48 protein-coding genes, 1 tRNA gene and 6 pseudogenes (2 of these 55 only partly in view) are annotated in these 57,671 nt (G+C 58.4%); 34 read left to right on the top strand and 21 right to left on the bottom strand.

Annotated elements, in window-relative coordinates; genetic code table 11:
• The 3 genes from ABX75_RS20580 to ABX75_RS20570 all read right to left on the bottom strand — a co-directional run.
• On the bottom strand, positions 1-745 hold the 5' portion of the coding sequence (locus ABX75_RS20580; RefSeq protein ID WP_047882560.1) for a DNA topoisomerase III. It extends 1,205 nt beyond the left edge of the window; 745 of the gene's 1,950 nt are visible here — the first part of the coding sequence; the start codon lies at positions 743-745; its stop codon lies off the left edge, out of view.
• Positions 746-913: 168 nt separating this feature from the next.
• Positions 914-2,536 (bottom strand): MFS transporter, encoded by a 1,623-nt coding sequence (locus tag ABX75_RS20575; RefSeq protein ID WP_034097217.1) that lies wholly within the window; start codon positions 2,534-2,536, stop codon positions 914-916.
• Positions 2,537-2,601: 65 nt separating this feature from the next.
• Positions 2,602-4,248 carry a GMC family oxidoreductase gene (locus ABX75_RS20570; protein ID WP_034097218.1) on the bottom strand — a complete coding sequence of 549 codons (1,647 nt, stop codon included), beginning with the start codon at positions 4,246-4,248 and terminating at the stop codon, positions 2,602-2,604.
• A gap of 129 nt (positions 4,249-4,377) precedes the next feature.
• On the opposite strand from ABX75_RS20570, the gene ABX75_RS20565 reads away from it, so the two are divergent.
• The gene (locus tag ABX75_RS20565) at positions 4,378-5,271 is read left to right on the top strand and encodes a LysR family transcriptional regulator (protein WP_034112917.1); all 894 of its coding nucleotides are present in this window, start codon (positions 4,378-4,380) and stop codon (positions 5,269-5,271) included.
• Positions 5,272-5,554: 283 nt separating this feature from the next.
• Here the strand turns inward: ABX75_RS20565 and ABX75_RS20560 are convergent, their stop codons facing one another.
• Positions 5,555-6,901, bottom strand: coding sequence for a glutamine synthetase family protein (locus tag ABX75_RS20560; RefSeq protein ID WP_047882559.1), 1,347 nt, complete (start codon positions 6,899-6,901; stop codon positions 5,555-5,557).
• An 11-nt stretch (positions 6,902-6,912) separates the two neighbouring features.
• Positions 6,913-7,470: a helix-turn-helix domain-containing protein gene (locus tag ABX75_RS20555; RefSeq protein ID WP_034097224.1), complete on the bottom strand. Its 558-nt coding sequence runs from the start codon at positions 7,468-7,470 to the stop codon at positions 6,913-6,915.
• Positions 7,471-7,631: 161 nt separating this feature from the next.
• Here ABX75_RS20555 and ABX75_RS20550 point away from each other — a divergent pair, with 161 nt between their 5' ends.
• Complete coding sequence (locus ABX75_RS20550) at positions 7,632-7,940, top strand: RcnB family protein (RefSeq protein ID WP_034097230.1); 309 nt, start codon at positions 7,632-7,634, stop codon at positions 7,938-7,940.
• Positions 7,941-8,028: 88 nt separating this feature from the next.
• Positions 8,029-9,222, top strand: coding sequence for an MFS transporter (locus tag ABX75_RS20545; RefSeq protein ID WP_047882558.1), 1,194 nt, complete (start codon positions 8,029-8,031; stop codon positions 9,220-9,222).
• On the opposite strand, the gene ABX75_RS20540 is transcribed toward ABX75_RS20545, so the two are convergent.
• The 5 genes and pseudogenes from ABX75_RS20540 to ABX75_RS20520 form a co-directional block, all read right to left on the bottom strand.
• On the bottom strand, positions 9,185-9,457 hold the full coding sequence (locus ABX75_RS20540) for a DUF1652 domain-containing protein (protein ID WP_034097233.1): 273 nt from the start codon (positions 9,455-9,457) through the stop codon (positions 9,185-9,187). The two genes, ABX75_RS20545 and ABX75_RS20540, sit on opposite strands and share 38 nt — an antisense overlap.
• Before the next feature lie 133 nt (positions 9,458-9,590).
• Positions 9,591-11,087 carry a helix-turn-helix transcriptional regulator gene (locus ABX75_RS20535; RefSeq protein ID WP_047882557.1) on the bottom strand — a complete coding sequence of 499 codons (1,497 nt, stop codon included), beginning with the start codon at positions 11,085-11,087 and terminating at the stop codon, positions 9,591-9,593.
• Positions 11,088-11,248: 161 nt separating this feature from the next.
• Positions 11,249-12,418, bottom strand: a complete 1,170-nt coding sequence (locus tag ABX75_RS20530) for a hypothetical protein (RefSeq protein ID WP_177329702.1) — start codon at positions 12,416-12,418, stop codon at positions 11,249-11,251.
• 14 nt (positions 12,419-12,432) lie between these two features.
• Complete coding sequence (locus tag ABX75_RS20525; protein WP_034097236.1) at positions 12,433-13,320, bottom strand: nitrilase family protein; 888 nt, start codon at positions 13,318-13,320, stop codon at positions 12,433-12,435.
• Positions 13,321-13,431: 111 nt separating this feature from the next.
• Positions 13,432-15,376: pseudogene (locus tag ABX75_RS20520) on the bottom strand (flavin monoamine oxidase family protein).
• Positions 15,377-15,577: 201 nt separating this feature from the next.
• On the opposite strand from ABX75_RS20520, the gene ABX75_RS20515 reads away from it, so the two are divergent.
• From ABX75_RS20515 to ABX75_RS20485, 7 genes and pseudogenes are all read left to right on the top strand, one after another.
• Positions 15,578-15,922 (top strand): FKBP-type peptidyl-prolyl cis-trans isomerase, encoded by a 345-nt coding sequence (locus tag ABX75_RS20515; protein WP_034097238.1) that lies wholly within the window; start codon positions 15,578-15,580, stop codon positions 15,920-15,922.
• 5 nt (positions 15,923-15,927) lie between these two features.
• A pseudogene (locus ABX75_RS20510) lies at positions 15,928-16,290 on the top strand (GNAT family N-acetyltransferase); the annotation flags it as partial.
• Positions 16,291-16,746: 456 nt separating this feature from the next.
• Positions 16,747-19,452, top strand: coding sequence for a magnesium-translocating P-type ATPase (gene mgtA / locus ABX75_RS20505; protein ID WP_047882556.1), 2,706 nt, complete (start codon positions 16,747-16,749; stop codon positions 19,450-19,452).
• A gap of 16 nt (positions 19,453-19,468) precedes the next feature.
• On the top strand, positions 19,469-20,185 hold the full coding sequence (locus ABX75_RS20500) for an MgtC/SapB family protein (protein ID WP_034097241.1): 717 nt from the start codon (positions 19,469-19,471) through the stop codon (positions 20,183-20,185).
• A 303-nt stretch (positions 20,186-20,488) separates the two neighbouring features.
• Complete coding sequence (locus tag ABX75_RS20495; protein WP_034097243.1) at positions 20,489-21,118, top strand: response regulator transcription factor; 630 nt, start codon at positions 20,489-20,491, stop codon at positions 21,116-21,118.
• Between the two features lies 1 nt (position 21,119).
• Positions 21,120-24,734, top strand: coding sequence for a transporter substrate-binding domain-containing protein (locus tag ABX75_RS20490; RefSeq protein ID WP_034115555.1), 3,615 nt, complete (start codon positions 21,120-21,122; stop codon positions 24,732-24,734).
• A gap of 135 nt (positions 24,735-24,869) precedes the next feature.
• On the top strand, positions 24,870-25,292 hold the full coding sequence (locus tag ABX75_RS20485; protein ID WP_034097247.1) for a hypothetical protein: 423 nt from the start codon (positions 24,870-24,872) through the stop codon (positions 25,290-25,292).
• A gap of 75 nt (positions 25,293-25,367) precedes the next feature.
• Here ABX75_RS20485 and ABX75_RS20480 read toward each other — a convergent pair whose 3' ends face one another.
• The gene (locus ABX75_RS20480; protein ID WP_047882555.1) at positions 25,368-26,438 is read right to left on the bottom strand and encodes a 3-deoxy-7-phosphoheptulonate synthase; all 1,071 of its coding nucleotides are present in this window, start codon (positions 26,436-26,438) and stop codon (positions 25,368-25,370) included.
• 618 nt (positions 26,439-27,056) lie between these two features.
• Here ABX75_RS20480 and ABX75_RS20475 point away from each other — a divergent pair.
• Positions 27,057-27,806, top strand: coding sequence for a carbon-nitrogen hydrolase family protein (locus tag ABX75_RS20475; RefSeq protein WP_034115553.1), 750 nt, complete (start codon positions 27,057-27,059; stop codon positions 27,804-27,806).
• On the top strand, positions 27,807-28,238 hold the full coding sequence (locus tag ABX75_RS20470; protein ID WP_034115552.1) for a GNAT family N-acetyltransferase: 432 nt from the start codon (positions 27,807-27,809) through the stop codon (positions 28,236-28,238).
• A 35-nt stretch (positions 28,239-28,273) separates the two neighbouring features.
• Here the strand turns inward: ABX75_RS20470 and ABX75_RS20465 are convergent, their stop codons facing one another.
• Complete coding sequence (locus ABX75_RS20465; protein WP_047882554.1) at positions 28,274-28,513, bottom strand: DNA-binding protein; 240 nt, start codon at positions 28,511-28,513, stop codon at positions 28,274-28,276.
• 82 nt (positions 28,514-28,595) lie between these two features.
• Between ABX75_RS20465 and ABX75_RS20460 the strand changes: the two genes are divergently transcribed.
• The 6 genes and pseudogenes from ABX75_RS20460 to ABX75_RS20435 form a co-directional block, all read left to right on the top strand.
• A complete protein-coding gene (locus ABX75_RS20460; RefSeq protein WP_034097256.1) occupies positions 28,596-28,961 on the top strand; it encodes a helix-turn-helix domain-containing protein in 366 nt (121 codons plus the stop codon).
• Positions 28,962-29,112: 151 nt separating this feature from the next.
• The gene (gene uvrY / locus ABX75_RS20455; protein WP_010566015.1) at positions 29,113-29,754 is read left to right on the top strand and encodes a UvrY/SirA/GacA family response regulator transcription factor; all 642 of its coding nucleotides are present in this window, start codon (positions 29,113-29,115) and stop codon (positions 29,752-29,754) included.
• A 1-nt stretch (position 29,755) separates the two neighbouring features.
• On the top strand, positions 29,756-31,579 hold the full coding sequence (gene uvrC, locus ABX75_RS20450; protein WP_034097259.1) for an excinuclease ABC subunit UvrC: 1,824 nt from the start codon (positions 29,756-29,758) through the stop codon (positions 31,577-31,579).
• 32 nt (positions 31,580-31,611) lie between these two features.
• Positions 31,612-32,172 (top strand): CDP-diacylglycerol--glycerol-3-phosphate 3-phosphatidyltransferase, encoded by a 561-nt coding sequence (pgsA, locus tag ABX75_RS20445; protein ID WP_034097260.1) that lies wholly within the window; start codon positions 31,612-31,614, stop codon positions 32,170-32,172.
• 63 nt (positions 32,173-32,235) lie between these two features.
• A tRNA-Gly gene (locus ABX75_RS20440) sits at positions 32,236-32,311 on the top strand.
• A 230-nt stretch (positions 32,312-32,541) separates the two neighbouring features.
• A pseudogene (locus ABX75_RS20435) lies at positions 32,542-33,828 on the top strand (tyrosine-type recombinase/integrase); the annotation flags it as partial.
• Positions 33,829-34,446: 618 nt separating this feature from the next.
• Here ABX75_RS20435 and ABX75_RS20430 read toward each other — a convergent pair.
• Both ABX75_RS20430 and ABX75_RS20425 read right to left on the bottom strand, forming a co-directional pair.
• A complete protein-coding gene (locus ABX75_RS20430; protein WP_047882552.1) occupies positions 34,447-34,803 on the bottom strand; it encodes a type II toxin-antitoxin system RelE/ParE family toxin in 357 nt (118 codons plus the stop codon).
• A gap of 2 nt (positions 34,804-34,805) precedes the next feature.
• Positions 34,806-35,096 carry a type II toxin-antitoxin system ParD family antitoxin gene (locus ABX75_RS20425; protein ID WP_034097264.1) on the bottom strand — a complete coding sequence of 97 codons (291 nt, stop codon included), beginning with the start codon at positions 35,094-35,096 and terminating at the stop codon, positions 34,806-34,808.
• Positions 35,097-35,664: 568 nt separating this feature from the next.
• On the opposite strand from ABX75_RS20425, the gene tnpB reads away from it, so the two are divergent.
• Positions 35,665-35,886 carry an IS66 family insertion sequence element accessory protein TnpB gene (tnpB, locus tag ABX75_RS20420; RefSeq protein ID WP_103387545.1) on the top strand — a complete coding sequence of 74 codons (222 nt, stop codon included), beginning with the start codon at positions 35,665-35,667 and terminating at the stop codon, positions 35,884-35,886.
• Here the strand turns inward: tnpB and ABX75_RS28655 are convergent.
• Positions 35,852-35,994 (bottom strand): annotated as a pseudogene (locus ABX75_RS28655) (integrase); the annotation flags it as partial. The gene tnpB and the pseudogene ABX75_RS28655 overlap by 35 nt on opposite strands.
• A gap of 212 nt (positions 35,995-36,206) precedes the next feature.
• Between ABX75_RS28655 and ABX75_RS20415 the strand changes: the two are divergent.
• From ABX75_RS20415 to ABX75_RS20390, 5 genes are all read left to right on the top strand, one after another.
• Positions 36,207-36,620 (top strand): hypothetical protein, encoded by a 414-nt coding sequence (locus tag ABX75_RS20415; RefSeq protein WP_144419310.1) that lies wholly within the window; start codon positions 36,207-36,209, stop codon positions 36,618-36,620.
• Positions 36,621-36,631: 11 nt separating this feature from the next.
• Positions 36,632-36,946 (top strand): hypothetical protein, encoded by a 315-nt coding sequence (locus ABX75_RS20410; protein WP_053060099.1) that lies wholly within the window; start codon positions 36,632-36,634, stop codon positions 36,944-36,946.
• Positions 36,947-37,008: 62 nt separating this feature from the next.
• Positions 37,009-37,263 (top strand): hypothetical protein, encoded by a 255-nt coding sequence (locus ABX75_RS20405; RefSeq protein WP_034097267.1) that lies wholly within the window; start codon positions 37,009-37,011, stop codon positions 37,261-37,263.
• 20 nt (positions 37,264-37,283) lie between these two features.
• Positions 37,284-37,832 (top strand): hypothetical protein, encoded by a 549-nt coding sequence (locus ABX75_RS20400; RefSeq protein ID WP_034097269.1) that lies wholly within the window; start codon positions 37,284-37,286, stop codon positions 37,830-37,832.
• Between the two features lie 1,374 nt (positions 37,833-39,206).
• On the top strand, positions 39,207-40,124 hold the full coding sequence (locus ABX75_RS20390; RefSeq protein WP_034097271.1) for a LysR family transcriptional regulator: 918 nt from the start codon (positions 39,207-39,209) through the stop codon (positions 40,122-40,124).
• Positions 40,125-40,154: 30 nt separating this feature from the next.
• Here ABX75_RS20390 and ABX75_RS20385 read toward each other — a convergent pair whose 3' ends face one another.
• The 3 genes from ABX75_RS20385 to ABX75_RS20375 are packed head-to-tail and all read right to left on the bottom strand — an operon-like array spanning position 40,155 to position 42,644.
• Positions 40,155-41,354, bottom strand: coding sequence for an NAD(P)-dependent alcohol dehydrogenase (locus ABX75_RS20385; protein WP_034114467.1), 1,200 nt, complete (start codon positions 41,352-41,354; stop codon positions 40,155-40,157).
• 13 nt (positions 41,355-41,367) lie between these two features.
• A complete protein-coding gene (locus tag ABX75_RS20380; protein ID WP_034097275.1) occupies positions 41,368-42,156 on the bottom strand; it encodes a carboxymuconolactone decarboxylase family protein in 789 nt (262 codons plus the stop codon).
• Positions 42,153-42,644 carry a cupin domain-containing protein gene (locus tag ABX75_RS20375; protein ID WP_169869060.1) on the bottom strand — a complete coding sequence of 164 codons (492 nt, stop codon included), beginning with the start codon at positions 42,642-42,644 and terminating at the stop codon, positions 42,153-42,155. The genes ABX75_RS20380 and ABX75_RS20375 overlap by 4 nt, the downstream gene beginning before the upstream one ends.
• Before the next feature lie 321 nt (positions 42,645-42,965).
• Here ABX75_RS20375 and ABX75_RS20370 point away from each other — a divergent pair, with 321 nt between their 5' ends.
• From ABX75_RS20370 to ABX75_RS20350, 5 genes and pseudogenes are all read left to right on the top strand, one after another.
• Entirely contained in the window at positions 42,966-44,213 is a 1,248-nt protein-coding gene (locus ABX75_RS20370; protein WP_082136180.1) for a multidrug effflux MFS transporter, read from the top strand.
• A 42-nt stretch (positions 44,214-44,255) separates the two neighbouring features.
• Positions 44,256-45,020, top strand: a complete 765-nt coding sequence (locus tag ABX75_RS20365) for an SDR family NAD(P)-dependent oxidoreductase (protein WP_034097277.1) — start codon at positions 44,256-44,258, stop codon at positions 45,018-45,020.
• Between the two features lie 117 nt (positions 45,021-45,137).
• Positions 45,138-47,522, top strand: a complete 2,385-nt coding sequence (locus tag ABX75_RS20360) for a membrane-bound PQQ-dependent dehydrogenase, glucose/quinate/shikimate family (RefSeq protein WP_047882550.1) — start codon at positions 45,138-45,140, stop codon at positions 47,520-47,522.
• A gap of 99 nt (positions 47,523-47,621) precedes the next feature.
• Positions 47,622-48,050, top strand: a complete 429-nt coding sequence (locus ABX75_RS20355; RefSeq protein ID WP_034114465.1) for a cupin domain-containing protein — start codon at positions 47,622-47,624, stop codon at positions 48,048-48,050.
• Between the two features lie 245 nt (positions 48,051-48,295).
• Positions 48,296-49,726: pseudogene (locus ABX75_RS20350) on the top strand (IS1182 family transposase).
• A gap of 213 nt (positions 49,727-49,939) precedes the next feature.
• On the opposite strand, the gene ABX75_RS28650 reads toward ABX75_RS20350, so the two are convergent.
• The gene (locus ABX75_RS28650) at positions 49,940-50,479 is read right to left on the bottom strand and encodes an AAA family ATPase (protein ID WP_082136179.1); all 540 of its coding nucleotides are present in this window, start codon (positions 50,477-50,479) and stop codon (positions 49,940-49,942) included.
• Between the two features lie 490 nt (positions 50,480-50,969).
• Between ABX75_RS28650 and ABX75_RS29765 the strand changes: the two genes are divergently transcribed.
• A complete protein-coding gene (locus tag ABX75_RS29765; RefSeq protein ID WP_047882549.1) occupies positions 50,970-51,395 on the top strand; it encodes a hypothetical protein in 426 nt (141 codons plus the stop codon).
• 48 nt (positions 51,396-51,443) lie between these two features.
• Here the strand turns inward: ABX75_RS29765 and ABX75_RS20340 are convergent.
• Positions 51,444-52,383, bottom strand: a pseudogene (locus tag ABX75_RS20340) (LysR family transcriptional regulator).
• A gap of 295 nt (positions 52,384-52,678) precedes the next feature.
• On the opposite strand from ABX75_RS20340, the gene ABX75_RS20335 reads away from it, so the two are divergent.
• From ABX75_RS20335 to ABX75_RS20325, 3 genes are all read left to right on the top strand, one after another.
• Entirely contained in the window at positions 52,679-53,524 is an 846-nt protein-coding gene (locus ABX75_RS20335; RefSeq protein WP_034097287.1) for an SDR family NAD(P)-dependent oxidoreductase, read from the top strand.
• Positions 53,525-53,526: 2 nt separating this feature from the next.
• Entirely contained in the window at positions 53,527-54,411 is an 885-nt protein-coding gene (locus tag ABX75_RS20330; RefSeq protein WP_034097288.1) for an SMP-30/gluconolactonase/LRE family protein, read from the top strand.
• 332 nt (positions 54,412-54,743) lie between these two features.
• On the top strand, positions 54,744-55,364 hold the full coding sequence (locus ABX75_RS20325; RefSeq protein WP_034097289.1) for a TetR/AcrR family transcriptional regulator: 621 nt from the start codon (positions 54,744-54,746) through the stop codon (positions 55,362-55,364).
• Positions 55,365-55,576: 212 nt separating this feature from the next.
• Here the strand turns inward: ABX75_RS20325 and ABX75_RS20320 are convergent, their stop codons facing one another.
• Positions 55,577-57,046 carry an efflux transporter outer membrane subunit gene (locus ABX75_RS20320; RefSeq protein WP_047882548.1) on the bottom strand — a complete coding sequence of 490 codons (1,470 nt, stop codon included), beginning with the start codon at positions 57,044-57,046 and terminating at the stop codon, positions 55,577-55,579.
• Positions 57,047-57,347: 301 nt separating this feature from the next.
• Here ABX75_RS20320 and ABX75_RS20315 point away from each other — a divergent pair, with 301 nt between their 5' ends.
• Positions 57,348-57,671 carry the 5' portion of an efflux RND transporter periplasmic adaptor subunit gene (locus ABX75_RS20315; RefSeq protein ID WP_047882547.1) on the top strand. Its footprint extends 786 nt past the window's final position, so the window shows 324 of its 1,110 coding nt (coding positions 1-324); its start codon is at positions 57,348-57,350; the stop codon falls past the right edge of the window.

Raw genomic sequence — 57,671 nt, 5'->3', positions numbered from 1 at the left:
GGTTGAGGCAGCGACCCTGGTCATCACAGGCGTCCTCCGTGGCGCGCCATTGAGCGGTGAAGGTCATGTGCGCGTGGCGCAGGTCGACATCGATGGCCCAGTACGCCACCGGTACGAAATCGGCGATGCTGCGGTCGCGGTCCACCACCAGGCGCAAAGTGGGTGTTTGCACCCGGCCCACCGGTAATACACCCTGATAACCGGATTGACGCCCCAGCAAGGTAAACAGGCGACTCATGTTCATGCCGATCAGCCAGTCGGCGCGGGAGCGGCCCAGGGCCGAGTGGTACAGGCTGAAGGTGTCGGCGCCGGGCTTGAGCGCGGCCAGGGCCTTGCGAATCGAAGCGTCATCCAGCGCCGACAACCACAATCGCTGGATCGGCCCCCGGTAGCGGCAATGTTCCACCAACTCGCGGGCGATCATCTCACCCTCGCGGTCGGCGTCGGTGGCGATCACCAGTTCCTGGGCTTCCCCCAGCAGGCGCTTGACCGCTTTGAACTGGCTGGCGGTCTTGGGTTTGACCAGCATCTTCCATTTGTCCGGCACGATCGGCAGATCGGCCAGCACCCAGCGTTTGTACTTGGCGTCGTAGGCATCGGGCGGTGCGGTTTCCAGCAGGTGGCCGATGCACCAGGTGACGGTGACCCCATTGCCCAACCAACAGCCGTCGCCACGACGACTGGCGCCGAGCACCGCCGCAATGTCCTTGGCCTGGGAGGGTTTTTCGCAGAGGTACAGCCGCATGGTCAGCCCATTCGTTAAGCAATTGAATGGGGAGCAGGATGGGCAAAAGATGAGAATTGAGCAACTATTATCTGTATGGATATACAGCAAATTGTGTGAGCACTGGGAACAAATGTGGCAGGGGCAAGCTCCCTGCCACAGGAGATCTTCTGTGTTCAGACGATCGGGTCAGTTGTTATCGATATCCACATGCCGCGTTTCCTTGAGGCAAAACAACCCGACAATCAGGCTCACCCCTGTCACCATCACCGGGTACCACAGGCCGTAGAAGATATCGCCGGTGTACACCACCAGCGCAAACGATACGGTCGGCAGGAACCCGCCGAACCAGCCGTTACCGATGTGGTAGGGCAGGGACATCGAGGTATAGCGGATACGCGTCGGGAACAGTTCCACCATCAGCGCCGCCAGCGGGCCGTAGCACATGGCGGCGATCAGGATCAGCACCACGATCAACACCACCACCATGACCTTGTTGACCTGCGCCACATCCGCCGAAGACGGGTAACCGGCCAGGGTCACGGCACCGCGCAACGCCGCTTCGTCAAAACCGTCGATCTTGACTTCGCCGACGCTCACCTGAACGGGGCTGCCGGCCGGCGCAGCAGCGCTGGTGTAGGGCAGGCCTTGTTTGACCAAGAAGGTTTTGACCTTGTCGCATGGGCTGTCAAACCGTGCCTTGCCCACCGGGTCGAATTGGAAGGTGCAGGTGGCCGGGTCGGCCAGCACGGTGATCGGTGCCTGGTGGCTGGCCTGATCCATCGCCGGGTTGGTGTAGTGCGCCAGGCCCTTGAAGATCGGGAAGTACAGGGCGGTGGCCAGCAGCAGGCCGAGCATCAGCACCGGTTTGCGTCCGATCTTGTCCGACAGCCAGCCGAACAGGATAAAGAACGGCGCGCCAATCACCACGCTGATAATCAGCAGCATATTGGCCAGGGCCGGGTCCATCCGCAGGAATTGGGTGAGGAAGAACAGCACGTAGAATTGCGCCGCGTAGAAGGTCACCGCTTGCCCGCCGTTGATGCTGAACAGCGCGATCAGCACCACCTTGAGGTTTTCCCACTTACCGAACGACTCACGGATCGGCGCCTTGCTGGCCTTGCCTTCTTCTTTCATTTTCAAGAAGGCCGGCGACTCGTGCAGGCTCATGCGGATCCAGGTGGAAATGCCCAGCAGCACGATGGAAAACAGGAACGGGATGCGCCAGCCCCACACTTCGAACTGGTCGCCGGTGAAGTAGCGGCACGCCAGCACCACCAACAGCGAGAGCAGCAGGCCGATGGTGGCGGTGGACTGGATCCAGCTGGTGTGGAACCCGCGTTTGCCGACTGGCGCATGCTCGGCGACGTAAGTGGCGGCGCCGCCGTATTCACCGCCCAGGGCCAGGCCCTGCAACATGCGCAGCACGATCAGGATGATCGGCGCGGCGATGCCGATGCTGGCGTAGGTCGGCAACAGACCGACGCAGAAGGTCGCTACGCCCATCAGGATGATGGTCACCAGGAAGGTGTACTTGCGCCCGATCATGTCGCCCAGACGGCCGAACACCAGCGCGCCGAACGGCCGCACCACAAAGCCGGCCGCGAAGGCCATCAAGGCAAAGATAAAGGCCGTGGTGTCGTTGACCCCGGCAAAGAACTGCTTGCTGATCACCGCCGCGAGGGCGCCGTAGAGGAAGAAGTCATACCACTCGAACACCGTCCCCAAGGACGAAGCGAAGATGACTTTCTTGGAATCGTTGCTGGTGCTCGTGTCTATCGCCGAGCCCAGGGTTTGAGCATGTTCTGACATCGGGTAACCCTCACAGTGATTATTTATTGTTGTTCCACTGTCGGCGCCGGGTGCGGCGCCGCTATTCAGATTGCGTGAACCAGTTCTTTCTCCGGTGCGAGGCTCCTTGTGTGCGGCGAAAGGATCAGCTGCGCGGCTTTTTCCGCGATCATCAGCGTGGGTGAACAGGTATTGCCGGACGTAATGCGCGGCATGATCGAGGCGTCGGCGATGCGCAGGCCGGGCACGCCGTGCACGCGTAGCTGGGCGTCGACCACTGCGTCCTTGTCGTGACCCATGCGGCAGGTGCCCACCGGATGGAAGATCGTCGTGCCGATGCGTGCGGCGGCTTCGTGCAGTTGTGCTTCGGTTTGCAGCGAATCGCCCGGCAAATATTCCACCGGCTTGAACTGGCTCAAGGCCGGCGCCGCGACGATGCGCCGGGTCAGGCGGATGGCATCGGCGGCTACGCGCAGGTCTTCGGGGTGGCTGAGGTAGTTGGGCTGGATCAGCGGCGCATCCGCCGGGTTGGCTGAGCGGATATCGACGCGGCCACGGCTCTGCGGGCGCAGATCGCAGACCGAGGCGGTGAACGCCGGGAAGCCATGCAACGGCTCGCCGAAACGCTCCAGGGACAGCGGCTGCACATGGTATTCGAGGTTGGCCGAGGCCTGCTCCGGCCCCGAGCGGGCAAATGCGCCGAGCTGGCTGGGTGCCATCGACAATGGGCCGCTGCGGTCGTACAGGTAGCGCAGGCCCATGCCCATCTTGCCCCACAGGGTGCCGGCGATCTGGTTGAGGGTGCGTGCGTTTTCCAGCTTGTAGATCAGACGTAGTTGCAGGTGATCCTGCAGGTTGCCGCCCACGCCGGGCAGTTCGTGCAGCACGTTGATACCGAGGGGTTTGAGCACGTTGGACGGGCCGATCCCCGAGCGTTGCAGGATGCCTGGCGAACCCACGGAACCGGCGCACAGGATGATTTCCTTGCGCGCTTTCCAACTCAGGGACTGACCGAGCCTGCGCCCGACCACTTCGCACGCGCGCCCGTTTTCCAGCAACACACGGTCGACTTCCACTTCGGTGAGCACGGTGAGGTTGGTGCGCTGACGGACCGGTTTGAGAAACGCCTTGGCCGCGTTCCAGCGCACGCCGGCCTTCTGATTGACCTGAAAGTAGCCGCAGCCTTCGTTATCGCCCTGATTGAAATCGCTGACCTTGGCGATGCCGCTTTGCGCCGCCGCTTCGCGGAAGGCATCCAGGATCGGCCACGACAGCCGTTGCTGCTCGACGCGCCACTCGCCGCTGTCATTGTGGAATTCCGAGCCGCCGGCAAAGTGGTTCTCGCTGTGCTTGAACAGCGGCAACACGTCGTTCCACGCCCAGCCGGCGTTGCCTTCGGCGGCCCAGCCATCGTAGTCACGGGCCTGGCCGCGCATGTAGATCATGCCGTTGATGGAGGAGCAACCGCCCAGCACTTTACCCCGTGGGTAACTCAACGCGCGGCCTTGCAGGCCAGGCTGGGCTTCGGTTTTGAAGCACCAGTCGGTGCGCGGGTTGCCGATGCAGAACAGGTAGCCGACGGGGATGTGGATCCAGGGGTAGTTGTCGCGGCCGCCGGCTTCTAGCAGCAGCACGCGGTGGGCGGGGTTGGCGGACAGTCGATTGGCCAGCAGGCAACCTGCGGGGCCGGCGCCTACTACTACGTAATCGTATTCAGCAGCTGCATTGGGCATCTGAGGTCTCGCTTGTTTTTCTTATTGGCCCCATCCTAGTTGTTAGTTTTCGTCTTAAAAATGTTAGTTTTTACCCAGCTGCTGTGCGTTTTTGAACAGTGCTGTAGCGGCCCACGCATTGGAGGCGACATGTTCGATTGGAATGACTTGCGGTTTTTTCTTGAGTTGCAACGCAGCGGTCGTTTGCTCACCGCCGCGCAGCGCCTGAAAACCACCCACGCTACGGTGGCGCGGCATATCGAGGCCATCGAAAAGAGCCTGGGCACCGCGCTATTCGTGCAGCATGCCCACGGTTACGAGCTGACCCCCTCTGGCGAGGCCCTGCTCAAACATGCCGAAGCCATGGAAAACGTGGCGCTGCTGGCCGAAGACGAACTCACCCACACCGCCGCGCCGCTGGGCAAGATCCGCCTCGGTGTGGCCGAAGGTCTGGGGGTGATGTTTCTGGCCGGACGCATGGGCGGCCTGTTCGAACGTTATCCGGGGCTGGAAGTGGAACTGGTGGCCGTGCCGCGCTTCGTCAGCATCCTTAACCGCGAAGCGGAAATCAGCATCCACCTCGAACGCCCCAGCGTCGACCAACTCGTCACCCGCAAACTCACGGATTACCGCCTCTCCCTTTACGCCAGCCGCGCCTATCTGGATCGCAACCCGCCGATTGAAAAACGCGAAGATCTCGCGGCCCATGCCTGGATTGATTATGTTGACGACCTGCTGTTCAGCCAGGAGCTGAAATTCCTCAGCAGTTTCTGTCGCAACCCTAAAGTGGTGTTCCACAGCACCAGCGTCATTGCTCAACACCAGGCGGCGCGCTCGGGGTTAGGGATTGCGGTATTGCCCTGCTTCATGGCCGCCAGCGACCCGGACCTGGTGGCGTTGCTGCCGGGGGAGGGCATCCAGCGCAGCTACTGGATCAGCTCGCGTCGGGAGTTGCACAAGTCCGTGCGGCTGCGAGTGTTGTGGGATTACGTGGTGGAGTTGTGCGCGCGGGAGCAGCCGCTGTTGCTTGGCGAGTCCGGCTGATGCCTCCACCCAGCAGTGTCTAGAGAGAGGGCCGCTCCGCGCCCCAGCGTGGGCGGTGCGACGATTCGACAAGCCCGCTCACACACAATAAGAATGTGTGCCGCAGCCCTGTAGTGAGCAGGCTTGCCCTGCGCCGGGCTGCGGAGCAGCCCCGAAAACTGGCCAACCGTTTTTGCCTGACACACCGCGGTGTCGGGAGAGAGGGCCGCTTCGCGCCCCAGCGTGGGCGGTGCGAAGATTCGACAAGCCCGCTCACCAAAAAAGCTCACTGACCACAGCAGGGTTAAAGAAACCAGCGGTACTCACGCACACTTATCTCTTGTTGAAAGGCCAGATGATCCTGGCGTTTGTTTTCGCAATACACATCGACAAATTCCGCACCCAGCTTCTCGCGCACGCTGGGGTGCTGCTGCATGGTGCGTACGGCGTCGAGCATGTCCAGGGGGAAGTCGGTGCCGCTGGTGCGGTCCTCGTTCAAGGGCGCGATGGGCTCGCGCTGGGTGTCGAGGCCATGTTCCAGGCCGGCGAGGATCGCCGCGAGCACCAGGTACGGGTTGGCATCGGCGCTGGCCAGGCGGTGTTCGATGCGCAAGTTGCGCGGGTCGGAGTCGGGGATGCGCACGCACGCATCGCGGTCTTCGAAGCCCCAGCAGGCGCGGGTGGCGGCGTTTACAGTGCCGCCCAGGCGGCGGAAGGCATTGTGGTTGGGCGAGAAGATCGGCATGCAGTGAGGCAGCAACTCCAGGCACCCAGCCACGGCATGGCGTAGCGGTTGCTGCTGATGCGCCGCCAGCAAGTTGTTGCCCGCGCCGTCATACAGGCTGACATGCACATGCATGCCGCTGCCAGGATGTTCCAGGTACGGCTTGGCCATGAAGCTGGCGCGATAGCCATGCTTGAGCGCCACGCCACGGGTGCTGCGGCAGAACAGCGCGGCCCAGTCGGCGGCGCGCAGGCCGTCGTCGAGGTGGCCGAAATTGATCTCGAACTGGCCGGGGCCGAGTTCAGCGGTAATCACCGTGATGTCGATGCCCTGGTCCTTGGCTGTCTGGGCCATATCGTCCAGGACTTCTGAGAAGCGCGACAGCCGCTCGATATGCAGGGTGGGCTGGTCGTCGGCGTCGTCGCTCAGCGGGTCGCGGGCAAATTGCGGCAGGCCGTGGTCGAGGGTTTTGTCGAACAGATAGAACTCCAATTCGAACGCCACCACCGGGTGGATGCCTTTGTGGTGCAGACGCTGCAGCACCTTGGCCAGCACTTCGCGGGGTTCGAATTCAATGGGGGCTTCGGTGCCATCGGAGGTGATCAGCATCTGGCCCAGAGGCTGCGATTCCCAACTCACCGGCTTGAGCGTGCCGGGTACCAGGCGTCGGTTAGCGTCCGGGTCGCCGTCGTGGAAGCAGTAGTCGCCGATCTTGAACAACCCGCCCTGGGTCCCCAGCAACACGGCATTCTGCGGCAGTTTCAAGGGGCTGCCGGCGGCGACTTTTTCGAGCATCTCGATCGGGTAGCGCTTGCCGTAGAAATGCCCGGGAATGTCCAGGGCGATCAGGTCGACATAACGCACATCCGGGTGGTGCTGGCGAAAGGTCCGTACTTCGGCCAGCAACGTGGAAGATTGGCTTTTCACGGGTGATGCTCCTAGTTGTAAACCCAGAGTACGCGGGCGGGCAGGTCGGTCAGGTTGGCGTAGCGGCAACGCGCAAAGCTGGGCAGGTGAAAGCTGTCGCCGGGGCCGAGGGTCACCACGTCGTTTTCACCGTCCACCCACAGCGTCAATTCGCCTTCCAGCACAAAACCGGCCTGTTCGGCGCGGTCGCTCATGCTCTGGTCACCGCTGTTGGCGCCCGGGGCAAGCAGGCTATCGAGCATCGAGAACGCGCCGTTCATGCTGGGGGAGACCAGGATGTCGGTGATGCCATTGGCGTAGTACACCGTGCGCCGCTCGTTGGGCCGGGTTACCCAGTCAATCGCCTTGGGCTTGGGCTGGCTGTAGAAGTAGGTGGTAGGCACATCGAGGGCGTGGCTGATGGCGGTCAAGTCCGCCACCGTCGGGCGCGACAAACCACGCTCGACCTGGGAGAGGAAGCCTACCGAGCGTTCGATCTTCTGTGCCAATTGGGCCAGGGTGAGCTTCTTGTGCTTGCGCAGGTCATGGATCAGGGCGGCGAGGGTGGCGAGTTCGTCTTGTGGCGTCATGAAATTTATTTCTTAAAATTTCATGAAAAATTACACGATTAATTTCATATGGGCAATGGGCAGGTCGGGCAGGTGTGCTTTCCCTTTGCTAAGGCCCGCTGAATGATTCCGCCCCGCTGCGGTCGGAACCTGGGTACGCATCATTCATTGAAGGAGCACCTATGCAGTCCAAAACCCTAGCCGCTTGCGTGTTGGTAGCCGCCAGCCTGTCCACCGTCAGCTTCGTGGCCCAGGCCGGTGATACGCCCCAGGAAACCGTGCAGCCTTCTACGATCAACACCCGTGATTTGAAAGAGGGCGATCGTGCCCCGGACATCTTGATGCGCAAAGAATCCGCCGTCACCGACTGGAAAAAACGCGGCCTCAAGCAGCCTGAGGAAGACAGCCAATGGGCACGCGTCGGTGATCGTTTTGTGCTGCTCAAGACCACCAACGGCACGATTCTGGAGATCACGCCGGTCAAAAAATAACTCGCCGGCAGCGCCTGCTTTTTTGCAGAAACCTGGGTTATGGTAGCCGACCGCAATGGTCGCGTTACCTTCCAGGAAAGAGAGCAGGATGCTTGCCACAATCAAACATTACCCCCGCACCGTAAACCTGTTGCTGTGTGCCACCTTGCTGCTGACCTTGGCCAAGGCGATCACCTTTCCCTACCTGGTCATCTACCTCACCAGCCATTTTTCCCTGGATATCAGCCAGGTCGGCCTGGTGATCGGCAGTTCGCTGATTGTTGGCTCGTTGCTCAGTGTGTACGGCGGCTTCCTGGTCGATCGCGTCAACAGTTATCGCTTGCTGCTGGGCCTGAGTGTGGCGTTCGTGCTGGGGTTTATCGGCACGGTGCTGGCGCAGGATATCTGGACGTTCTATACCTGCCTGATTTTGATCAACCTGGCCTACGCGGTGATCGACATTGCGGTGAAAGCCGGGTTTGCCAGCCTGCTGCCCGAAGACGCGCGCAGCGAAGTGTTTTCCATCAAATACACCCTGACCAATATCGGCTATGCCGTGGGGCCGTTTTTTGGCGCGATGGTGGCCAAGCTGGATATCAGCTTGCCGTTTATCCTGTCGACCTTGTTGGGAGTGGGGTTCTTTCTGCTGTACGCACGTTGGGGGGATCGCACCCTCGCCACCGCCGAGGTTGCGCAGAAACCGGTGTCGTTCCCTGCGGTGGGCCGCGTGCTACTGCGCGACCGTCGCCTGGTGTGCTTTACCCTCGGCGGTTTGCTCAGTGCCGTGGTATTCGGCCAGTTCACCGCCTACCTGTCGCAGTACCTGGTGACGACCACCACCGCGGAATACACCTACACCGTCATCAGCGCGGTGCTCACCACTAACGCCGTGCTGGTGATCGCCTTGCAATACCTGATTGGCCGGCGCATTTCCCACCGTTACCTGAGCCAGTGGCTGATCGCGGGCTTGAGCATGTTTATGCTGGGGTTGATCGGGTTCGGGTTGTCCACCAGCGTGCTGGGGTGGGTGCTGGCGATGGCGGTGTTCACGGTGGGGGAGATTATCGTGTTTCCGGCCGAGTACATGTTTATCGACCGAATCGCCCCGGACCACCTGCGGGGCATGTATTACGGGGCGCAGAATCTGTCCAACCTCGGCGCTGCGCTGGGGCCGGTGCTATGTGGGGTGGTACTGGCCAGTCTACCGGCCCATTACATGTTCTACATGCTGGGCGCGTTTATCGTCGGGGGCGGGGTGTTTTACTTTATCGGTGCGTCGATAAAGGCAAGTCATCCAGCGTGAGCTTGCCCACGTTATTGCTTTGCAGCTCGTAGCGCAGTTCTTCGACCATTTTTGCCACTTCTTGCGGGGTATGCAGCCGGTTGGTGCTGATCCCTGTGACCACCAGATCCACCCGGCCGGTTTCAGCGTCGTAGACCTTCAGGGTCAAGGACGCATCCCGGCACAGGGTGAATTCGCAGGTCAGTGGCGATAGGCCTTCTTCGATGCAGTTTCGCAGTTGAGCGAGGGTGAACATGCGGTTTCCTTCAAAGCATGAAAAAGCGACGGCACAAGGTCAAAGCTCCCTGTACCCACGGGCTGAAGGTTAGGGATTGCAGACCCAGGCCATAAGGCGAATTCGCACTAGTGGCACTGGTGCATTTGCACTGTCAGCGTCTATTTTTCACCCTCAAGTCCCCTGCAAACAGCCCGCGTTGCCGCGCCCACACGATCGCCGCACTACGGCTGTGTACCCCCAGCTTGGAGTAAACCGTGGCCACATGGTTACGCACAGTGTTGGGAGCCAGTTTCAGTCGTGAGGCGATCTCCTTGTCCGCCAGACCTTCGCAGATCAACCCCAGCACATCGCGCTCGCGGGCGGTGAGGTCGGTGAAGCTCACATTCGGCAAGTTGGGACTGTTAACGCTTTTGGCGTTGGCCAGTTTTTCGATCAGCGTCTGGCTGAACCATGAAGCGTCTTGCATTACCTCTTCGATGGCCGCTACCAGCTCCAGCTCTGAGCGCTTGCGCTCGGTGATATTCATCATGACCAACAGATAGCAGGGCATGTCCTGGATCACTACCGTGTCGGCCGAGACCACACAGTCGATCACTTCGTTACCTTTCTTGCGCACCTTGAGGTCTTGGCCGTCGAGATTGCCGGCCTTCTCGAGAGTGGCGAACAACTGCTCGCTCGCCGCGTTGCCGTCGATAAACCCGATTTCTTCGATGGATTTGCCGATCAGCTCTTCGCTGATGTAACCGGTAATGCTCATGAACGCTTCGTTGACGTCCACCACATGGCGATTGTCGGCGTTGCACACCAGGGTGGGCACGGGCGTCAGGCGGAACGACTTGGCGAAGCGTTCCTCACTCTGGCGCAGGGCGATTTCCGCTTTGCGCCGCGGTTCCAGATCCATGAAAGAAAACAGCATGCAATCTTCTTCGTTCATGTCCAGCGGTTGACCGGCAACGATCACCAGTTTGCTGCCGCCTTTGGGTAGTTTCAGTTCAGCTTCCATCTGTGGGATGGTGGCGCCTTCGCTCAGGCGCTGGATGGCCAGGTCCTTGCGCTCGGCCTGTTCCAGCACGTCCAGCTCGTACACCGAGCGACCGATCACCTGATCGCGGCTGTAGCCGGTCATCTCCAGGAAACCCTGGTTGACCTTGATGTAGCGCAGGTCGCTCAAGCGGCAGATCACCGCCGGCGCGGGGTTGGCGTTGAAGGTTTTTTCGAAGCGCTGCTCGGCGCTGGCCCATTGGGTGGCGTTGCTGAGGATCAGCACCAGCAATTCAGGTTCACCTCGTGAGTCGGTGATCACCAAGCTGCGCAGGCGGTGCACCCAGGTTTTGTCCGGAGTGGCCGTGGGCGTGACCTCCACGATCACATCGCTGAATTCGTCACCGGCCGCCGCGCGAGCCAGCGGGTAGCTGTCGTCCTGCACCGGATGGTTATTGCGATAGCGCAGCGAGAAACGCTCGGCGTACTGCTGCCCATTGGCGCCCAACCCCATCACGTCACCGACGCCATGCATGGTCAGCGCCGCTTCGTTGGCCCACAGGATGGTCTGGTCGACTTCGGCCAGAATCACACCGTCGGACAAGCCGGAGATGATTTGCTGCAATTGGCGGCGGTTGGTTTCTTTGGCAAGGACGTCCTGGCTCATGCTGTCTCCCGAAAAAAGCACATGAAAATTCCGACAGCCTTGGCTCGTGATAGTGCAAACAAAATGCAGGAGTGGTAGGTAAAAATGCACTCGAACGGGTGGTGCATTTGGCCTATTAGGGTTCAAGAGATGTGGTTAGGGGCGGGCCCTAACCACACACCTCAGTTTGCCAGCCAGCCGACGATCGGCACGATCATCAGCGTGCTCAACGCCATTGAGATCACGTTGCCGATATAAGGATGGAAATGCGCGGGTAGCCTCGACGCAATCGCAAAGGCCAACGGTGGTGCGACCAGAGCACCGAGCAATGCGCTGGCGCCCATCACGGTCAAACTCCCGCCATGGGTCAACACCGCCGCCGGAACGACCGACACCAACGGAACATAGGTGGGGTACCAGCCGTGCCGTATCCATTGCCGACGCCATATCACCACGCCCGCTGCCGATGTCATTGCCTGTGCGCCGATCATGGACAGGAGCAGGCCAGAGCCATATGCCGGGCTCATGGGGTTGAGCGCATAAGCGAGCAGAACCCCCGCCAGCAGACCGAGACTGGCCAGCTCATTGCCGAAAAACGGCGCTTCGGAAAAGTCAGCCAGCACTCGGCGCAGGCTCCAGACAACAGCATGGTCAGCCGGTGCAACCGGAGCGGGCTTCTCGGGAGCGATGTAGTCCGAACGCACCAGCGAGGGCACTTTATGACACAGCGTAAAGGCGATCACGCTTCCAGCGGCCATGCCCAATACGTTGCCGACCACGGCGGGCAAGCCCAGCGGTACGCACACCAGATTGACGATCAGCAAGCACATGGGCGTGACCAGCAATGCACCCAGTACCGCGCCGTTGAGGGTGACCTTCCAGCCGCCGCCAAACATCAGCACCATCGCCGCCGGCAATGAAACGAACGCCGCGAAGGTAGGCTGCCAGGTGTCCGCCGTGACACTCCAGCCCCACAGCAGATTGCTCAGCAACAAGCCGATCAACGAACTGGTCACCAACCAGGGCCACAAGCCGGTGCCATAACAGATGGAAAAACCTTGCCAGGCTTTGCCCTGCCGACTCGCCCACCAGGCCAGATAAGCACCACTCAACAGACCCAGGGATGCCAGCTCATGCTTGTAAAAGGCGACCTCGCTGATGTCGCCTGTTACCCAACGCAACCAGGCCGCCGGATCCGGCAAGGCCGTGACCATGTCGCGATAGCCCGGCCATGAACCTTGGTGAGTGGAGACCACATAGAGCATCACTAAGATCGCGATGGCTCCCAGGGCCAGGACGGTTAAATCCAAGCGTGAGCGCGTGGGTATTTTCTTGGTCAGTAAAGGCTCCATAAATCGCCCTCCGCTCAACGAGGCAGGGCAGGGTGGTGAGAGTAGCCGAGCATCTGATCGTACAAATCATGGCGGCGGTCTCTGTGCAGGTCATTGAGGCTGTTCCAGATCGGCGCGCTGCGAGCACTGGTGACGTCGATGTCGGCAAACAGGATTTCCTGGCGATTGGCCGAGGCCACTTCACCGATCGGCCAGCCATTGGTGCCGGCGATCAACGAGCATCCGAGGTAGCGCGCATCCCGCTCTTGGCCGATGCGGCTGGCGGCGGCGATAAACACGTTATTCACGTGGGCGGCGGTCATCGTCAGATACGACGCCATGCACTTCCCGGCTTCATCGAACAGCGGCGGTGGCGTCCACACCCAGTTGTTCACGCTGCAGATAATATCGGCGCCTTGCTGGCTGAGGATGCGCGGCACCTCCGGGAACCAGATGTCCCAGCAGATCAACAGGCCGATGCGGCCTATGGCCGTTTCAAACACCGGGAATCCAGTATTGCCCGGTGTGAACCAGAGCTTTTCCAGGTTCCATAGATGGGCTTTGCGGTACTTACCGATAAAGCCTTCGGGGCCCAGCAACACCGCAGTGTTGAACAGCTGCCCATGCTCAATCTCGTTTAGACCGGCCACCAGGTACACCTGATGCTTGCAGGCAAAATCCGTCCATTCCCTTACGCTCTGGCCATTCGGCACGGCCTCTGCGTGATCGAAGGCATCCTGACGACTGCTGAAGAAATATCCGCAATTGGCCAGTTCCGGCAGCACGATCAGATTCGCGCCACCGTTTGCCGCTTCGGCAGCGAGGGAAAGGCTTTGACGCAGGTTATCGCTTCGATTGGCGACTCCCACCTGTGGGTCGAACTGAATGACGGCAACGCGGGCGGGGCTTGTGGGTGTGCTCATGAGGTTGGCCTCTTATTGTTATGCAACCGGATTTGGTTGGGTGTTTATAAGAGGCGGGTTAATGTTTAAATGAAAGTCAGATGATTCCTTTTGTGTTGTAGTCGGTTTCCTTTAGAGGATTGCATGCGCTGTTTTGTACTCGGGGTAGTCTCGCATGCTAAATCCACCGTTGAAGCTCGCCTTGGTTCTGTTACAGATGTTAATTACTGTGTCGACGGCGCCCCTGAAACAAGGCTCCGTCCAACCTGAATCAACAGAAAAGGATTCGCCGCATAGATAAAGTCCAGAGATGGGCGAGAAGTCTCTGTTGTATTTCATTAAGCCTACGGCCTCGTGATAAGTTCCCGGACGATAAAGCTTTGCACAGCCTAAAGAATTTTTATCTTGCATCCATCGCTGAACAATTGCCTGGTCGCGCCCTATATAAGGGGATATACGCTGTTTAATATTATTTGAGTTTAGAAGGATCCTATCTAGTTCTGCTATGCATTTGTCGACAAGTTCTTTGTCGGTGAACGATGAAAGCTTCATTGCGTCATCCTCCCATGTATAGCTCAAGAGGATGCAGTCATAAGTGTCATTGTTGTTGTAGCGGTAAGTGTAAGCGTCATGAATGAAACTGTCGGTGACAATGGCTTGGGGTATTTTTTTGTTGAAGCTTAGGAATGTTTTTTTCAATGGTGCATATACTTTGCAGCTGCTTTCCCAATGAGCTGTCTTGTAGGCGGTTATCGTTTCGAAAGGCAGCATTTTTTGATCAAATCCCTCGAGCTGAATTTGCGTTTCTATCAGCCATGACGACTGAGTCAGCATCAATAAACTCTTGCTTGGTCATGAGAGGGGATGTGACGTTCCAATCGTAATAAACCCTGATTTTTGCGTTGCTAAGTTTTTTAAGTTTTGTGACAGCGCAGTTTGTCAATAATCCAGCAGGGTTTTTAATTAGATGTTCGTAAGGTGAGTCTGCGGTTTCGCGCGATTTTATAAAGAGTAGGGACTCTGCCAGCGAGGCGAGGCCAATATAGTTTGGTTTACTAAATTTTAGCCCTCTTGAATCACTGATTGTCCTTGCTTCAAGATAGGGAGATGGTATCGGTTTACCATCGCTATCCACGCGTCCGTGGATTAGCTGTAGATGACTGCTGAAGCCAAACATCGCTGTGCGTATCGGGTAAAGTGAGCATACATCGTAGAATGCCCCCCAACTGCCGTCACCAATACCGATAGAATAAAAAATAGCAGATTCCTGCGCGGTCATACCCATCCCGCCGAAATTCCCAGGATCAATCTGCGACCATTGATCTATGGCAGGCATCTTCACGAGATCACGAAACGAAGTTGCTTCGTATTTTTTCACGATCGCAGCCCACATTGTCTCCCAGTACTCGGAGCCGTAATGCTCGCAGATATGCAGTGTCATCCGCTCGGCAAAGGTTTTCCACTTGGTAAATACGAGGCGTAAGAGTTCTCCAGGCGGAGCCGTTTTTCCATCTGTATTTTTCCAAATAAGCATGTTCGGTTCACTATCCCCATCCAAGCATCCCTCACGCAGATAGATCCCGGTTGAATGGACTGTAGGGCTTCCGGGGTTTGGGAAATCGGAGTGGACCAGTTCAAACTCGCTGGCGTAATAAGCCATGAGGGACCGGCCATCTTTGGGAGGCTCATTTGTTTTGTTGAAAAAAGGCATTCTCATTGCACCTAACTCAAAAGGAGGGCGACCAACAGTGGCCGTGTTGTTGCTGCCGAGGGCCGTAAAGTGTCGGCCGCCTACGCGGCTCGACTTTTCAATCAATGTAATATTTTCGAAACCGCATCTATGCAATTCGCGAACAGTCGTTAAGCCTGTAATACCTGCACCTATTACGCAGATTTTGTGGCCTACGTCGGTCGCTTGGGCGATGCCATTGTCTTGCTCCACCAACATTCGATAGTCGAAACACAAGTCGGGTGGATTGGGGAATGAGGCTCTCCAATTTTTGTTAGCGTTTCGCTTTTTTTGACGATGCTCCCGGGCGATATCTGCGGGGTAATTGAAACTGGAGCCGATGGTCATTTTTAATCTTCCTGTTCAGAGGTATTGGTCACTCTTTAGGTTGAACATCAACACCGAATGTGAAAATCAGCAGCGTGTGATTTGAGGTAAAGGTAAGTCGCCGTCGCGTGTAGGTGGAGGGCGTCTGACGGTTGTCTCCAAGCTTGCCAAGCCCGCCCGATTCTGGGAAAACGCTGAGTTTTCAACTTTCAAAGAGTCCCTATGAACCCCAACGAACTCCAGATCACCGACATCCGCCCAGGCACCGGCAAAGCCGTGGTCAAAGGCGCGCTGATCACCACTCAATACACCGGTACGCTGGCGGACGGCACCGTGTTCGATTCCTCTTGGGAGCGCGGCAAGCCCTTCCAGTGCGTGATCGGCACAGGGCGCGTGATCAAGGGCTGGGACCAGGGCCTGATGGGCATGCAGGTGGGCGGGGTACGTCGCTTGTTCGTGCCGGCGCATCTGGCGTATGGCGAGCGTTCGATGGGCGCGCATATCAAGCCCAACAGCGATTTGCATTTTGAGATCGAGTTGCTGGAGGTGCTGACGCGGGATGATTAATCCCTGGGCGACTGGTCGCGGTCGTGAACATGGCTGCCGATGTGCTTGCTGCCGGCGTGTGGCATATCGGTTTGCTTCTGGTGCACACACGCTTGCACGGCACCGGGTTTGCTCAGCGCCTGCATTCAGGCTTGCAAGCGTGGGCGGTAAAAAACGGTGCCCGATGGTTGCGGCTGAGTGTGGTGATCGGCAATCGCAAGGCCGAGCGTTTCTGGTCCCGGCTCGGCTATGTGCCGGTGCGCACGCGCGCAGGGATCGTCATGGGACGCCAGGAAAATAGCGTGTCGATTCGGGTCATGGCGTTGTGTGGCGCAGGGATGGATGAGTATTTGAGCCAGGTGCCGCGAGACCGAGCGGATGCCTCTTGACCCAGACTCTCCGTCGCCCAAGACGCCCTTCCTGAACCCATCCTGAAGAACTTTCTTATTCATCATGCAGAAACTTTCCTACGGTTTACTCTCCGGAAATCGGGGCGTAAGCTTCGCGCGTTTTCATCAATTGCGGAGACCCTCAGTGGGTACTTGTTCGAGTGACAGTAGTCGGCCGGTTCTGATAACCGGCACATACTTGGCAAGATAACGCGCATGCTTTCGATGCCGTTGTCTCGCCACTAACGCGAGAAGCGGCATCCCGGCCGCAGCCTGTCCTGGCTGTGCCTCGATCCTCTCTCATCGACGCTGACCAGCTCCCGGGTTCTCTCGGGCTGCTACGGACGCGCCTGCCTTTTATCCGGCGGGCGAGCCCGGTGTGACTGTGCCTGTTCGAGGGCGCGGTGCGCACGGGCCGTACCTGCACGACGGTTTCCTCGCGCAGGAGTAATACTCATGAACCTTGCTCTGCTTAAAGAGTTCTTCGCCGGCTTCCTGCGGACCCGGCACATTGCCCGGCACTTCCGTCGCCTGGCCATGCTTGAGACCGTCAACGACGCCAGCGTCAGCCGCGAAGTGCCGCCGACCCTGGCACAAACCCTGGTCGGCGCGGCTAACAGCAGCGCTGTGCAATTGCTCGGTACGCTGGGCAGCCACACCGACGGCCTGACCGCCGCCGAGGCCGACGCCCTACGCGTGCAGTACGGCCTCAACGAGGTCGAGCACGAGCAGCCGCTGCCGTGGTGGGTGCACCTGTGGCACTGCTATAAAAATCCGTTCAACCTGCTGCTGACCCTGTTGGCGGTGATCTCCTGGCTGACCGAGGACATGAAGGCCGCCACGGTGATCTTCTCCATGGTGGTGCTCTCGACCTTGCTGCGCTTTTGGCAGGAGGCCAAGTCCAACAAGGCCGCCGATGCGTTGAAGGCCATGGTCAGCAACACTGCCACGGTGCTGCGCCGGGATGACGGCAAGCGCATCGAACTGCCGATCAAGCAACTGGTGCCGGGCGATCTGATCGTGCTGTCGGCCGGTGACATGATTCCCGCCGATTGCCGCGTGCTCAGCGCCAAAGACCTGTTTGTCAGCCAGGCGGCGATGACCGGCGAATCGATGCCGGTGGAGAAATTCGCCCTGCAGCAGGACGCCCAGACTCGTAACCCGTTGGACCTGGAAAACATACTGTTCATGGGCACCAACGTGGTTTCCGGTGCGGCCACGGCGGTGATCCTCACCACCGGCAACAGCACCTATTTCGGCGCGCTGGCCCAGCGGGTCACCGCTACTGACCGTGCCACCACCTCGTTTCAGCATGGGGTGAACAAGGTCAGTTGGTTGCTGATCCGCTTTATGTTCGTGATGGCGCCGCTGGTGCTGTTCATTAACGGCTTCACCAAAGGCGACTGGACCGAAGCGCTGCTGTTCGCACTGTCGATTGCCGTGGGCCTGACCCCGGAAATGCTACCGATGATCGTCACCTCGACCCTGGCCAAGGGTGCGGTATTTCTGTCGCGCAAAAAAGTCATCGTCAAGCGCCTGGACGCGATCCAGAACTTTGGCGCGATGGACGTGCTGTGCACCGACAAGACCGGCACCCTGACCCAGGACAAGATTTTTCTGGCACGCCATGTCGACGTGTGGGGCGAAGAGTCCGACGACGTCTTGGAAATGGCCTACCTCAACAGTTACTACCAGACCGGCCTGAAAAACTTGTTGGACGTGGCGGTGCTTGAACATGTGGAAGTGCACCGTGAACTGAAGGTGGGTACGGCGTTTCAGAAAGTCGATGAGATTCCGTTCGACTTCAACCGCCGGCGCATGTCGGTGGTGGTGGCTGAACAAGGCCTGCCGCACCTGCTGATCTGCAAGGGCGCCGTGGAAGAGATTCTGTCGGTGTGCAACAGCGTGCGCCACGGCGACACCAATGAAGCGCTGACCGAAGAACTGCTGGCGCGCATCCGGCAGGTGACTGCTGCTTTCAATGAAGAAGGGCTGCGCGTGGTAGCGGTGGCCGCGAGGCCAATGACAGCGGGGCGTGACACCTACAGCCTGGCCGATGAAAACGACCTCACGCTGATCGGTTATGTAGCGTTTCTCGACCCGCCCAAGGAAAGCACTGCACCGGCACTCAAAGCGCTCAAGGCCCACGGCGTGGCAGTCAAGGTGCTGACTGGCGATAACGAACTGGTCACCGCAAAGATCTGCCGCGAAGTCGGCCTGGAGCAACAGGGCCTGCTGATGGGGAACGACATCGAAGCGATGACCGACGCCGAACTAGCCGTGGCGGTGGAAACCACCAACGTGTTCGCCAAGCTCACGCCAGCTCACAAGGAGCGCATTGTGCGCCTGCTCAAGGCCAACGGGCATGTGGTGGGCTTTATGGGCGATGGCATCAACGATGCACCGGCGCTGCGTACGGCGGATATCGGTATTTCGGTGGACAGCGCGGTGGACATCGCCAAGGAAGCCGCGGACATCATCCTGCTGGAAAAGAGCCTGATGATCCTGGAGGAGGGCGTGCTGGAAGGTCGGCGCACCTTCGCCAACATGCTCAAGTACATCAAGATGACCGCCAGCTCCAACTTCGGCAACGTGTTCTCCGTGCTGGTCGCCAGCGCGTTCATTCCGTTCCTGCCGATGCTGCCGATGCACCTGCTGGTGCAGAACCTGCTGTATGACATCTCGCAGATCGCAATTCCGTTCGACAACGTCGATGCGGACATGCTGGCCAAACCGCAGCGCTGGCAGCCGGGGGACGTGGGGCGCTTTATGTTGTTCTTCGGGCCGATCAGTTCGATCTTCGACATCACCACCTTCGCCCTCATGTGGTACGTGTTCGATGCCAATACACCGGATCACCAGACGCTGTTCCAGTCCGGCTGGTTCGTGGTGGGCCTGCTGACCCAGACGCTGATCGTGCACATGATCCGCACCCCGAAAATCCCGTTCCTGCAAAGCCGCGCGGCGCTGCCGTTGATGGTGATGACCGGCGTGATCATGGCGGTGGGCATCTTTTTGCCAATGGGCCCGCTGGCGCACTACTTCAAATTGCAGGCGCTGCCATCGCTGTACTTTGTGTTTTTGCCGGTGATTCTGCTGGCGTACATGGGGCTGACCCAGGCGGTGAAGGGCTACTACATCCGTAAGTTTGGCTGGCAGTGAAACGGGGCGATTTACCATGCAGGCAATCAACAACATCAACCTCGATTCCCTGATCGATACCCTGGTCAGCCTCACCGCGGCGTTTATTCTCGGTGGGCTGATCGGCTTCGAACGTCAGTACCGCCAGCGCACGGCGGGGCTGCGCACCAACGTGCTGGTGGCGGTGGGCGCGGCCATTTTTGTCGACATGGCCAACCGCCTCGGCGGTGCGGACGGCGCGGTGCGCGTGGTGGCGTATGTAGTGTCGGGCATCGGCTTTCTGGGCGCGGGCGTGATCATGCGTGAGGAAGGCAATGTGCGCGGGCTTAACACCGCCGCCACGCTGTGGGCGTCGGCGGCGGTGGGTGCCTGCGCCGGCGCGGACCTGATTCTCGAAGCGCTGCTGGGCACCTTGTTTGTGCTGGCGGCCAACACCTTGCTGCGGCCGATCGTCAATAACATCAACCGTCAGCCGCTGGATGTGGTGTCGGCGGAGGTCACCAATATTCTGTATGTCATCGCGCGGCGTACCCAGCAAAAGGCCGTGTTGGCATTGCTCGAAGCGGAACTGGCGCGCTGCAACTACCCAGCCAGCGACGTGGACGTGCGCCCGTTCGGTCCTGAGGAAGTGGAGATCGAGGCCACACTGGCCGTGACCTCGGTGGACGGTGACGAGTTGGATGCGCTGGTGGCGCGCATCTCCATGTCGACCCTGGTGGTGCAGGCGTTCTGGAGCCCCAGTACCACCGAGTAAGCCCCTGAGGGCGGACGCCTACGCTGCCGAGCTTGGCTATGCTCTAGTGAGGAAAACTCCTACAAGTATTCGGGACTAGCCCTTCATTTGAACACGCGCACCGTTGCTATGGTTGCGCGCTTGCGCCCGCTTTGCATCAAGGCGCAACGCTACGTTTTTACTGTGTGTTCGAAAAAGAGGGGGCCTGTACTGCCTGTAGGCGTTGCGCTGAGTGATCAGAACCGTTTGTCGGAACTGTTACTTTTCACAGGTAGATGAGGCTCGCTTGATATGTAAGCGTATTGATCCTCCCAGGGGAGTCTTATGAGCAACAAAGCTTTAATTGTGGATGATCATCCTTTTATACGTGCCACCGTCAAATACCTGTTGAAGCAAGAAGGCTTCGATAAGATTTTTGAAGCAGGCAATGGTGCCGATGCGATGCAGATTGCCCGAGAGGAACGCCCGGACCTGGTCATTCTCGACTTGGCGATGCCCAAGCTCGGGGGGTTGGAGGTTATCAGTCGTATCAAGGCCCTGGAACTTCCCTGCAAGATCCTGGTGCTCACGTCGTATCTGGCGGAGTTCTTTTCCACTCGCTGCATGCGCGCCGGTGCGATGGGGTTTGTCGCTAAAACCGGTGAACTCGATGAACTGCAAAAGGCTATCAGAGCGATCCGCTCGGGCTACAGTTGTTTTCCCAGCCTGGCCACCAGTTCGGTACGCCGTGACGATCTGCAGTCCTCGGAGAAGGAATTGGTGGATTCGTTGTCGGACCGCGAACTGACTGTGTTGCAGAAACTGGCCCTGGGCCTGGGCAACAAGCAGATCGCTGCGGATATGCTGTTGAGTCACAAGACCATCAGCACCTACAAAACCCGGCTCAAGGAAAAACTACGCATGTCCTCGGTGGTGCACTTGTCCAAGTTCGCCCAACGCAATCATCTGATTTGAAATGATCACCTCTCGGCTGGCGAAACTCACGGCCATCCTTCTGATAGGGCTGTTGCCGCAGGCGGCGATGGCCCTGGACGAACCGCATCAACTGCAGTTGCTGGGTCACTCCACCCTGAAAGACGCTTCCGTGACGCTGGACGAAGCCGACTGGCGCTGGCTGCGGGAGCGCCGCGTGCTGGTGATGGGCGTGTCCGGGCCGGATTACGCCCCGTTTGACTTGACCAACAACAAGAACGAACTCGAAGGCATCACCGCCGATTATGCGGCGTTGATTGCGGACATATTGAATGTGGCGGTTGATGTGCAGCGCTTCGACACCCGCGATGAGGTGATCGAAGCCCTCAAGACCGGTGTCGTAGATTTTGTGGGTTCGGCCAATGGCTATGAAGCGGCCGACCCGCAACTAGTGCTGTCCCGCTCTTATGCCAATGACCAACCGGCATTGGTCACACGCAGCGGCGACAGTCACGCCCTCAGCGCGGACCTGGCGGGCAAGCGCGTGGCGATGCTTTACCACTATATGCAGCCCGACGCCGTACAGGCCTTTTATCCCGATGCGCAGTTGCTGTTGTTTGGCTCGACGTTCGAAGCCATCGGCGCCGTAGCGTTCGGTCAGGCGGATGTGTACCTGGGCGATGCGATCAGTGCGCGTTACCTGATCAACAAGAACCATCTCAATAATGTGCGCTTGGCGGATTTCTCTGCGTTGGAGGTCAACCCGTTCGGCTTTGCCTTCGTCAAGGACAATACCCGTCTGCTGACGATTATCAACGCTGCGCTGGCCGCGGTGCCGGCTAACCAGCAGATGGAAATCCTGCGCCGCTGGAGTGCAGGCGGCAGCGGCTTCCTGGACGCCGACCGGCTGCGTTTGAGTGCGAGTGAGCAGCGTTGGCTGGAGAAAAATCCCCGAGTGAAAGTGGCGGTGCTCGATAAGTTCCTGCCGCTATCGTATTTCAACGAGCAAGCGCAATTCGAAGGGTTGAGCGCCGAGGTCTTATCGCGCATCAGCCTGCGTACCGGTTTGAAATTCGATGTGGAGCGTGGCAGCTCGCTGCCTCGGCAAATTGATGAGGTCAGTACTGGGCGAGCGGACATGCTGGCGGTCGTCACGCCAAGCGTGGAACGCTCGGAGAAAATCCGTTTTACCCGGCCCTACCTGTCTAACCCCTATGTACTAGTGGTGGCCTCCGGCAATGAGAACCTGATCACCCTGGAAGACATGGTCGACAAGCGTCTAGCGTTGATCGGCGGTGGCGGTCTGGCGTCCTACATCGCCGTGCACTACCCGCGAGTTGTTTTCGTCGATGTGGAAAACCCTGAGCAGGCCATGGAATTGGTGGCCAATGGCAGTGTGGAGGCTGCCGCGGTTTCGCTGATCAGCGCGCGTTATATGATCGCGCGCCATTACCGTGATGGACTGCGCATCACCAGTACCATCGGCACCGAGCCGGCGCGCATCACCTTCGGGGTCAATCGTGGCCAACTGGAGCTGTACTCGATTCTCGATAAAGCCTTGTTGAGCATCACGCCAGAAGAAATGGACGAGCTGACCAATCACTGGCGCAACGAGATCATCGTGGAAGACAGCTATTGGATGCGTCATCGCAATGTGATTATTCAAGGCTTTGGCCTCGCCGCGTTGCTGCTACTGGTGACGTTGGGCTGGATCCTCTATCTACGCAACCTGATTCGCAAGCGTGCCCAGGCCGAGCGGGCGTTGAGCGATCAGATGCGGTTTATGAGCGTGCTCATCGACGGCACCCCCCATCCGATTTACGTGCGTGACCGCCAGGGTCGGCTGATGGCCTGTAACAATGCTTACCTGGACGTGTTCGGCTTCAAGCTCGAAGACGTGATCGGCAAGACCGTGGTGGAAACCGACACCGGCAACCCGCCTCAGGCCCAGTCGTTCCATGCCGATTACCTGCAGTTGATGGAGCGTGGCGAGCCACAGATTCATGATCGCGTGCTCAAGCTTCCCAGTGGCGAAGTGCTGACCATCTATCAATGGATGCTGCCGTACCGTGACGGTGACGAAAAGGTCGTGGGCATGATTGCCGGCTGGGTCGATGTCAGTGAGCGCCAGCGCTTGCTGGGCCAATTGCAGGAAGCCAAGGAAGACGCCGACGCCGCCAACCGCGCCAAGACCACGTTCCTGGCCACCATGAGCCATGAGATTCGCACCCCCATGAACGCCGTGATCGGCATGATCGAACTGGCGCTGAAGAACGCCGAGCAGGGCCGAGCCGATCGCGATGCACTGGAAGTGGCCTCGGTGGCCTCGCGCGGCATGCTGGAGCTGATCGGCGATATTCTCGATATCGCGCGCATCGAGTCCGGCCATCTATCCCTGACCCTGGCTCCGGCCAACCCGCACGAACTGCTGACGTCAGTCGCACGTGTGTTCGAGGGCCTGGCGCGAGACAAGGGACTGGCGCTGCAGGTGGAACTCGATCCGTTGATCGACTGTGCGGTGATGCTTGACCCGTTGCGCTTCAAGCAGGTGGTGTCCAACCTACTGGGCAATGCGATCAAGTTCACTGCCACCGGCCAGGTGCGCCTCGGCGCAATGGGCGCGACCCATCTGGACGGTCACTTGAACCTGAGGTTATGGGTTGAAGATACGGGCATCGGCATCAGCGCCGAAGACCAGCAGCGTTTGTTCAATCCATTTATACAAGGCGGCAATCACGAACAGTCCGCGCGCAGCGGTTCGGGCCTGGGCCTGGTGATCAGTCGCAACTTGTGCGAGATGATGGGCGGCCAACTGCACCTCACCAGTGTGCTGGGCAAAGGCACACGGATTGACGTGGCGTTGGTGCTGGCACTGACGACCGAGGCGCCGGTCTCTTTGCCTGTGCCGCACATCCCGCCGGCCCGGGCGCTCAACATCCTGGTGGTGGACGACTACCCGGCCAATCGCGTGCTGTTGGCGCGGCAACTGAGTTTCCTTGGGCATCATATCGTGACGGCCGACGACGGCGAGCAAGGGCTGGCGTTGTGGCAGAGCGGGCATTTCGATGGGGTGATCACCGATTGCAACATGCCCCTCAAGGATGGTTACGCGCTGACCCGCGACATCCGCGCCCAAGAGCGCCAACGTGGCCTGGTGCCGTGCCTGGTGTTGGGATTTACCGCCAATGCCCAGCCCGAAGAAACCGCGCGTTGCCGTCAGGCCGGCATGGACGGGTGTCTGTTCAAACCAACCGGTCTGGAGGATTTGCGCTCGGCGCTGGCGCCACGCACAGCGTGTGTCGTCAGCGACGAGGCTGAACCGGCGTTCAACTTGAGTGCATTGACCGCGCTGACGGGCGGTGACAAGGCCGCGCTGGAGGAGCTGTTGGCGCCGTTGCTTGCCAGTCTTAAAGAAGATAGCGCCATGTTGTCGACGCTGTACGAGCAGCGCAATTTCCCCAAGCTGCATGATTTGGCCCATCGCGTTAAAGGAGGGGCGCGTATGGTCAAAGCCCAGGTGCTGATCGCGTGCGCCGAAACCTTGGAAAACGTTTGTGAGCGTCGTCAGCTCGACGCCTTGGGCGCGGCGGTCGAGGCCATAAGGTCGGCCATCGACAGCCTGCATCACAGCTTGGCACTTCGCTGCAATCAGACATGACGGGGATAGAAGGTCATTCGGCCGATTTGGGAGAACTCCTACGTGAACGGGGAACATGCCTGATTTTGTCGTCGGAATATGTCTGGACAATGGGCGGGGCTCAATCACGAGCACTGCCTGCCCAGGGGGGTTGCCATGCCGAACAAAGCACTGACTATCCTGATTGCCGATGAACAGCACCTGCAACGGCTGTACATCGAAAAAATGCTCAATCAATTGGGGTACCACCGGATTGTCCCGGTGCAAACCTTTGAAGAGGTTCAGATACTCACGGCCATCCCGGCCGAGCCGTTTGATGTGCTGATCATCAATGCGGGGCTCCTGGTCGATACTTGCGAGCCGCAACCTCAGGCGCGCCATGTGCTGGTCTACGACCACCTCGATCTCTGCAAGCCGACCGGCGCTACGCCGGCGGTACTGGTGCGCTTGCCGGGTGTGCCTGACAACGTCAATCTCGAACACTTCATGGATATCATCGACCCACCCGAGGCCGCTACCGGCCTTCGGGTGTTGCCGTGGCTGCGCGAGCTATCGCGCCAGCCGGTGGCAGGCGCCTAGCCTCACTGCGAAACGATGCCTGGGCCGCTCAGCGGCGGACATGTCCGCACTACGCGGCGAGCAAGTTCGGCTGAATCAGCAGCGCTCGCGCAAGCGTTTTGCCGCGCCGCGTAGCATCTGCTCGGTGCCATCCCAGCCCAGGCATCCATCGGTCACCGACACACCGTATTGCATCGACGCGCCCAAGGGCTGGCAGCCCTCGAACAAATGGCTTTCAAGCATCATGCCGATCAGCGAGGTGTCGCCCTGCAGGCGTTGCTCCAGCACGTCGTTGAATACCGCCGGTTGCCGCAATGGGTCCTTGCCACTGTTGGCATGGCTGCAATCGACCATGACCCGAGCCGCCACCTTGGACTTGGCCAGGTCGCCCTTGACCTGCGCCACGCTCTGCGCATCGTAGTTCGGGCCACGGTGGCCACCGCGCAGCACCAGGTGCGTATCAGGGTTGCCTGAGGTCTGGATGATCGCCGGATGCCCCTGGCTGTCGACGCCGAAGTGGCGATGTGGGTGGGCCGCCGAGCGCATGGCGTCACAGGCGATGGCAACGCCACCGTCGGTGCCATTCTTGAAGCCTACGGGCATGTCCAGGCCGCTGGCCATTTCGCGGTGGATCTGCGATTCGGTGGTGCGCGCGCCAATCGCCACCCAACTGAGCAGGTCGTCGAAGTACCCGGCGGCCATGGGTTGCAGCAGCTCGGTCGCGACCGGCAGGCCCAGACGCAGCATTTCTCGCATCAATTGGCGTGACAGGGTCAGGCCGGCGGCCATGTCATCGCTGCCGTCCAGGTGAGGATCATAGGCCAGGCCTTTCCAGCCGATGGTAGTGCGCGGTTTTTCGACGTAGGCACGGATCACCAGCAGCATCTGGTCGCTGACGTCGAGGGCAAGTTTCTTTAACTTGCGCGCGTATTCCATGGCCGATTCCGGGTCGTGGATCGAGCACGGGCCGACAATCACCAGCAAACGCGAATCCTCGCCATTGAGGATGGCACGCACGGCTTGGCGATGGGCGTGGATCTGTTCGACAAGGAACGGACTGAGCGGCAACTGGTGCTTGAGCTCAAGGGCGCTGGGCAGACGCTGGGTCAGGGCCTGATTGGCGCTGATCAGGGTGGAGACGGGCAGAGCGGCGACGGAGGAGTTCATATTCAAAGCTTCCTGGGCGAGCAGCGGGCGATTCCCGCGCTCGGCCCTACAGGGGTGTTCGACAATTGGCCATATCGGCGATGTGTGTTGGTTTGCCACCCATAGGTGACCGATCGGAGGCGGCAGACTGTCCCGAGCGGAGCTGGCTAAATCGCCATGCGGTGGAAGTGTCGTAGCGGTAATAAGTGGCGTAGTTCATGTCGTGCTTCCTGTTAAATATTCGTGATCAAGCAAAAAGAATAAGGGCCAGAAAAAACAAAACCCCCGGTCGGGGAGCCGACCGGGGGTTAGATTTCTCTGGCAGGCGACCCCTTGAGTAGTGGCCGCCGATTTCAGGTATCAGGCGCGCCAGTGGCTAAACCAATACCCAAAATAAAAGCTGACAGGTGCGCTCGAACCGTTCACGCAGGCGACCGACACCGAACGCATGGCGCTGGCGGCTAGGCAAACCTGAGGGTGGGCGAGTTGCAACATGTTATGTCTCCAAACGATGGCGGGAGCTTACTAGAGACGTGCGATGGGATTCAATCGGTAATTTCTATTGCATGATGGGACTTACCGCTATGGGGGAGTGCCGATATGCTGGTAACACGTTGCGACTGATTATTCGGACACCCCATGACGGCCTTGACTCTTGCTGCGGCTCAATCGATTTCCCTCCCCGGCGATGTACCCGCCAACATTAGGCAGCACTTGGCGTTTATGCAGGTGGCGGCAGAACAGGGCGTACAACTGCTGGTATTCCCTGAGCTGTCGCTGACCGGCTATGAACCTTCGCTCGCGGCCGACTTGGCCATCGCACCAGACGCTGCGCAACTGACGCCTTTGCGCGTAATGGCCAGAGAGCTACGACTGACCGTCGTGGTGGGGATGCCGATCCGGATGGCGCCCGATGCCGGTGTCATGATTGGCGCACTGGTACTGGGAGCGGATGGTTCCCGGGCGGTCTACACCAAGCAGCACCTGCATCCAGGCGAAGAAGTGGCGTTTGCCCCGGGGCAGGGCGGTGTGGCCTTAGAGTTCGGGGATGACCGCATCGCTTTATCGGTATGTGCGGACTTCACTCATGCCAGTCATCCGCATGCCGCCGCTGAAGCGGGCGCGAATGTCTATGCCGCCAGCGTGCTGATCAGTGAAGGCGGTTATGCAAAGGATTGTGCACAGTTACAAACTTACGCCGCCGAATATCGTCTGTTGGTGTTGATGGCCAATCATGGTGGCCCTTCGGGGGGCTGGGATTGTGCTGGTCGTAGCGCAATCTGGTCCCCCGATGGCCGATTGCTTGCCGCTGTGCCTGGCGTGGGCGAGGCGCTCTTGGTGGCGCGCCGCAATAACGACGTGTGGGCGGGCCACGTAGTGGCGCTCTGAATGATGTTTAACCTGCGCGCCGCCACGGACAATGACCGAACTTTCGCCCGAACCCTGACCTATGAGGCGATGAGCCGCTACTACCAGCAGTATGGTTTGCTGTGGTCCAACGATGGCTTTGATGTGGCGTGGGGCGGTCGCGAAAACTGGCTGATCTGCCGCGAGGCTTCAGTTTTGGGCTTTATCAGCTTGAGCCGCGACAGCAAGGCGCTCTACATCCGTGAGCTGCATATGCTTGAAGGCTGTCGTGGGCTGGGTGCCGGCAGTTGGGTGTTGCAGCAAATGGCCGTGAAGGCGCAATCCTTGGGGCTATTGCGATTGACCGTATTCAAAACCAACCCGGCGCGCAGGCTGTATCAGCGCATGGGGTTGAGTATTGTTGGCGAAGAGGATTGCTTCTGGCGCATGGAGCGCGACTGTCGCCCAAGCTAAACAGTGCGTGTAAACCTAATAAGCGCATACTGGCCTCAGGAGTCGACTTCCTGATCGTTGTTTTGGCCCTCAGCCTCAGAAAGGATGATCCCTTCTTTCATGCCCAAAAGGACCGCTACCTTATGGGCTTCTCCACGTCGCCCCTTTTTGCGCCCAGCGAGCACTTGATAGGTGGTTGCCGGATCTACGCCATGTTCACGGGCGAACGCTTGAACTGACTTTCCTTGATGTTCCAGCCAGGCCTTGGCTTGTGCAGCAGTACGGATTCCGGGCATAGTTCAAAACCGTTCAAGTTCGTTTAACGAAGAGATGATGGTGTCACCTCTTGGGGTGTGCCAACTAGGATCATACATCCAAATGAGTGGAATCGGTTCGCGTTTGAGGCAAGAAAGAGAGCGACTAGGCCTGTCGCAGAAAGTTTTTGGTGAAATTGGAGGTGTCGAAGCCAATGCACAAGGTAAATATGAAAGCGGCGGGCGCGCGCCTAAAGCCGATTATTTATCACGCGTCGCTGCAAGAGGCGTGGATGTGCTCTATGTATTGACTGGCACCGCCACGCCCCTTCAACTCGATAATTTGAGCCAGATCGAAGAGAAAGTATTGGGTGACTACCGCGCGATGTTCAAGGAGGACCAAGATGCAATTCGTCGCCTCACCTCCACCTTGGCCGAACACAGCGCTTCAGTGAACGGAAAATCCAAGGTCCAGCCCTCGGATTCCTGATCTTTCGTCCAGCAATTGCGGCTATCCGCCCCTCGGCGGATGGCCTTTGCTTATCCAACGTCCATATATATGACGCGTGCAGCTAGGTCTGCGCCTTGGTTTTTTGCTAAGGTGTTCAGCAACCTATAAGACCATATCGCGAGGTGTCTGCTTGATTAGGGTGCTAGTAGTCGATGACCATGATCTCGTTCGTACAGGCATTACACGAATGCTGGCTGACATCGACGGCCTGCAAGTAGTCGGTCAGGCCGAGTCGGGGGAAGAGTCCCTGATCAAGGCCCGGGAATTGAAACCCGATGTGGTGTTGATGGACGTCAAGATGCCAGGCATCGGCGGTCTGGGTGCCACCACCAAATTGCTGCGCAGCCATCCGGATATCAAGGTCGTGGTAGTGACTGTGTGCGAGGAAGACCCGTTCCCTACGCGCTTGCTGCAGGCCGGCGCGGCCGGTTACCTAACCAAGGGCGCCGGCTTGGCGGAAATGGTGCAAGCCATTCGTTTGGTGTTTGCCGGTCAGCGCTATATCAGCCCGCAGATTGCCCAGCAGTTGGCTATTAAATCGTTCCAGCCCACCAGCGACTCGCCGTTCGATGCTTTGTCTGAGCGGGAAATCCAGATCGCTTTGATGATCGTCGGTTGCCAGAAAGTGCAGGCCATCTCCGACAAGCTGTGCTTGTCGCCCAAGACCGTCAACACCTACCGTTATCGTATCTTTGAGAAGCTCGCCATCAGCAGTGATGTTGAATTGACCCTGCTCGCGGTGCGCCACGGCATGGTGGACGCCAGCGCCTGACATGACCACGCCGTTTGATCCCAGCGCCTTTCTCTCGACGTGCAGCGGCCGCCCCGGCGTGTACCGCATGTTCGACAGCGAGGCGCGCCTGCTTTATGTGGGCAAAGCCAAGAACCTGAAGAACCGCCTGTCGAGCTACTTTCGCAAGACCGGACTCGCGCCGAAAACTGCGGCCCTGGTGGCGCGTATCGCTCAGGTCGAAACCACCATCACCGCCAACGAAACCGAAGCGCTGTTGCTTGAGCAGACCCTGATCAAGGAGTGGCGGCCCCCCTATAACATCCTGCTGCGGGACGATAAGTCTTACCCGTACGTATTCCTGTCCGACGGCAACTTCCCACGCCTGAGTATTCATCGTGGGGCCAAGAAGCAGAAGGGCAAGTACTTCGGGCCGTATCCCAGCGCGGGGGCGATTCGTGAAAGCCTGAGTCTGCTGCAAAAAACCTTTTTTGTGCGCCAGTGCGAAGACAGCTTCTACAAAAACCGCACGCGGCCTTGCTTGCAATACCAAATCAAGCGCTGCAAGGCGCCCTGTGTGGGGCTGGTGGAGCCGGCGGAGTATGCCGAGGATGTACGGCATTCTGTGATGTTCCTCGAAGGTCGCAGCAATGCGCTCACCGACGAGTTGTCAGCGGCCATGGAGCAGGCAGCCAATGCCCTGAATTTCGAACGGGCTGCCGAACTGCGCGACCAGATCTCGTTGCTACGGCGGGTGCAGGATCAGCAGAGCATGGAAGGTGGCAGTGGCGATGTCGATGTGATCGCCGCGTTCGTCAACCCGGGCGGTGCTTGTGTGCACCTGATCAGCGTGCGGGGCGGGCGGGTTCTCGGTAGTAAGAATTTCTTTCCGCAGACCGGTATCGACGAGGATGTGGCCGAAGTCATGGCGGCGTTTCTGGGGCAGTACTATGTCAGCAGTCCGGAGCGCGACTTGCCTTCGGAACTGATTGTCAACGTGGTCCATGAAGACTTCCCCGCACTGATCGAAGCCATCCACGAACTGCGCGGCCGCGAGCTGGATATCAGCCATCGCGTGCGTGGCACTCGTGCGCGTTGGCAGCAACTGGCGGTGACCAACGCTGAACAGGCTCTGAGTGCACGCCTGGCCAATCGACAGCATGTTGCCGCACGCTTCGATGCCTTGGCTGAGGTGCTCAATCTGGACGAGCCACCGCAGCGCCTTGAATGCTATGACATCAGCCACTCCAGCGGCGAAGCCACGGTGGCCTCCTGCGTGGTGTTCGGGCCGGAAGGGCCGATCAAGTCCGATTACCGACGCTACAATATTGAAGGGGTCACCGCCGGCGACGATTACGCGGCCATGCATCAGGCCCTCACACGGCGCTTCAGTAAATTGAAGGATGGCGAGGGCAAACTCCCTGACATCCTGTTGGTGGATGGTGGCAAGGGCCAACTCTCCATGGCCCGTGATGTACTCAACGAACTGGCGGTGCCCGACCTGATCCTGCTGGGTGTCGCCAAGGGCACCACGCGCAAGGCCGGTTTTGAAACGCTGTACTTGAATGATGCCGCCCACGAGTTCACCTTGAAGGGTGACTCGCCGGCCCTGCATCTGATCCAGCAGATCCGCGACGAAGCTCACCGTTTCGCCATTACCGGCCATCGCGCCCGCCGTGGCAAAACTCGACGAACCTCAACCCTGGAAGGGGTTGCGGGGGTGGGCCCGACGCGCCGCCGCGACTTGCTCAAACATTTTGGTGGCTTGCAGGAGCTGTCCCGTGCCAGCATTGACGAGATAGCCAAAGCACCCGGTATCAGTAAAAAGCTCGCTGAGTTGATTTATGCGAATCTGCACAGCGAATAGAATGCCTTTCCACCTCGTAGCCAGTTGTGCCGATGAATATCCCTAATCTGATTACCGTTCTACGCGTCCTGCTCATCCCGATTTTTATTTTGCTGTTTTATTTGCCCTACCAATGGAGCTACCTGGCCTCAAGTTCGGTATTCGCCTTCGCGGCAGCGACCGACTGGCTCGATGGCTACCTGGCGCGTCGCCTGGAGCAGAGCACGCCGTTCGGCGCATTTCTCGATCCCGTGGCCGACAAGCTGATGGTGGCTGTGGCCCTGGTGCTGCTGGTACAGGAGCACGGCAACCTGTGGCTCACGTTGCCTGCCGCCGTGATCATCGGCCGCGAGATCGTGGTGTCGGCCCTGCGTGAATGGATGGCCGAAATCGGCGCCCGCGCCCACGTTGCGGTCTCCAACATGGGCAAGTGGAAAACCGCTGCGCAGATGCTTGCCCTGGTGATCCTGCTGGCCAATCCGTCCGATTTCACCTTTTGGGTCCTGTTGGGCTACGCCTTACTGCTCATCGCCGCTGGCCTCACCTTGTGGTCCATGCTCCAATATTTACGCGCCGCCTGGCCTCATCTGCGCACCACCGTTGAAAAGAAATAAAACATTTTTGAATCAAGGGGTTGACGGGTGATGAGGATTCTATAGAATGCGCACCACCAAGACGCGGGAATAGCTCAGTTGGTAGAGCACGACCTTGCCAAGGTCGGGGTCGCGAGTTCGAGTCTCGTTTCCCGCTCCAAATATAGATCTACAGAGTTCCATGGAAGTCTGTAAGTCATTGAAAATAGACGCTTAGGCGTCTTTTTTCGTTCCGTTGGCATCCACTCAAAGCTACGGGTATCTGGACTAGATTTAGTCCAGAATCTAGTCCATAAAAATGGCGGGCTTCGAGATCGGATTGTTGCAGGAGCCCAACGAGTCATTTGCTGAACATCTAGCCCTGAATCCAACCTTCAGGAGGCTAGAAGCATGGCTCTTTCAGATGCTGCCGTCCGGCAGGCCAAGCCCACCGGCAAAGACTACACTCTCGGCGATATTGACGGTCTGTCCCTGGCGGTGACGGCTTCGGGCGGGCGTTCGTGGCACTTCCGTTACTGCTGGAACGGTAAGCAAAAGCGCATGTCGATGGGCACCTATCCCGAAGTCAGTTTGCGTGAGGCGCGTTCCCTTCGGGACGAAGCGCGCAAATTATTGGCGCAAGGGGTCAACCCCCAGGCGCATCGCCGGCACACCCGTGAAGCTGACCGGCTGGCAGAAGAAAACACATTTAAGAGTACGTTCGACCACTGGGTCGAGCATCGGTCGCTCTCCCTCAAGGAAGGCCGGCAAAGCACGCTGTCTCAGATTCGGCGGATCTTTGGCAAGGACGTGCTGCCCACGCTTGGCCTGTGCTCCATCGGTGACATTCGTCGCCCTGATCTGCTAGCGGTGTTGGCGCGGATCGAGCAGCGCGGCGCGTTCACGACTGCCGAGAAGTGCCGGACCTGGTTCAATCAGCTGTTTCGTTTCGCCATGGTCAAGGTTCCGGCGCTAGAGCAGAACCCCGCCTCAGACCTGGACGTGGTGGCGATGCCCAAGCCGTCGGTGGTCCATCAACCCTTCCTGCGTATGGCCGAGCTTCCGGCCTTGTTACACACCTTGCGTGATTACGGCGGGATGGAACAAACGCGGTTAGGAATACGGCTGTTGCTGTTGACGGGAGTACGCACGGGAGAACTGCGTTGGGCGACCCCCGCTCAGTTTGATCTTGAGCGAGGGTTGTGGACCATTCCCTCCGAGGTGGTCAAGCAGTTGCAACTGAAGATGCGCAAAAAGCGCAGGCGTGCGCAGGACATCCCTCCCTATATCGTGCCGCTGTCGACTCAGGCGATGGAGGTGGTGCGCCAACTGTTGAAGCGAGTGCGTCCCGCGCAACGCCACTTGCTGGCCCATCGCAGTAACCTGGACCAGCGGATCAGTGAAAACACCCTCAATGGCGCCCTGCGCCGGATGGGTTATGTCGATCAACTGACGGGGCATGGAATCAGGGCCACGCTGTCCACTGCGTTGCATGAGATCGGTTACCCCAAACCGTGGATTGACGCCCAGCTATCCCACGCGGATCCAGACAAGACCAGTGCCACCTACAACCACGCCGAGTACGTGGAGTTGCGGCGGCACATGATGCAGGACTGGGCCAATCGGCTGGATCTGCTGGAGCGGGGCAATCTGAAAGCTGCCAGTACACGACTGATCATTCGTCTGGAGGGCGTGCCTCAGTTGGGCGAGGGGGTAGAGCTGAATCCTGCGGTTGCTTTGGCTGTGCAGGCGGGATAGGGCCTTGGGTCAGTCGCAGATAGGGGGTTGTCGAACGTAGCTGACGGCATCACTGCCTGCGGGTCGCGCAACAGGTACCCTAGAATTTCATATAAGGTTTGGTTGTTCATGGGGCATTCTCGAGAACCAGGTGACGTCCAAGCGCGTGGGTGGCGAACTCGGGGTTGCGTCATTTTGAGTATTTATCAAATTCGCCAAAATTAATGACTTTGAAGGCACTTAAAGACTCTCGGGAACGCCGAAAAACATTTTCACTGGGCTCAAGGACAATATTTTCAGCTCAAAAAATCTAAAATATGCCCCCAGATTTGCCCCTGCTCGCACCGGGTGTACGAGCGATCGCGAATGGCGATTTCTGACACGGACCTCGGTGGCCGTGGCTGATATTCAGTGCGCCTCCTTATACTGGATGAGCGACCCGTATCTGGCAAACCCTTGCTCGTTCGAAAGAGGACGTGGGTGATGAGTCGATACCTTTAAGCGGCGTTGTCGGGTCTGTTTTTCAGCACCTATCCTTCGCTGTTCATGGCCAGTTAAGCCTTTGGGCCAGGTCGGTGATCAGTCGTTAGGCAAGTGCAACTGCACTTCCATGGCCTCATGCAGGAGTCGGACGACCTCGATCACGTCGTCGTTTGCCAAGCGATAGAACACGACATGGCGCGGGCTTTTGACCGTTCCATGGGGATGTTTAGCCTGCTGGCGTGAGTAGATGAGGTGATAGCTGCGAAGGCCCGGTGCAAGCTCATCGCGGTCGTGGCTGCCAATTCGATAGGGCGTGTCGGCGATAGCTTGTAATGCGGAGAGGATCAGCGCCTGGTAGCGGTGGCGTGCTTGATCGCCGAACTGCGTCTGGGAGAGCCTGAGGATGTCGACAATGTCGGTGCGCGCCGCGTTGGAAATCCGATATTGCGGCATGCTCAGTGTTTCTCGCGCGCGGGGAGGGTGGCCTCCAGGCTCAAGCCCTCGAGGTAGTGCTCCAGATCTCCTTCGTTCAACTGAGTAAAGTGCCCGTGCTCAAGATCCATGATGCCGATCGAGGTCGCCTGACGCAGGGCCTCAATTTTGGCGGTGTCTTCGGCGACGCGCTGTTCCAATAGGCGCAAACCTTCTCGCATCACTTCGCTGGCATTCTGATAACGGCCGGACTGCACCAGGTCCTGGATAACCTGTTCCTGGTGAGGAGTGAGCACAACGTTTCGCGTCGCCATAACTAGCTCCAGGTCCATGCAAACAGGTACTTTTGATTGTTGGCATATTATGCCATTTTCGTTCAGGGGAATAGTTTGGGGCCGACATTCGGCGATCAGCTGATGGCTGACTCGGCGCTAATCAGCAAGATTCAAAGTGATCCACCCATTAATAAAACAACCTGTAGATTGATTGTATGCGTCCGGCCAAGTCATCTACCCAGCCCCGCAAAGCCAAGAGATGGTGTGCACTTAAATTTAAGTGGGCACCAGCTCTAGCCGTTTAAGCGGGTATTTCATGCAGCCAACACGCCGTTCCTATTCCAAATCCTTCAAGGCCCAGGTCATTCAAGAGTGTGCCCAGCGCGATGCTTCGATTGCCAGTCAGCCATAGCCTCAACGCAAACCTCGTCCACGAATGGATTCGGGTGCACATGCACAAAAGCGTCGTGCTTTAAAATGAATTTATTCCATTACCCATGCCGTTGGCCGCAGCAAGTTCGCACGCAGCGTCATCGAATATCTGCGTTGAGATCCAGCACCCACGCGGCATCGTTAAATTGAACTGGCCCACTGAAAATGCTGCTGCATGCGCGACCTTTCTTCGAGACCTGTTGCGATGATCCGCATCGACGCCATCTGGCTCGTCACCGCTCCGATGGACATGCGCGCTGGTACCGAAACTGCGTTAGCTAAGGCGATCGTGGTGTTCGGTGCGGCGCAGCCGCACTGCGCTTATCTGTTCGCCAACAGCCGCGCCAATCGCATAAAGGTGCTAGGAGCTGAAGTGCCCTCAGGTTTCTGGTCCTGAGATAGGTCAGTGACGCCTTCATACGTCTCATCATGTGGGTGCCGAACATAGCCGGTTCAAGGCCAATAGCTTTTTTCCACGCTTGACGATTCGGGCGTACTGCCGGGTCAGGGCTGGTCTGTGAGAGCCAGCAACGCCAGTAAGCTTTTACGGCCGCTCATTTCCTCCGCAGAAGTTGCTCCAGTAATAGCTCACGGCTCGAGGTATGGGGCGGATGAAGCTACTGGGTGCCAAAGTGCTAGTGTCGAGACTTTTTCGATTGCTAGAGCACCGCAAGGAGTAGCGCATGTCATGGCTAATTAAGCTGGAGGGGGCGCCCGATGGTTTTGATAAGTATCTCGCGAGATTCCATTGCCAATCTACCGGACGCCCAAGGCATGCTTAGAAAAACCACGGTGTATGACTTTGGCGGTGCATTCAATGTCTATCGCGCCGATGAACAGCTGGCCTATTTGCAAAATCGCGCAGCCGTCACCGACTCCGTCGAACGGGCGAACCTGGTCCTCAAGTACGAGGTCCATAACTACGACCCGGTAGGTACGTGGTTCATCATGGGCAATAACCCAGGCACCGGCGGGGTGATACCCCTGGGCAGTAGCCTGTTCAAAGAGCTTATCAACGTATTGAAGGGCGAGACGACAATGCACAGCTGTTACGCCTACGGCCCAAATGCCTGCACACGATACTGGCCCGAGGGTCGGCCCGTGCTGGCGCCGGTGAGCCCGCGCAAATAAGGAAATTCAGGATGCAGCTCAAACGTCTGGCGTTAATTGTGTTGATTGCACCTTTTGTCAGCGCTTGCTTTAGCAAGCCCTTCCAGCCCCCCACGGCCGATGCCGACTTGTGGGAGAAGCCCGGCGCCAGCCACCAGGATGTGGTTGCGTCCATGTTGGCGTGTGGTGAAAAGAATGGTTCCGGCATTGATCCCAGGGCCAGCTTCCAGGAGATGGCCCAGCGCTTTGTGTGTATGAAGCGCGCGGGCTACACCCGGCGTGACGGTTTCGATATCTGTGCATCGCACCCCAAGGAGCCGTTGAAGGCCTGCGAGTCGGCGCAATGAAACCACAAAAAAACCGCCTTCTTTTTGAGGGCTCGTCACTCAACACGATAGGGACATCACCTGTGAAATATCCAATCTGCGCCACCTTGGCGCTGTTACTGAGCGGCTGTCTGACCATGTCGGGTGAATACACCGTGACGGCTCAGGACGCCTCCGGCGGCCCGTTAACCAAGCTTGGCACCTTCACCGCCGAGGGCCATAACATCTACCCCATACGCAATGCGTTCTGCCTCAATGCGCCGGGGGCGACGGTCATCATTCGCGATGCCCGCACCGGCGAGGAACTGCGCAGCGAAAGCCCTTATCACTGCCGTTAAGCCTCAAAAAAAGGATTTCCATGAGAGCGTTTCTGATCGCAGGCCTGGCTCTGGCCGTGAGTGGCTGCGGCAATATTTCCAATATCCGTGCTTACAATACGGCCTATGTTGAACCCACATCCGGGGATACCGCACGCTTGCGTGTGATCACCAATGGCATGGCGCGCGGCGTGCCGGGCCGTGACTGCATCGACTGGCGTGTGCCTGGCGCCGGGGTGATGGCCGTGTCCGAGTCCGGCTTTGCGGGGCAGAATAATGGTCGCAGCCTGGGCATGCCCGAGAGCAACCGCCGGGTGGAGCCGCAAGGCTCCGCGCGTAGCGAACTGAAGGTGCCGGCGAACAAGCCTTTTGCCATGAACTTCCAGAGTGAGGGCTATGTTTCCGGCGGTAATTCCTATAGATGCAGGCAAAGCTTTCACTTCACCCCCAAGGCCGGGCAAGATTACGAACTGATCCTGCTCGACGGTGGCCAGTGCCTGGTCGCGTTGCAGCGCTTAAACCCAGCTGGAAAACCTGAAAACGAGCCTGTTGAGAAGGCAGGGCTGTGTAGAGCATTGGATGCCTTTTAGCTTGGGATATTCAGAATTCCAGCGATAGGTAGCTATCCGGACATTGCGGATAGTTCAAACCTAAACGTGAGCCGAATCAATGCGCATCGGGGGCGTGGCCTTTAGCCGACTTGACATACCAGGCGTATCCAAGAGGCAGAGAAGTGAGCCAGCTTGCACTTGCGGAGGAGGCAAGCTGGGCGAAACCAGAACCGAGTTGGTCGTCCGCTTTTGAGGTAGACATCCAGACAAAGGCCAAGCGTTTTCTGGCGCTGTCACGAGATGGAGATAGATGGCATCACCGACCACAATTTTTCTGACATGTCCGCTTATGGCCGAATTCAATCGGTCGTCACAGGCAGAAAACGGCCAGAACCGGATGTTTAAAGCTGGGACAATGAACTTGTCGAATTTCTTCCCGCTTTAAGAGTTTGCCGGCGCGCTTTTACACACTCTGGGCTGGCAAGTAGAGTTAGGAAATCAGCTCGTCCCTTTTTATAAAGTAGGTGCAAATGGTGGCTCCCTTCGTTCTCCAGGACTTTGATGTTGGATGGGTCGCCACCGACGCCGTCGGGCAGGTTGCGCTCTTCACTACGGGGGGGCCGGGGCCGGTTCCTGATTCCGCAATGCCCTCCGTCGAAAACTCCGAAGAATTTGTCCTCTCATTGCCGGAGGTGTCCGATGCAGATCGGGTCACTGCCAGGGCTGGCGTAAACGCTTTCGTTGAATTTGCCAAACGTGGGTTCTTCTCGTACGACTGGTCAGACGTTCATCGCGATTCACGCCAAGCCTTGAGGGGGTATGAGCTGCAATGCCGCCCACTGAATCCACTGACACTTTTCGATTTGCCTGCCCCTTTACGGGCATTAGCTGAGGCTACTCGGCTATCTGATGTAACCTTCGGAGCACCCATCATAGTGATCGGTGATCAGGTTTCTTAGCCTTCATTCGGCGATTCGGAGCCGCTTTTTTGGGCCGGAAGCTTTCAGTTGCGTACCGCAGCTCCCGGCCAATAGCTGCGCTTCGCGATTGACGACTTTCGACCCAAAGCGGTCATCCCGGGGCTAGCTCCCTAGACTGCCTCACAGTTGGGTATTAGCTGCTAGGTGACGTTCCAATCGCTCATCCCCGACAGAACATTAGGACGTCCGGTACAGCTCCTCGCGAATCAGAACCGATGTCGATTACCGACTACTCGTGTCACTCGCAACTCATTAAGCAGATTCGTGAGGGTGGAGCCCATAACACGCGCACAATCGACCCTAAAAATACTGATGAGCAATTTATACTTATGTGCTGATTAATGCTCATCGGTCATCAGCTCCATAACCCGTAGAATGGTGGCCACTTTGGATGGCTAACGGGGCCTCGTCCATCACGAACGGACCATGGGATATGAATCTTAACCGTGCGAATCTTGCCGATTTCGTTTATTTCCTGGCCATTGTCCGGCACGAGAACTTCAGCCGGGCGGGCAAGGAGGTTGGCATCAGTGCGTCTGCGTTGAGCCATGCCATCAAGGGGCTTGAGACGCGTCTCGGCGTTCGTCTCCTCAACCGCACCACTCGCAGTGTCACGCTGACGGCGGCAGGCGAGGAGTTGCACGGCTTTATCTGCAAACCTATGGACGAAATCGCTCAAGCAGCCGAAGCGTTGAATCGTTATCGGGATGAGCCTACCGGGCGTATTCGTCTTAATCTTCTCAGTGACGCTGCCGATCTCTTGTTGGGCCCGGTTCTCCCGGTGTTTAACGACCGCTACCCGGACATGCAAGTCGATTTGACAGTCACCAACCTGATCGTCGACGTCATCGGCGGCGGGCACGATGCCGGTATCCGTTACGGCGGTACGGTGCCCGAGGACATGATCGCTCAGCGTCTGTCGCCGGACATCCGCTGGGTGGTGGCGGGCAGTCGGGGCTATCTCAAACGTTTCGGCGTGCCACAGCATCCGAACGATCTTGTGCAACATCGCTGCCTGCGCATTCGCCTGGGCAATGGTGCCATGTATGACTGGGAATTCGAAAAGGACGATGAGCAGTTGGCAATTGCCGTCCCGGGCTGCATCACCATCGACGAAACACGCGTCGGGCTTTCGCTGGTGCGCCAGGGAGCTGGTCTGATGTACGCCCCGGAGCCTGCGATTGCTCCTCTGGTGGCGCGCGGGGAGGTGATCCGGGTGCTCGATGACTGGGCCAGCGTAGCCCCGGGATTCCACATGTACTTTTCGAGCCACCGGCAGGTCCCGATGGGCCTTACGCTGTTGATCGACCTGATCAGGGAACTTAAACCAATGGGCGAGTGCCTGCCGTAGCCGCATCAGACCTCGACGCGGCTGGGTATCTCAGGCTCGTTTCGAGGCGGCTATATCGACGACGAATCGATAGCGCACATCCTTATCGACAACTCGTGCATAGGCCCGGTCAATCTCGTCTGGATTGATCAATTCGATATCCGCGGTGATGTTGCGTGCCGCACAGTAGTCGATGACTTCCTGAGTTTCGGCGATCCCGCCAATCAGGGATCCAGCGAATGTTTTGCGCCCAAACGCCATCAGCATTCCGCTCAATCCTTGCAAGTCATCCAGAGCGCCGACATTAACGAACGTCGCATCCAGTTTCAGCAGGTTGACGAAGCGCTGCATGGGGTAGGCCTGCGGCACCGTGGAAATGATCAGGTCGAAGTGGTTGGCGAGTCGAGCAAAGGCTGCTTCATCGCTCCACAAGATCGCCTCACCCGCACCCAAGCGCTTGGCGTCCTGAACTTTGCTGGCAGTGGTGGTGAAGACCGTCACCTCGGCTCGCCGAGCGGCACCCAGTTTCACTGCAACATGTCCTAATCCTCCCAGGCCGATGACGGCGACTTTTTGCCCAGGTTTGAGGTTCCAGTGCTGCATCGGTGAGAAGGTCGTGACGCCCGCGCAAAGCAGTGGCGTCATGGCTGCCAGGTTGGCGCCCGACGGCATGCGGATCGCAAAATGCTCGGCCACCACGATGCGTTCCGAGTAGCCGCCATACGTCATCCCTCCCAACACCTTGTCTGGGGATGCGTAGGTGAATGTCGTCCCTTCGAGACAGTTCTGTTCGCGGTCTGCCAGGCAGTTTTCGCAGTTACCGCAAGCGTCCACCATGCACCCGACACCTGCATAATCACCCACCTTGAATTTGCTGACCTGCGCTCCAACAGCTGAGACCTTTCCGACAATTTCATGGCCAGGCACGCAGGGGTAGGGTGTCTCGGACCATTCGCTGTGTGCGATGTGGATATCCGAGTGGCAGACGCCTGCATACTCAATATCGATCAACACATCTTTGGGGCCTACGGCCCGGCGCTGGATCTGCATGGGCGCAAAGCCCGCCCTGGCCCCTTTCGTGCCGTAGGCACGGACGCTGAACGGCCCTTTGAGTTGTGCGGGTTCCGAAGCCTGGGCTACTGATTCGCCTGCTCCGCTCAGCAAGGGAGCAGCCGCCAGTCCTGCTCCCGCCATCAGTACTTTGCGCCGACTCATGGCCGAAGGCGTCGCGTCAGATGTCTTTTCACTCATGCAGCTTCGCTCCTTAGGTTTTCTTGCGGCCAGCAAATACATCGTTGACCACAGGCACTGCGGTAAACACATTTGGCCATCCGGTGTAGAACGCCAGTTGTGTCAGCACCTCAGAGGCTTCTCCCTGAGTCAGCCCGTTGTCCATGGCTCGGTTGAGGTGTGCGCCGAGCTGTGCGACCTGCCCGGTGGCGATTAGAGCGCTGACCGTTATGAGGCTTCGATCTCGTGGGGCGAGCCCGGGTCGTAGCCACAAGTCATGAAAGAGCGCAGCGCTGGTGTAATGCACCACACCCGGTGATACCGGACCGACTGTCTTGTCGACAAAGGTCGTGCGAACTTTCTCGGATGCTTGGTCGATAGGTAGCAGCGGAGGGGACACGGGGGGGAGTTGCTCCACTGTGACGCCGCGCTGGGCGAACACCTGCTTGGTCACCAGGATGGTTGCGGTGGCATTGCCCCAACCGGTGTAGAAAGCCAGATGGTTGATGACTTCGGAAATTTCCGAAGGCTTAACGCCGTTATCCAAGGCCAGGTTCAGGTGGTAGGCCAATTCGACCGTTTGCTGCTTGGAAATCAGCACTGCGAGGGTGACCAGACTGCGGTCGCGAGGAGACAACCCGGGGCGTTTCCACACTTCTCCGAGCAGCATCGATTCAGTGTTGTGTGCCAACGTTGGAGACACGGCACGCATGTCATCCAGGCTTGGAACAGGAGGTACTTGAGCCGAGTCGCCGGGCGTATGGTTGGAGCACGCTGCCAGCAACAATGACAGTGAGGCCAGTCCGGCCTTTGCCCATTTCATCGCGACGCCTCGTACTGTGCCTCAGTGACAGGCTCCAGCCACTCCACATTCTTGCCATCCTGAGACTCCTGGATCGCAATGTGGCTCATCCCGGTCGTTGCAGTCGCGCCATGCCAGTGTTTGACGCCGGGTGGCGTCCAGATCACATCGCCAGGCTTGATAACGATTTTCTCGCCGTTTTCCTGCTGGATCCAGCCCATGCCAGCCGTGACGACCAATGCCTGCCCCAAGGGATGGGTGTGCCACACCGAGCGCGCGCCGGGCTGAAAGGTCACTGCACCTGCCGACACTTTCGAGGGTGCACGTACCGCAATCAGAGGATCGATCCGGGCGCTACCCACAAAATTTCCGGGCGCACCCATTATGGACGCCTGCTCGCCGTTGCGAACCACGTTCATGGTTTTCTCGGTGGGAATTTCGGCGCCGTAACCAGACATTGAGGCCATCAATGTCGCGGCCAGCGCAGATAGGGTGGCGAGTGCTTTCATCGGTAAGCTCCTGCTCGTTATTCGGAGGAGCTGAAACGCTAGAGGAACATCTTCGACAGAACTACCCCTCAAATCCTGCATGAAGCGATGAGCAATGCTCATCAGTAGGCCGTCAGACCACTGCCAACGCGGCGGGGACTATTGATGAGCATTCCTCACAGGAACATCCCGATCTTGGCGGGTTATCGTCTCAATCGAGGTTGATTACCGTAATCCCATCGAACAATGGCGTCGCGTTCCCCTTTCCAGCATTGAAGATCAAGGCTCCAGGAGAATAATCCTGCGCGGCAAGCATTCGTATTTTCCCCGAGAGAACACACAGTGAGCAAACTGGAGTTGATTGCGCCGCGTAGTGACGTCGCGCTGGCCGATGTATCGAAAAATACTGTTGAGCATGGGCTGCGGGTTCTGTTGATTCTCAGTGCATTGTTGGCGTTCGCCTCTATTTCCACTGACCTCTACCTGCCCGCGATGCCGGTCATGGCGACGTCGCTGCATGCCACCAGCGGCATGATGGAACTGACGGTCAGCGGTTATCTGGCGGGGTTCAGTCTGGGCCAGCTGTTCTGGGGGCCGTTCAGTGATCGCTTCGGGCGGCGCCTGCCAGTCGCGCTGGGGTTGCTGCTGTTCATCATCGGTTCCAGCGGCTGCGCGCTTGCTGCTGACGGCTCGACGATCATTTTCTGGCGAGTTGTTCAGGCATTGGGCGCGTGCGCCAATGTCGTCCTGGCACGAGCCATGGTACGCGACCTTTACGAAGGCCAGCGGGCAGCGCAGAAGATGTCGACGCTGATGACCATCATGGCAATTGCCCCATTGGCCGGTCCGACTGTGGGTGGGCAGATTCTGCACTGGTTGTCCTGGCAGGCGATCTTCTGGACGCTGGTGCTGGTCGCGCTGACGACATTGGCCAGTCTACTGTGGCTGCCCGAGACCCTTCCAGTTCGCCGTCGAACGCCTACTTCACCCCGTGCAATCCTGATGCGCTACGGAAGTTTGCTAAGCCACCGCAAATTCATTGGTTATGTCGCTGCGGGTGGGTTCTTTTACGCCGGAACGTTCGCCTACATCGCCGGCTCTCCGTTTGCCTACATCACCTACCACCACGTCACTCCCCAATGGTACGGCGCCTTGTTTGGCGCCGGGATCGTCGGGCTGATGCTCACCAATCAGATCAACGCCAGGCTGCTCAACCGCTACACCAGCGACACGATGATGACCGTGGGTGGGTTGGTCTCTTGCGTGGCCGGACTGGTGCTCGCCATCAATACGTGGGCCGATCTGGGCGGACTGCCTCTGATGATCTGCGGCTGCCTTTTATTCGTATCAGCCACAGGGCTGGTGTTGGCGAACTCGATCTCGGGTGCGCTGGGCTGTATGCCTGAGTTCGCAGGCTCAGCCTCGGCGCTGGCCGGTGCTCTGCAATACGGCGCGGGCATTTTCGGCTCGGCGCTTGTGGCGATTTTCGCTGACGGCACACCCTGGCCGATGGGGTTGGTACTGGCCGTTTGCGGAGTGGGTTGCCTTGCCAGCGCGGTATGGGTGCTGCGCGCCCCTGACGATCACTGATCCATTTTAGAACTTGAACCATTGAAACTGAGGAACACCCCCATGAGCTTTTCATTCGAGAATCAGGTCGCACTGGTCACCGGCGCTGCGTCCGGTATCGGTCTGGCGACCGCGCAGGCCTTTGCCCGTGCAGGTGCCGCTGTGGCATTGGCCGACGTCAACGGCGAAGCCGCGCAGGCGGCTGCCGAGGCTTTGATCGCCGAAGGTCATCGCGCCATCGGTATTCGTTGCGACGTCTCTGACATGGATCAGGTCGAAGCGATGGTCAAGGCAGCCGTCGCCACTTTTGGCCGTCTGGACGCGGCGTTCAACAACGCCGGTATCCAGAACAAGCTGGCGGAAATCGCCGATGCGACGGTCGAGGACTACGACAAGGTCATGTCGGTCAACCTGCGCGGCGTCTGGAGCTGCATGAAGTTCGAATTGGAACACATGCGCCGCCAAGGCAGCGGCACCATCGTCAATTGCTCGTCTTTGGGTGGCCTGGTGGGTGGTGCCGAGCGTGCCAACTATCACGCGGCGAAGCACGGCGTGATCGGCCTGACCAAGAGCGCGGCCCTGGAATACGCCGCTCGCAACATCCGCATTAACGCGGTCTGCCCAGGGCTGATATGGACGCCGATGGCCGATCAGATGGTCGCAGCGGGGCAGGGTGACGCGCTAGCTGGCATGACCCGGATGATTCCGATGGGCCGTCATGGAAAACCTGAAGAGATTGCCGATGCCGTGCTCTGGCTGAGCAGTTCGACTTCAAGCTATGTCACTGGCCAGTCCATCTCCGTGGACGGCGGGTTCATCATGCGCTGATGTGATTGCAGCCGCATACACCTGACGCCTAACGACAAAACCCCGGATTTCAGATTTCAACCTTGTTGAAGTCGTGGCCACGCTTCGCCTGAAATCATCTGAAAGGAACCCAGACCCATGCCGCCATTGAACACTTCCAGGTTAACAACTGCACTGCTGATCATCCTCGGTATCGTCGTCTTACTTGTTGGTTTGGCGTTGCTTGTGGGGGGCGGGTATCTCGTCGTGCTGGGCGGGTCGTGGTATTTCGCGTTGGCGGGAGCGGGACTGTTTGTCAGCGGCCTGTTTTTGATACGGCAGCGGTTACCGGGAGCGGTGGTGTATCTGCTGGTGTTCGCCGCGTCGGTTGTCTGGTCGGTGTGGGATGTGGGCCTGGCGTTCTGGCCACTGTTTTCCCGGCTGTTCGCGTTGGGCGTGGCGTTGGTTTTTGTGCTGCTGGCGGCCCCGCATCTGCGGGCTCGCCGACGTCCCGCATCGGCACCGCTGGCATACCTTACGGCGGCAGTGGTGGCGGTTGGTCTGGGCGTAACCTTTTACACGGCGCTGCAACCGCAGCCTATCCAGACGGCTGACGGAACGCCAGCGCCTGTGCCGGGCAAGGCAGTCGGAACGGTTGAGCCTGCGACCGACTGGCGCTATTTCGGTCACACACCTTCAGGCACACGCCATGCGGTGGTCGACCAGATCACACCGCAGAACGTATCGGGTCTGAAGGTGGCGTGGACTTACCGGACAGGCGAAATTCCCGCAGGCAGCCAGGGCCATGTCGTGACGCCGCTTCATGTCAACGGCATGGTCTACGGCTGCACCCAGTCCAGTCAGTTGTTCGCGCTCGACGCCGACACCGGCAAGGAGATCTGGCATCACGATCCCAAGGTGCAAGCCAACAACACCTACCCGCGCTGTCGCGGCGTGGGTTACTACGACGCGACACCTGAGCAGGCCGCCACTGTCACGGCTGCTGGCCCGCAAGCCTGTGCGCGACGGATCATCGCCACCACCGTCGATGCACGACTGGTCGCAGTGGATGCGCGGACCGGGCAGGCCTGTACTGACTTTGGCGACCATGGCAGCGTGAGTTTGCGCATCGGCATGGGAGGCCAGGATCAGGATCTGTATTTTCCGACTGCGGCACCCACAGTGGTTCGTGATCTGATCGTTGTCGGCGGGCTGGTGTGGGACAACCAGAAAACCGGCGAACCGTCTGGCGTAGTCCGCGCGTTCAATGCGCGAACCGGGCAACTCGCCTGGGCCTGGGATCTGGGTAATCCGGCGATTACGCGTGAGCCGCCAGAAGGTCAAACCTACACCCCCGGCACACCGAATGTCTGGTCCACACCTGCCTTCGATGATGCGCTGGGTTTGATCTACCTGCCGACCGGCAACGCGACCCCGGATTTTTGGGGCGGCCATCGCACCGAAGCCGATGATCGCTATTCCTCTTCCATCGTCGCGCTGGACATTGCTAACGGCCGCGAACGCTGGCGTTTCCAGACCGTTCATCATGATCTGTGGGACTACGACGTACCCTCGCAGCCAGCGCTTTATGACGTTCCGGATGGCCATGGCGGCATGCTCCCGGCGCTCATCCAGACCACCAAGCGCGGCCAGATTTTCATGCTTGACCGTCGCACCGGCACCCCGATAGCGCAGGTCGAGGAACGACCGGTTCCACAGGGCGGCGTGGCTGACGATCGTACCGAACCGACGCAGCCATACTCTGTGGGCATGCCGTCCATTGGCACCGAGCCTCTGAGCGAAAAGCGCATGTGGGGTCTCACGCCGCTGGATCAGTTGATCTGCCGAATCGATTTTCGCAAGGCGCGCTATGAGGGTGAATTCACGCCTCCGAGCGAGCGCCTGACGATTCAGTATCCGAGCTGGTTGGGAGGCATGAACTGGGGTTCGGTTTCCATCGCTGAAAACCTTGGCTACATGATCGTCAACGACACCCGCGTTGCCATCTGGAATCGCATGATTCCACGCGCCGCCTACGACGAGAAAACCCTCAGTGGCGGTGGCCATGAAGGCAACGCGCCGCAGGCGGGCACTCCGTGGGGTATCGAGCAAGGTCGCTTCCTCTCGCCGCTGGGCATCCCATGCCAGGAACCGCCTTATGGCACTCTCACGGCCATTGATCTGGCGACGCGCAAGATTGCATGGTCAACGCCCTTGGGTACGACCGAGCAAACCGGTCCGTTGGGTATTGCAACCCATTTGTCGATGCCAATCGGTATGCCTACTCGGGGTGGTCCGATCACCACCTCGACAGGGTTGGTGTTCATGGCCGGCACTCAGGATTTCTACATCCGCGCCTTCGATGTGCGCACGGGCAAAGAACTCTGGAAGGGACGTTTGCCGGTCGGCGCTGAGGCGACGCCAATGACCTACGTCTCGCCCAAGACCGGCAGGCAATTCGTGCTCATCAGCGCGGGCGGCAACTCCGCCACTACGCAAAAAGGAGACTACATCGTGGCATACGCGCTGCCTGATCAGGCCTGATGGCGGACATCGCTGATATCAGTCGGCATTGCAGCGGCCTGACCCAGGTCACCGCTGCATACACACCTCAAAACCAACACCGAAACGAAAGGAAAAGTCATGGAACTCAAACGCCCAGGTTCGCAGCCCTCCATCAAAGGCCCGGAGGAGTGGTTCACCGGTACTGTGAGGATCGACCCCCTGAACTTCCCGCCGGAACCGGCCCGAGTGTCCGTTGCCAGTGTGACCTTCGAACCCGGGGCACGCACTGCCTGGCACACCCACCCGCTCGGACAGACCCTGATCGTCACCGCCGGCTGCGGCTGGACGCAGTGCGAAGGCGAGCCCATCGTCGAGATTCGTGCAGGCGACGTCATCTGGTGCCCGCCCGGCCACAAACATTGGCACGGCGCAACCGCCACCACCTCAATGACTCACATTGCGGTGCAAGAAGCGTTGAATGGCAAAAACGTTGAATGGTTGGAAAAGGTTACGGACGAGGAATATGGCGTTGGTCCTGCTGTTGCGCCTCATGACCACAGCCACTGAAGCGTTGGTCAGCTATTTAACATTTATTCATGATCACTGATTGATCGCACTCGGGCCCATTTGGCTAAGCCTTGGTATTCAGGACGCAGTGCTGCTTCACCGCTGACCGATCCTTGCAACCTACTGTGGAAATGCTGAGCCAGAAGCCGTCTTTTTTTAAATGACCGCTTCTGGCCCAGAGTGTGTAAAAACGCCCGGACATACCCTTGCTATGATTTCTGAGAATTTCATCGCAAGGGAAGCCCATGAAACGGTTTATCCAGGGTGAGCACCGAGGGCAAAGCACCTTACTTCCCGAGAGGCTCGACGACTACGTCAGCGATTCCAACCCGGTACGGGTGGTTGATGCCTTCGTCGATGAACTCGATTTGGCCTCGTTGGGTTTTGATGGCGTCATTCCCGCCGAAACCGGCAGACCTGCGTATCACCCTGCGATCCTGCTGAAGATCTATATCTACGGCTACCTCAATCGCATCCAATCGAGTCGACGTCTTGAGCGAGAAGCCCAGCGCAACATCGAATTGATGTGGTTAACCGGGCGCTTGATGCCCGACTTCAAAACCATCGCCAACTTCCGAAAAGACAACAGCAAAGCCATTCGCGGCGTGTGCCGCCAGTTCGTTGTGCTGTGCCAGCAGTTGGGGTTGTTTAGCGAAAACCTGGTGGCCATCGACGGCAGCAAATTCAAGGCAGTGAACAACCGCGACCGCAATTTCACCAGCGCCAAACTGAAGCGGCGAATGGGAGAAATCGAGTCGAGCATCAACCGTTAGCTGACCTCCCTTGATGCAGCTGATCGGCAAGTGCCAAGCGCCGCTGAGCCAGACGCTACGCGCCTGGAAGAGAAAATCGCCAAGCTCAAAGCTCAGATGAAAGAGCTTCAGGTGATCGAGTCTCAGCTCAACGACTCTCCAGACAAACAGGTCTCACTGACCGACCCCGATGCCCGCTCGATGATGACGCGTGGCAATGGCATCGTCGGCTACAACGTACAGACGGCGGTCGATACCCAGCACCATTTGATCGTTGCTCACGAGGTCACGAACGTTGGCTCTGACCGCGACCAACTCAGCTCGATGGCGAAGCAGGCGCGGGAAGCCATTGGTTCAGAAACGCTGTCCGTCGTGGCTGATCGAGGCTACTTCAAAAGCGAGGAAATCCTGGCCTGCCATGATGCAAAAATTACCGCCTATGTACCCAAGTCGATGACTTCAGGAGCTAAAGCGGACGGGCGTTTCAACAAAGATGCCTTCGTTTTTAACGCAGCTAAAAATGAATACCTTTGCCCGGCTGGCGAGGCATTGATTTGGCGTTTCTCCAGCGTCGAGAAAGGCCTGAACATGCACTGCTACTGGAGTTCGAACTGCCAAAGCTGCGCCCTGAAAACTCAGTGCACGCCGAGCAAGCAGCGACGAGTGCGGCGTTGGGAGCATGAAGCCGTGCTAGACTAAATGCAGAACCGGCTGAACCAGGCGCCGGACATGATGCGAGTCCGAAAGCGCACTGTTGAGCATCCCTTCGGGACGCTCAAACAATGGATGGGATCCACGCATTTCCTCACGCGTAGGCTGGCCGGCGTCAGCGCGGAGATGAGTCTAAATGTGCTCGCCTACAACATGAAGCGGGTCATGAGAATCATCGGTGCCGAAGGCTTGTTGAAGGCAATAGCGGCGTAAAAACCTCCGGCTTTTGCTGCTCCAGGTTGCGCTAAAACGCTTCATAAGCGCTCCGGAGCGTTACCGATGCTGATCGTGGCAAATACGTGGCCAATCGACTCGCCTGGCTGCGCTGGGCTGAGGCATCCACGATACGGAAGTGTTTTTACACACTCTGGGCCAATAGCAGCCACTCGTAAACGGTAGTCCCGCATCGCATCAGGCAACCGTCGATCAATCTCGCGGAGTCTGGACGTTCGAATTTTCAATGCTCGCGAGAAAATTGCAGGTATCCCGATTAGAACGCAGACAAACCACGCGGCAAGCTGGTGGCGCTGTTGCAACAAGTTGCCGCATCTTTTCTCGCGCTGATTTTTTCGTCCGCCACATGAATCTAAAAAACTCCGGCAGGTTCATCAGCAGTTCGGGGCAGTTCTCAGGCAAGTCAGGCCGAGACTGACCGCGTTGGAGCAGGGTTCTGCGCAGTACGCGTAAGAATCGAAGCGTCGCCGAACGATCAATCCATATCAAAAGGTCTGCACGGGCCAGCCGGTTGTCCCAAGTGGCTGAATGGCCGCCTTCGAATATCCAACAATCTCGGGCCTCAACATCGAGACAAAGCTGTGTCTTCCCGTCCGGACTTCGCTCGATCCACCCTGGCTGCCAGTGAATAGTGTCGATATGAATGACCGGCAAACCTGTGCGCTGACCAAGCTCACGCGCCAAAGTGCTTTTGCCTGACCCAGGTTGACCAACAATCATCACCCGTTGCATCGAAGCTCCTTCTCACTATGCCAGCTGATTTTTCCGGGGCGGCGATTTTACGTCAAGACCTATCTCGGTCAACAAAAAGCGGTCAGTATGACAGGCAGCTTCTGGCCGATTGTGTTGAAAAAGTCAGTTTTCCCAAAACACTCGAATATTAATGTATGAAAACACCTCTGTTGCCCGCTGCTACGTGAGCTCCGAGTACTGAACCTTCTGCCAAAAATTCAGATTTCAATCTCAGGCGCGTACTTTTCTGGCGTGGAATTCGAAGCCGACTGTTTTCAACAGAATCGGCCAAAAGCGGTCACTCCGCATGCCTACGAAGCCAGGGGCGATTCAGGTGTCGCCGAAAACATAAAAACTGTACGCCCGAAAGTCACATCCCCTCATGGAACTTCCCGAAAAAATGATGTCAATTTGATTGCTCGTTACAGCAACAAGATCATCTTGGATCAGTCAGCGTCAGGCTATTTCCTGAGACCCCATGGAGAGAGTGATGAGAGCCATCATTGCGATGTTATTGATGTTGAGTACCTACGCTCATGCTAGTTGCGGCAGCATCAGTGACAGCGATCAACGCGCTTATTGCGAGGCCAAAACCAATGGCCAAAGCTGCGGCAATATCCGGGACAACGACCTTCGGGCCAGGTGCTCGGCGGAAATGAACGGTCAAAGCTGCGGCAACATCAGTGACAACGATCAACGCGCTTACTGCAATGCCAAAGTCAACGGTCAAAGCTGCGGCAATATCCGGGACAACGATCTTCGGGCCAGGTGCTCGGCGGAAATGAACGGTCAAAGCTGCGGCAACATCAGTGACAACGATCAACGCGCTTACTGCAATGCCAAAGTCAACGGCCAAAGCTGCGGCAACATTCAAGACAACAACTTGCGTAACGAGTGTGATGCCATAAAGCATTGATCTCCGAATCACGCATGACCAGCCGCTCTTCATCGATCCGCTGGCGCTCTAACTGATCTGGGCGGCGCTCATCCCCTCGACCCGGGGAGCGGCATTGAAGTCCAGCATGGAAATGAAGCTGTCCATCAACGGTGATTCGTTGTGGGTGTTCCAGCTCATGTACAGACCGATGGCCGGGTTGGGGGAGGCGGTCACGGGGCAGACCCGGCGGAACAGGACCTTGTCGCGCATGATTGTGTTAGCAATCGACTCAGGCACCAGGGCAACGCCAAAACCGCAGGCTACCAAGCCGATCAAGGTATGGATCTGCGCGGCCTCCTGCACCACCTTGGGGTAAAAACCGGCGGCCTCACACAAGGCGATCAACTGGCTGTGATAGCCGGTGCCCAGGGCTTCGGGGGTGAATACGAAGTCTTCCCCAGCGAAATCCCTCAAGTCGATCGGACCTTCCTTCGCCTTCGGGTGACGGGCGGGCAGCGCCATCACGATCTCTTCGTCGAGCAACAGGCGTGACTCAACGTTTTCCGCCGAGATCGGCAACTTGCGCATAAAGGCAATATCCGCTTCACCGGACAAAATAGCTTTGGCCTGGCTGGAAGAGGACATCATCCTTGATGATCAACTGGACTTTGGGGTGGGTCTCGCGGAACTGGCGCAGGGTGCTGAGCAGCGACTCATAGTAGGCGATCGACACCGCAGTCACTGTGAGTTTGCCGGCAATACCCTCGGATACTTGGCGTGCGTGTTCGATGCCCAGCTCCAACTCCTTCAATGTGCTGTAGGCGGCGTTCAGAAACGCACCGCCGGCGGGGGTCAGCTTGACCCCGCGTTTATTGCGCGTGAACAGACGGAACCCCAGTTTGTCTTCCAGTCGATGGATGGCTTGGCTCAACGGGGGCTGGGCCATATGCAGGCGAATGGCGGCCCTGTGGAAATGCAGCTCTTCAGCCACGGCGATGAATTGACGTAGCAGGCGGGTTTCGATCATTTCTTCTGGTCCTTCATTTGAACTGATCTGTGGACTGGGCGAGGCAATGTTACCTGTAAACAGGCGCTCGACAGGGTAAGTTGAACTTCGGACCTAAAGCTTGCAAGTGCTGTCGAGCAGGCCTGAATGCCGTGGGGAAGTGTCGGGGTGGGCCTTTAGGGGGTTAAACGTCAACGATTCATTCGCGTTGAGCGTCAACTTGATACGAACCAAGTATCAGCTTGCGCCGCCGTTAGTATTAAACAGCGTGAATATCCCTTGTTAAGGTGAGGTGGCACTCAAGAGGAAACAGCCAATGAACTTTACAGGAAAGACGGCAGTTGTAACGGGCGCTGGTCGAGGGCTCGGTTTTAGTTATGCGCAGGTGCTAGCCACGCTGGGTGCCAATGTCGTGATCAGTGATATCGGCGCAGACAAGCTGGGCGCCGGGGGGGATGGCTCCATCGCCATGGAGGCTGCGCAAACCCTCAGGGACAAAGGTTTCAACGTGGTGGGGCATCATGGCGACTTGTCCAGTGAACAGGGTTGCGAGCAATTGGTGGCAACGGCCATCCAGACGTTTGGCCAACTCGATATCTTGATTCACAACGCCGGTTGGGTCGGTTATCAGGCGATTGAAGAGGCCGATACAACATTCATCGACCGCGCGGTGGATATCAATATCTATACCCCCGTGTGGTTATGCAAACATGCCTGGAAACACCTCAAACAGTCTGCTGCCCCACGGGTCGTGCTGACGTCATCCGACCGCGCGATGTACCAGCAATATGCCCAACCGGGCCTGGTGGCGTATGCCGCCGGCAAGATGGCGCAACTGGGCATCATGAATGCGCTGAGCATGGAAGGCACGGATGCGGGCATCCTCGTCAATGCGGTATCCCCAGTGGCCAAGACCCGCATGTGGGGCGTGACGGGCGAACCGGAGAACCTCAAGCCAGAGTGGGTGACGCCTGGCGTGGTGTTTCTGGCGTCGCAGCATTGCCAGGACTCCGGTTATGTCCTGCGTGCCAGCAATGGGCAATTTACGGCGACGCGGTTTGTCGAAAACCCAGGTGTCGACTACCCCGTCAATCTGGCCCGCGTGAAGGCCACCAGCGCCGAACAAGTTGCCCAGCTTTGGGACCAAATTAAGGAGCATTGAATATGCCTGCTCAGGAAGAGCTCAAACTGTTTTCAGCGTGCCAGGCCGATCTGGGTGAAAGCCCGGTCTGGGATGAAGCCCATCAGTGCCTGCTGTTTGTCGACATCAGTGGCGGCCAGATCAATGCCCTGGACCAACATGGCCGCCTGACGCGGCTGTATGAGTCGCCTGCGCGCATCGGCGCCCTGGCCTTGACTGACAAGGGCAACCTGATTTTTACCCAGGATGCCGGCGTTGCCGTCCTCGACCGCACAAGTCTGCGGGTCACCCACAACTCAAAGTTGGCCATTACGCTGTCGTCCTATCGCTTCAATGATGGTGCATGCGACCCCCAGGGGCGCTTCATCACCGGTTTGATGGATGAAGGTCACAGCCGCAATACGGGCAAGCTCTATCGCTACGACGCCGGCCTGAACGCCTCGGTCATAATGGACGGCATCAGCCTGCCCAATGGACTTGCGTGGTCGAGCGATGGCAGCGAGTTGTTTTTTGTCGACTCAGTGGCCCGTACCCTCTATCGCGCCCGTTATCCGGCGAACGGAAACGGCCTGGAACAGGTATTGGTGTTCGCCCAGACACCGGCTGAACTTGGCCGGCCAGATGGTCTGGCGCTGGATGTCGAGGGTAACCTGTGGGTCTGCCAATTCAACGGCAGTTGCGTGCTCCAGTACGACCGCCATGGCGTGCTGCTCCAGGCCTTGCCAATGCCGGTGCCACGCCCCACCAGTTGCTGCTTTGGCGGGCCGGACATGCGCACCTTGTACATCACCACCGCCAAGTTCGGCATGTCGGCGGCCGAGCAGGCGGACTATCCGGCGGCGGGCAATATCTACAGCATCCGTTTGCCAGTGCCCGGAAGGCCGCGACACCGTTTCAAGGAACTTTAATCGCACAGGCATCAAGGACGTGGCAGGCCAGCAGGTATTCTTGAATAGTCGATCAACGCCATCACCTTTTTTCTCGAATCTGGCCCACCATTGCGCCGTGCTCCGCGGCGCTTTTTTCTTTGATGGCGGACTATTCCTGGTCAGCCATCAGGTTTACCCAACCCATGCGCTTCCATCCGCCCACCTGATCAGATAGACAAGCTCAGTACCGTGGTTCTGGAAAGCTTGGGAGTGGGGCGGGTTTGTGTAATATCGATGGAGCAAGTCTGAGTGACAAAAGGATAATTTGGTCACTCGTTGTCAAGCGCATTTCGGGTGCGTAAGCTAGCCGCATGAATAAGACAACCATCGCTTCCACGAGCATCCGTGGTCCTGCCGATCATGAAATCCGGAACCAGATCGTCGCAGCGGCCAACCAGCACTTCAGTCAATACGGCTATAGCAAAACCACGGTTTCCGATCTGGCGAAGGCAATCGGGTTTTCCAAGGCGTACATCTACAAGTTTTTTGATTCCAAGCAGGCGATTGGTGAAGCTATCTGTGCCAATTGCCTGGCGCAAATGATCGCGGCAGTGGAGCAGGAAATTAACGTTGGTGGTCTCACGCCGACCGAGCGTTTACGACGCTTGTTGAAAACGCTGGTGGCTACCGGTGTGAACTTGTTCTTCAGTGAGCGAAAACTCTATGACATCGCTGCTTTTGCAGCGTCTGAAAACTGGCCTTGCGCTCAGCAATACGATGCCTTGATCAGGGGCTTTGTCGTGCAGATTGTGCGTGAAGGGCGAGAGCTCGGCGAGTTTGAACGTAAAACGCCGTTGGACGAAACAGTCGATGCAATCCACCTGGCGCTACGGCCTTTCGTCAATCCGTTGCTATTGCAGTACAACCTTGATGTTGTCGAGGTGGCTCCGGTCCTCACCTCCAATCTCATTCTGCGTAGCTTGATGCCGTGAGCCTACGCCAAACCCTGTATATCTTTTTGCGCTGATATCAACGTTTAGTCTGTGGGCGAACACTGTCCAACTGGGCCTGTCCGCTTGCCAAGAAAGTGACTTTTTTTTCATATAGTCACATCAATAAACAGGATATACCTGTCCTTGAGGGATCGCCGTCAAGCAGCGCTGTTGCATCAACGACTCATGGGCGCGGATCTTCCGGTCGCTCGTCACCTGAGCGGATATCGGCTCGTCAGTTGGGTATCCGAGGGCTGCCAGCCGCCGCCCAGTGCCCTGAACGTGGCGACGGCCGCGCGTGCCGATTCGGTCTGTGCCTGTGCCCGAGCGTCGGAAGCCTGAAGCAAGGTCTCGTCAGCGTGCAGGACGTCAATCAAGCTCGCCGTGCCTTTCTCATAAGCAATGAACGACGATTGGCGGGCTTGAGTCAGAGACGTCTCGCCTCCCATTAGGGTGGTGGCTTGGGCGTCCCGATTGACCAGCGAGGAGAGCGCGTTCTCGACGTCCTCGGTGGCGCGCAGCTCCGATTGACGGTAAGCGGCCAGGGCTTCGGCTTCCTGTCCTTTGGCTTGGTCGATTTGGGCGTTGATGCGGCCGAAATCGAAAAGTCTCCAGCGCAGTCCCAGTACGCCAGCCGATTGACTGGCGCCGCCGGAAAAAAGATTGCCTGCGGACACCGCCGTCGCGCTCCCCAGTAGCGCACTCAGCGAGAACTTCGGGTAGTACTCGGCAATCGCTTCCCCGATGCGTGCGTTGGAGGCGGCAAGGCGGCGCTCGGCCACGATGAGGTCAGGCCTGCGCCGCAGTAAATCGGCGGGGGTTCCCAAGGTCTTTAACTGCGGTGCCACCGGAATGCTCCCGACCATGGCAAGTTGCGTACGGTGAGTACCGGGTGGCGTGCCGAGCATGACATCGAGTGAGTTCATGGCAGCATCCAGACCGGCCTGCAGGACCGGCACCGTGGCTTGGACCTGGGCTAACGCCCCCTCGGTTTGACGCACCTCGTAGCTGGCGGCAAGCCCTTTGCTATAGAGCAATTGGACTTTCTCCAGCAGTCCTTGCTGGGTTTTGACTTGTCGATTCGCAATGTCCAATCGAGCCTGCAGCCCACGGATAGTGATGTAGGTATCCGCGGTCTGCGCGGCGATGGCCAATCGTGTGGCAGCGGCGCCTGCCTCGCTGGCCTGGTACTCGGCCAGCGCCGCCTCGCGTCCGCGTCGCAGGCCGCCAAAGATATCCACTTCCCAACTGGCATTGAGGTCGGCCTCGTAGGAACTCCCATACCGATCGTAGCCAGGCGTTGAGTTCAACACCTGGCCGAGTGGGGTCTCGATGGATTGATAAGCGCGTGCGGCCTGAGCGCTGATGTTTGCTGAGGGCGCCAAAGCGGCATTGGCGGCGCTGAGTCCGGCCCGCGCCTGCGTGACTCGCGCCTGGGCCTGTGCCAGATCGAGGTTCTGCTCAAGCGCCTTGGAGACGAAGCCGGCGAGCAGTGGGTCCCCGAAACTCTCCCACCAGATGACGAGACTGGCAGGCGTTGCCGCTGGTCTCTGCCCGACAGAAAACTGGCCCCAGTATCGGTCCGGGAGCGGGGCGTCTGGACGGCGATAGTCCGGGCCGACCGCACAGCCTGTCATCAAGGTGGCGCTTATCAGAAAAGCAGCGGGGCGCAGGGAGAGCATTGAGATTCCTTGAATCGCGAGATGTTTGTGACCATATCACTTTATGGTCACAAACTGTCAATTGAGGCCACTGAGCTAAATTCAGGCATGGCTAGAAAATAACCCTCGACTGCCTCACATGCAGCCCTTGCAAAACGTCGCCTTGTACCGATCCCGTCTGAGTGAAGGGGCGCCTAGAGCTTTCGCGTAAGGGGCATTGCACGGCTAAGGTCCAGCTGGATTCTTGATTTGTGACTGTTGACAATAATGGTCACCAGTCTGAATATAGCGCTCCTGCTCTCTCTATTTAATAAGGGAACCTATGCTCCGGCTCCGACCTTTCCCCATTGCCGCCTGCTTGTTGCCTCTCGTCCTGACGGCGTGTGGTGACTCCTCCAATCTTGTTGATCCGCGCACGCAGGCTCCGCTGGTAAGGCCCGGAACGGTTGAGGGTGCCTCAGAGGCGTCACGCTCATTCACAGGGGTAGTGGCGGCCCGCGTGCAGAGCGATCTGGGCTTTCGGGTTTCCGGCAAGATTCTTGAGCGGTTGGTCGAAACCGGCCAGAGCGTTAAACGCGGTCAGCCGCTTATGCGCCTTGACCCTATCGACCTCGGGTTGCAGGCGCGAGCACAGCAAGAGTCGGTC

The sequence above is a fragment of the Pseudomonas sp. ARP3 genome (genome assembly GCF_001029595.1).
In the GTDB taxonomy this organism is placed as follows: domain Bacteria; phylum Pseudomonadota; class Gammaproteobacteria; order Pseudomonadales; family Pseudomonadaceae; genus Aquipseudomonas; species Aquipseudomonas rhodesiae.
This window is presented reverse-complemented; position numbering and strand designations above follow the sequence as displayed.

Excerpts from the sequence above, each read along its gene's own strand:
- ABX75_RS20390 (WP_034097271.1), top strand. The coding sequence starts at position 39,207 with ATGAATCTTAACCGTGCGAATCTTGCCGATTTCGTTTATTTCCTGGCC.
- ABX75_RS20480 (WP_047882555.1), bottom strand. The coding sequence starts at position 26,438 with ATGAACTCCTCCGTCGCCGCTCTGCCCGTCTCCACCCTGATCAGCGCC.
- tnpB (WP_103387545.1), top strand. The coding sequence starts at position 35,665 with ATGCGCGACCTTTCTTCGAGACCTGTTGCGATGATCCGCATCGACGCC.
- ABX75_RS20495 (WP_034097243.1), top strand. The coding sequence starts at position 20,489 with ATGAGCAACAAAGCTTTAATTGTGGATGATCATCCTTTTATACGTGCC.
- ABX75_RS20400 (WP_034097269.1), top strand. The coding sequence starts at position 37,284 with ATGAGAGCGTTTCTGATCGCAGGCCTGGCTCTGGCCGTGAGTGGCTGC.
- uvrC (WP_034097259.1), top strand. The coding sequence starts at position 29,756 with ATGACCACGCCGTTTGATCCCAGCGCCTTTCTCTCGACGTGCAGCGGC.
- ABX75_RS20570 (WP_034097218.1), bottom strand. The coding sequence starts at position 4,248 with ATGCCCAATGCAGCTGCTGAATACGATTACGTAGTAGTAGGCGCCGGC.
- ABX75_RS20380 (WP_034097275.1), bottom strand. The coding sequence starts at position 42,156 with ATGAAATGGGCAAAGGCCGGACTGGCCTCACTGTCATTGTTGCTGGCA.
- ABX75_RS20410 (WP_053060099.1), top strand. The coding sequence starts at position 36,632 with ATGCAGCTCAAACGTCTGGCGTTAATTGTGTTGATTGCACCTTTTGTC.
- ABX75_RS20530 (WP_177329702.1), bottom strand. The coding sequence starts at position 12,418 with ATGGAGCCTTTACTGACCAAGAAAATACCCACGCGCTCACGCTTGGAT.
- ABX75_RS20365 (WP_034097277.1), top strand. The coding sequence starts at position 44,256 with ATGAGCTTTTCATTCGAGAATCAGGTCGCACTGGTCACCGGCGCTGCG.
- ABX75_RS29765 (WP_047882549.1), top strand. The coding sequence starts at position 50,970 with ATGAGAGCCATCATTGCGATGTTATTGATGTTGAGTACCTACGCTCAT.
- ABX75_RS20375 (WP_169869060.1), bottom strand. The coding sequence starts at position 42,644 with ATGAAAGCACTCGCCACCCTATCTGCGCTGGCCGCGACATTGATGGCC.
- ABX75_RS20425 (WP_034097264.1), bottom strand. The coding sequence starts at position 35,096 with ATGGCGACGCGAAACGTTGTGCTCACTCCTCACCAGGAACAGGTTATC.
- mgtA (WP_047882556.1), top strand. The coding sequence starts at position 16,747 with ATGAACCTTGCTCTGCTTAAAGAGTTCTTCGCCGGCTTCCTGCGGACC.
- ABX75_RS20540 (WP_034097233.1), bottom strand. The coding sequence starts at position 9,457 with ATGTTCACCCTCGCTCAACTGCGAAACTGCATCGAAGAAGGCCTATCG.
- ABX75_RS20325 (WP_034097289.1), top strand. The coding sequence starts at position 54,744 with ATGAATAAGACAACCATCGCTTCCACGAGCATCCGTGGTCCTGCCGAT.
- ABX75_RS20485 (WP_034097247.1), top strand. The coding sequence starts at position 24,870 with ATGCCGAACAAAGCACTGACTATCCTGATTGCCGATGAACAGCACCTG.
- ABX75_RS20545 (WP_047882558.1), top strand. The coding sequence starts at position 8,029 with ATGCTTGCCACAATCAAACATTACCCCCGCACCGTAAACCTGTTGCTG.
- ABX75_RS20515 (WP_034097238.1), top strand. The coding sequence starts at position 15,578 with ATGAACCCCAACGAACTCCAGATCACCGACATCCGCCCAGGCACCGGC.
- ABX75_RS20490 (WP_034115555.1), top strand. The coding sequence starts at position 21,120 with ATGATCACCTCTCGGCTGGCGAAACTCACGGCCATCCTTCTGATAGGG.
- ABX75_RS20535 (WP_047882557.1), bottom strand. The coding sequence starts at position 11,087 with ATGAGCCAGGACGTCCTTGCCAAAGAAACCAACCGCCGCCAATTGCAG.
- ABX75_RS20575 (WP_034097217.1), bottom strand. The coding sequence starts at position 2,536 with ATGTCAGAACATGCTCAAACCCTGGGCTCGGCGATAGACACGAGCACC.
- ABX75_RS20475 (WP_034115553.1), top strand. The coding sequence starts at position 27,057 with ATGACGGCCTTGACTCTTGCTGCGGCTCAATCGATTTCCCTCCCCGGC.
- ABX75_RS20500 (WP_034097241.1), top strand. The coding sequence starts at position 19,469 with ATGCAGGCAATCAACAACATCAACCTCGATTCCCTGATCGATACCCTG.
- ABX75_RS20470 (WP_034115552.1), top strand. The coding sequence starts at position 27,807 with ATGATGTTTAACCTGCGCGCCGCCACGGACAATGACCGAACTTTCGCC.
- ABX75_RS20360 (WP_047882550.1), top strand. The coding sequence starts at position 45,138 with ATGCCGCCATTGAACACTTCCAGGTTAACAACTGCACTGCTGATCATC.
- ABX75_RS20555 (WP_034097224.1), bottom strand. The coding sequence starts at position 7,470 with ATGACGCCACAAGACGAACTCGCCACCCTCGCCGCCCTGATCCATGAC.
- ABX75_RS20355 (WP_034114465.1), top strand. The coding sequence starts at position 47,622 with ATGGAACTCAAACGCCCAGGTTCGCAGCCCTCCATCAAAGGCCCGGAG.
- ABX75_RS20330 (WP_034097288.1), top strand. The coding sequence starts at position 53,527 with ATGCCTGCTCAGGAAGAGCTCAAACTGTTTTCAGCGTGCCAGGCCGAT.
- ABX75_RS28650 (WP_082136179.1), bottom strand. The coding sequence starts at position 50,479 with ATGCAACGGGTGATGATTGTTGGTCAACCTGGGTCAGGCAAAAGCACT.
- pgsA (WP_034097260.1), top strand. The coding sequence starts at position 31,612 with ATGAATATCCCTAATCTGATTACCGTTCTACGCGTCCTGCTCATCCCG.
- ABX75_RS20465 (WP_047882554.1), bottom strand. The coding sequence starts at position 28,513 with ATGCCCGGAATCCGTACTGCTGCACAAGCCAAGGCCTGGCTGGAACAT.
- ABX75_RS20430 (WP_047882552.1), bottom strand. The coding sequence starts at position 34,803 with ATGCCGCAATATCGGATTTCCAACGCGGCGCGCACCGACATTGTCGAC.
- ABX75_RS20385 (WP_034114467.1), bottom strand. The coding sequence starts at position 41,354 with ATGAGTGAAAAGACATCTGACGCGACGCCTTCGGCCATGAGTCGGCGC.
- ABX75_RS20565 (WP_034112917.1), top strand. The coding sequence starts at position 4,378 with ATGTTCGATTGGAATGACTTGCGGTTTTTTCTTGAGTTGCAACGCAGC.
- ABX75_RS20415 (WP_144419310.1), top strand. The coding sequence starts at position 36,207 with ATGGTTTTGATAAGTATCTCGCGAGATTCCATTGCCAATCTACCGGAC.
- ABX75_RS20550 (WP_034097230.1), top strand. The coding sequence starts at position 7,632 with ATGCAGTCCAAAACCCTAGCCGCTTGCGTGTTGGTAGCCGCCAGCCTG.
- ABX75_RS20460 (WP_034097256.1), top strand. The coding sequence starts at position 28,596 with ATGAGTGGAATCGGTTCGCGTTTGAGGCAAGAAAGAGAGCGACTAGGC.
- ABX75_RS20335 (WP_034097287.1), top strand. The coding sequence starts at position 52,679 with ATGAACTTTACAGGAAAGACGGCAGTTGTAACGGGCGCTGGTCGAGGG.
- ABX75_RS20320 (WP_047882548.1), bottom strand. The coding sequence starts at position 57,046 with ATGCTCTCCCTGCGCCCCGCTGCTTTTCTGATAAGCGCCACCTTGATG.
- ABX75_RS20525 (WP_034097236.1), bottom strand. The coding sequence starts at position 13,320 with ATGAGCACACCCACAAGCCCCGCCCGCGTTGCCGTCATTCAGTTCGAC.